The 55,648-nt window shown below is 71.9% G+C and carries 54 protein-coding genes and 1 pseudogene (2 of these 55 running past the window's edge); 13 read left to right on the forward strand and 42 right to left on the reverse strand.

Going from position 1 to position 55,648, the window contains the following annotated elements; genetic code table 11:
• The 6 genes in view from ACGFMK_RS14555 to ACGFMK_RS14580 are tightly spaced (at most 27 nt apart) and all read right to left on the reverse strand, a layout consistent with a single transcriptional unit that may run on beyond the window.
• On the reverse strand, positions 1 to 119 hold the 5' end (the start) of the coding sequence (locus tag ACGFMK_RS14555) for an ROK family protein (protein ID WP_323333092.1). Its footprint begins 820 nt before the window's first position; the window shows 119 of its 939 coding nt (coding positions 1-119); the start codon lies at positions 117 to 119; its stop codon lies off the left edge, out of view.
• Between the two features lie 15 nt (positions 120 to 134).
• Positions 135 to 551: a hypothetical protein gene (locus ACGFMK_RS14560; RefSeq protein WP_392762250.1), complete on the reverse strand. Its 417-nt coding sequence runs from the start codon at positions 549 to 551 to the stop codon at positions 135 to 137.
• Positions 548 to 1,675 (reverse strand): ArsA family ATPase, encoded by a 1,128-nt coding sequence (locus tag ACGFMK_RS14565; RefSeq protein ID WP_392762253.1) that lies wholly within the window; start codon positions 1,673 to 1,675, stop codon positions 548 to 550. The genes ACGFMK_RS14560 and ACGFMK_RS14565 overlap by 4 nt, the downstream gene beginning before the upstream one ends.
• A 4-nt stretch (positions 1,676 to 1,679) precedes the next feature.
• On the reverse strand, positions 1,680 to 2,114 hold the full coding sequence (locus ACGFMK_RS14570; protein WP_392762256.1) for an SRPBCC family protein: 435 nt from the start codon (positions 2,112 to 2,114) through the stop codon (positions 1,680 to 1,682).
• A gap of 27 nt (positions 2,115 to 2,141) precedes the next feature.
• Complete coding sequence (locus ACGFMK_RS14575) at positions 2,142 to 2,936, reverse strand: metallophosphoesterase (protein WP_392762257.1); 795 nt, start codon at positions 2,934 to 2,936, stop codon at positions 2,142 to 2,144.
• A gap of 11 nt (positions 2,937 to 2,947) precedes the next feature.
• On the reverse strand, positions 2,948 to 3,361 hold the full coding sequence (locus ACGFMK_RS14580; protein ID WP_392762260.1) for a polyketide cyclase / dehydrase and lipid transport: 414 nt from the start codon (positions 3,359 to 3,361) through the stop codon (positions 2,948 to 2,950).
• Positions 3,362 to 3,489: 128 nt separating this feature from the next.
• On the opposite strand from ACGFMK_RS14580, the gene ACGFMK_RS14585 reads away from it, so the two are divergent.
• Positions 3,490 to 5,286, forward strand: a complete 1,797-nt coding sequence (locus tag ACGFMK_RS14585; RefSeq protein ID WP_392762263.1) for an AMP-dependent synthetase/ligase — start codon at positions 3,490 to 3,492, stop codon at positions 5,284 to 5,286.
• A 7-nt stretch (positions 5,287 to 5,293) separates the two neighbouring features.
• Here ACGFMK_RS14585 and ACGFMK_RS14590 read toward each other — a convergent pair whose 3' ends face one another.
• The 4 genes from ACGFMK_RS14590 to ACGFMK_RS14605 are packed head-to-tail and all read right to left on the reverse strand — an operon-like array spanning position 5,294 to position 9,766.
• Positions 5,294 to 6,652 (reverse strand): GH1 family beta-glucosidase, encoded by a 1,359-nt coding sequence (locus ACGFMK_RS14590; RefSeq protein ID WP_392762265.1) that lies wholly within the window; start codon positions 6,650 to 6,652, stop codon positions 5,294 to 5,296.
• Positions 6,653 to 6,668: 16 nt separating this feature from the next.
• Entirely contained in the window at positions 6,669 to 7,553 is an 885-nt protein-coding gene (locus tag ACGFMK_RS14595) for a carbohydrate ABC transporter permease (protein WP_392762268.1), read from the reverse strand.
• Positions 7,554 to 7,562: 9 nt separating this feature from the next.
• Entirely contained in the window at positions 7,563 to 8,495 is a 933-nt protein-coding gene (locus tag ACGFMK_RS14600) for a carbohydrate ABC transporter permease (protein WP_392762271.1), read from the reverse strand.
• Complete coding sequence (locus tag ACGFMK_RS14605; RefSeq protein ID WP_392762273.1) at positions 8,495 to 9,766, reverse strand: extracellular solute-binding protein; 1,272 nt, start codon at positions 9,764 to 9,766, stop codon at positions 8,495 to 8,497. The genes ACGFMK_RS14600 and ACGFMK_RS14605 overlap by 1 nt, the downstream gene beginning before the upstream one ends.
• A 204-nt stretch (positions 9,767 to 9,970) precedes the next feature.
• On the opposite strand from ACGFMK_RS14605, the gene ACGFMK_RS14610 reads away from it, so the two are divergent.
• Positions 9,971 to 11,008, forward strand: coding sequence for a LacI family DNA-binding transcriptional regulator (locus ACGFMK_RS14610; RefSeq protein ID WP_392762275.1), 1,038 nt, complete (start codon positions 9,971 to 9,973; stop codon positions 11,006 to 11,008).
• On the opposite strand, the gene ACGFMK_RS14615 is transcribed toward ACGFMK_RS14610, so the two are convergent.
• The 4 genes from ACGFMK_RS14615 to ACGFMK_RS14630 all read right to left on the reverse strand — a co-directional run bounded on the left by ACGFMK_RS14615 (position 10,986) and on the right by ACGFMK_RS14630 (position 15,409).
• Entirely contained in the window at positions 10,986 to 11,903 is a 918-nt protein-coding gene (locus ACGFMK_RS14615) for an aminoglycoside phosphotransferase family protein (RefSeq protein ID WP_392762278.1), read from the reverse strand. The genes ACGFMK_RS14610 and ACGFMK_RS14615 overlap by 23 nt on opposite strands.
• A complete protein-coding gene (locus ACGFMK_RS14620) occupies positions 11,900 to 13,006 on the reverse strand; it encodes an FAD-dependent oxidoreductase (protein ID WP_392762281.1) in 1,107 nt (368 codons plus the stop codon). The genes ACGFMK_RS14615 and ACGFMK_RS14620 overlap by 4 nt, the downstream gene beginning before the upstream one ends.
• A 67-nt stretch (positions 13,007 to 13,073) precedes the next feature.
• A complete protein-coding gene (locus ACGFMK_RS14625; RefSeq protein ID WP_392762283.1) occupies positions 13,074 to 14,048 on the reverse strand; it encodes a ferritin-like domain-containing protein in 975 nt (324 codons plus the stop codon).
• 116 nt (positions 14,049 to 14,164) lie between these two features.
• On the reverse strand, positions 14,165 to 15,409 hold the full coding sequence (locus ACGFMK_RS14630; RefSeq protein WP_392762286.1) for an aminotransferase class I/II-fold pyridoxal phosphate-dependent enzyme: 1,245 nt from the start codon (positions 15,407 to 15,409) through the stop codon (positions 14,165 to 14,167).
• A gap of 228 nt (positions 15,410 to 15,637) precedes the next feature.
• Between ACGFMK_RS14630 and ACGFMK_RS14635 the strand changes: the two genes are divergently transcribed.
• The gene (locus ACGFMK_RS14635) at positions 15,638 to 15,949 is read left to right on the forward strand and encodes a hypothetical protein (protein ID WP_392762288.1); all 312 of its coding nucleotides are present in this window, start codon (positions 15,638 to 15,640) and stop codon (positions 15,947 to 15,949) included.
• A gap of 141 nt (positions 15,950 to 16,090) precedes the next feature.
• Here the strand turns inward: ACGFMK_RS14635 and ACGFMK_RS14640 are convergent.
• From ACGFMK_RS14640 to ACGFMK_RS14705, 14 genes and pseudogenes are all read right to left on the reverse strand, one after another.
• Positions 16,091 to 17,319 (reverse strand): annotated as a pseudogene (locus tag ACGFMK_RS14640) (DUF222 domain-containing protein).
• 167 nt (positions 17,320 to 17,486) lie between these two features.
• Positions 17,487 to 17,969 carry a hypothetical protein gene (locus tag ACGFMK_RS14645; protein WP_392762291.1) on the reverse strand — a complete coding sequence of 161 codons (483 nt, stop codon included), beginning with the start codon at positions 17,967 to 17,969 and terminating at the stop codon, positions 17,487 to 17,489.
• Complete coding sequence (locus ACGFMK_RS14650) at positions 17,966 to 18,439, reverse strand: hypothetical protein (protein WP_392762293.1); 474 nt, start codon at positions 18,437 to 18,439, stop codon at positions 17,966 to 17,968. Before ACGFMK_RS14650 ends, ACGFMK_RS14645 begins: the two co-directional genes overlap by 4 nt.
• Positions 18,436 to 19,668, reverse strand: a complete 1,233-nt coding sequence (locus ACGFMK_RS14655; RefSeq protein ID WP_392762296.1) for an MCE family protein — start codon at positions 19,666 to 19,668, stop codon at positions 18,436 to 18,438. The genes ACGFMK_RS14650 and ACGFMK_RS14655 overlap by 4 nt, the downstream gene beginning before the upstream one ends.
• Positions 19,665 to 20,819, reverse strand: coding sequence for an MCE family protein (locus ACGFMK_RS14660; protein ID WP_392762299.1), 1,155 nt, complete (start codon positions 20,817 to 20,819; stop codon positions 19,665 to 19,667). The genes ACGFMK_RS14655 and ACGFMK_RS14660 overlap by 4 nt, the downstream gene beginning before the upstream one ends.
• Positions 20,816 to 22,009 (reverse strand): MCE family protein, encoded by a 1,194-nt coding sequence (locus ACGFMK_RS14665; protein WP_392762302.1) that lies wholly within the window; start codon positions 22,007 to 22,009, stop codon positions 20,816 to 20,818. The genes ACGFMK_RS14660 and ACGFMK_RS14665 overlap by 4 nt, the downstream gene beginning before the upstream one ends.
• Positions 22,006 to 23,037, reverse strand: a complete 1,032-nt coding sequence (locus ACGFMK_RS14670; RefSeq protein WP_392762305.1) for an MlaD family protein — start codon at positions 23,035 to 23,037, stop codon at positions 22,006 to 22,008. Before ACGFMK_RS14670 ends, ACGFMK_RS14665 begins: the two co-directional genes overlap by 4 nt.
• Positions 23,034 to 24,071: an MCE family protein gene (locus tag ACGFMK_RS14675; RefSeq protein ID WP_392762308.1), complete on the reverse strand. Its 1,038-nt coding sequence runs from the start codon at positions 24,069 to 24,071 to the stop codon at positions 23,034 to 23,036. The genes ACGFMK_RS14670 and ACGFMK_RS14675 overlap by 4 nt, the downstream gene beginning before the upstream one ends.
• Positions 24,068 to 25,402 carry an MCE family protein gene (locus ACGFMK_RS14680; protein WP_392762310.1) on the reverse strand — a complete coding sequence of 445 codons (1,335 nt, stop codon included), beginning with the start codon at positions 25,400 to 25,402 and terminating at the stop codon, positions 24,068 to 24,070. The genes ACGFMK_RS14675 and ACGFMK_RS14680 overlap by 4 nt, the downstream gene beginning before the upstream one ends.
• Positions 25,399 to 26,247: an ABC transporter permease gene (locus ACGFMK_RS14685; RefSeq protein WP_392762312.1), complete on the reverse strand. Its 849-nt coding sequence runs from the start codon at positions 26,245 to 26,247 to the stop codon at positions 25,399 to 25,401. The genes ACGFMK_RS14680 and ACGFMK_RS14685 overlap by 4 nt, the downstream gene beginning before the upstream one ends.
• Positions 26,247 to 27,035, reverse strand: a complete 789-nt coding sequence (locus ACGFMK_RS14690; RefSeq protein ID WP_392762315.1) for an MlaE family ABC transporter permease — start codon at positions 27,033 to 27,035, stop codon at positions 26,247 to 26,249. The genes ACGFMK_RS14685 and ACGFMK_RS14690 overlap by 1 nt, the downstream gene beginning before the upstream one ends.
• 89 nt (positions 27,036 to 27,124) lie before the next feature.
• Positions 27,125 to 27,886: a glucose 1-dehydrogenase gene (locus tag ACGFMK_RS14695; protein ID WP_392762412.1), complete on the reverse strand. Its 762-nt coding sequence runs from the start codon at positions 27,884 to 27,886 to the stop codon at positions 27,125 to 27,127.
• Complete coding sequence (locus ACGFMK_RS14700) at positions 27,880 to 28,737, reverse strand: 3-oxoacyl-ACP reductase (RefSeq protein WP_392762318.1); 858 nt, start codon at positions 28,735 to 28,737, stop codon at positions 27,880 to 27,882. The genes ACGFMK_RS14695 and ACGFMK_RS14700 overlap by 7 nt, the downstream gene beginning before the upstream one ends.
• 83 nt (positions 28,738 to 28,820) lie before the next feature.
• Positions 28,821 to 29,012: a ferredoxin gene (locus tag ACGFMK_RS14705; protein ID WP_392762321.1), complete on the reverse strand. Its 192-nt coding sequence runs from the start codon at positions 29,010 to 29,012 to the stop codon at positions 28,821 to 28,823.
• A 70-nt stretch (positions 29,013 to 29,082) separates the two neighbouring features.
• On the opposite strand from ACGFMK_RS14705, the gene ACGFMK_RS14710 reads away from it, so the two are divergent.
• The gene (locus ACGFMK_RS14710; protein WP_392762323.1) at positions 29,083 to 30,246 is read left to right on the forward strand and encodes an acyl-CoA dehydrogenase family protein; all 1,164 of its coding nucleotides are present in this window, start codon (positions 29,083 to 29,085) and stop codon (positions 30,244 to 30,246) included.
• 22 nt (positions 30,247 to 30,268) lie between these two features.
• A complete protein-coding gene (locus ACGFMK_RS14715) occupies positions 30,269 to 31,279 on the forward strand; it encodes an acyl-CoA dehydrogenase family protein (RefSeq protein ID WP_392762326.1) in 1,011 nt (336 codons plus the stop codon).
• A gap of 1 nt (position 31,280) precedes the next feature.
• Here ACGFMK_RS14715 and ACGFMK_RS14720 read toward each other — a convergent pair whose 3' ends face one another.
• The 4 genes from ACGFMK_RS14720 to ACGFMK_RS14735 form a co-directional block, all read right to left on the reverse strand.
• Positions 31,281 to 32,414, reverse strand: coding sequence for a serine hydrolase domain-containing protein (locus ACGFMK_RS14720; protein WP_392762414.1), 1,134 nt, complete (start codon positions 32,412 to 32,414; stop codon positions 31,281 to 31,283).
• Positions 32,411 to 35,092, reverse strand: coding sequence for a GNAT family N-acetyltransferase (locus tag ACGFMK_RS14725; RefSeq protein ID WP_392762328.1), 2,682 nt, complete (start codon positions 35,090 to 35,092; stop codon positions 32,411 to 32,413). Before ACGFMK_RS14725 ends, ACGFMK_RS14720 begins: the two co-directional genes overlap by 4 nt.
• A gap of 6 nt (positions 35,093 to 35,098) precedes the next feature.
• The gene (locus ACGFMK_RS14730) at positions 35,099 to 36,268 is read right to left on the reverse strand and encodes an acetoin utilization protein AcuC (RefSeq protein WP_392762330.1); all 1,170 of its coding nucleotides are present in this window, start codon (positions 36,266 to 36,268) and stop codon (positions 35,099 to 35,101) included.
• A 569-nt stretch (positions 36,269 to 36,837) separates the two neighbouring features.
• On the reverse strand, positions 36,838 to 37,680 hold the full coding sequence (locus tag ACGFMK_RS14735; protein WP_392762332.1) for a sulfurtransferase: 843 nt from the start codon (positions 37,678 to 37,680) through the stop codon (positions 36,838 to 36,840).
• Positions 37,681 to 37,791: 111 nt separating this feature from the next.
• Here ACGFMK_RS14735 and ACGFMK_RS14740 point away from each other — a divergent pair, with 111 nt between their 5' ends.
• The 3 genes from ACGFMK_RS14740 to galE all read left to right on the forward strand — a co-directional run bounded on the left by ACGFMK_RS14740 (position 37,792) and on the right by galE (position 40,769).
• Entirely contained in the window at positions 37,792 to 38,508 is a 717-nt protein-coding gene (locus tag ACGFMK_RS14740) for a metal-dependent transcriptional regulator (protein WP_323332912.1), read from the forward strand.
• Positions 38,505 to 39,689, forward strand: a complete 1,185-nt coding sequence (gene galK / locus ACGFMK_RS14745; RefSeq protein WP_392762336.1) for a galactokinase — start codon at positions 38,505 to 38,507, stop codon at positions 39,687 to 39,689. The genes ACGFMK_RS14740 and galK overlap by 4 nt, the downstream gene beginning before the upstream one ends.
• Positions 39,690 to 39,779: 90 nt before the next feature.
• Entirely contained in the window at positions 39,780 to 40,769 is a 990-nt protein-coding gene (galE, locus tag ACGFMK_RS14750; RefSeq protein ID WP_392762339.1) for a UDP-glucose 4-epimerase GalE, read from the forward strand.
• Positions 40,770 to 40,995: 226 nt separating this feature from the next.
• Here the strand turns inward: galE and ACGFMK_RS14755 are convergent, their stop codons facing one another.
• Together ACGFMK_RS14755 and ACGFMK_RS14760 are read right to left on the reverse strand one after the other, a co-directional pair.
• Entirely contained in the window at positions 40,996 to 42,060 is a 1,065-nt protein-coding gene (locus tag ACGFMK_RS14755; RefSeq protein ID WP_392762341.1) for a DUF4192 domain-containing protein, read from the reverse strand.
• A 157-nt stretch (positions 42,061 to 42,217) separates the two neighbouring features.
• Positions 42,218 to 43,072 carry a M23 family metallopeptidase gene (locus ACGFMK_RS14760; protein WP_392762344.1) on the reverse strand — a complete coding sequence of 285 codons (855 nt, stop codon included), beginning with the start codon at positions 43,070 to 43,072 and terminating at the stop codon, positions 42,218 to 42,220.
• A gap of 95 nt (positions 43,073 to 43,167) precedes the next feature.
• Here ACGFMK_RS14760 and ACGFMK_RS14765 point away from each other — a divergent pair, with 95 nt between their 5' ends.
• Positions 43,168 to 44,289 (forward strand): sensor histidine kinase, encoded by a 1,122-nt coding sequence (locus ACGFMK_RS14765; protein ID WP_392762347.1) that lies wholly within the window; start codon positions 43,168 to 43,170, stop codon positions 44,287 to 44,289.
• Positions 44,286 to 44,927, forward strand: coding sequence for a response regulator (locus tag ACGFMK_RS14770; protein WP_392762350.1), 642 nt, complete (start codon positions 44,286 to 44,288; stop codon positions 44,925 to 44,927). Before ACGFMK_RS14765 ends, ACGFMK_RS14770 begins: the two co-directional genes overlap by 4 nt.
• Before the next feature lies 1 nt (position 44,928).
• Here the strand turns inward: ACGFMK_RS14770 and ACGFMK_RS14775 are convergent, their stop codons facing one another.
• Both ACGFMK_RS14775 and ACGFMK_RS14780 read right to left on the reverse strand, forming a co-directional pair.
• Positions 44,929 to 45,588: a response regulator gene (locus tag ACGFMK_RS14775; protein WP_392762353.1), complete on the reverse strand. Its 660-nt coding sequence runs from the start codon at positions 45,586 to 45,588 to the stop codon at positions 44,929 to 44,931.
• Positions 45,585 to 46,793: a sensor histidine kinase gene (locus ACGFMK_RS14780; RefSeq protein WP_392762355.1), complete on the reverse strand. Its 1,209-nt coding sequence runs from the start codon at positions 46,791 to 46,793 to the stop codon at positions 45,585 to 45,587. Before ACGFMK_RS14780 ends, ACGFMK_RS14775 begins: the two co-directional genes overlap by 4 nt.
• A 155-nt stretch (positions 46,794 to 46,948) precedes the next feature.
• On the opposite strand from ACGFMK_RS14780, the gene ACGFMK_RS14785 reads away from it, so the two are divergent.
• Complete coding sequence (locus ACGFMK_RS14785; protein ID WP_392762358.1) at positions 46,949 to 47,629, forward strand: ABC transporter ATP-binding protein; 681 nt, start codon at positions 46,949 to 46,951, stop codon at positions 47,627 to 47,629.
• Entirely contained in the window at positions 47,626 to 49,917 is a 2,292-nt protein-coding gene (locus tag ACGFMK_RS14790) for an FtsX-like permease family protein (protein ID WP_392762361.1), read from the forward strand. Before ACGFMK_RS14785 ends, ACGFMK_RS14790 begins: the two co-directional genes overlap by 4 nt.
• Positions 49,918 to 49,933: 16 nt before the next feature.
• Here the strand turns inward: ACGFMK_RS14790 and ACGFMK_RS14795 are convergent, their stop codons facing one another.
• Both ACGFMK_RS14795 and ACGFMK_RS14800 read right to left on the reverse strand, forming a co-directional pair.
• Entirely contained in the window at positions 49,934 to 50,581 is a 648-nt protein-coding gene (locus ACGFMK_RS14795; protein WP_392762364.1) for a YdcF family protein, read from the reverse strand.
• On the reverse strand, positions 50,581 to 52,380 hold the full coding sequence (locus tag ACGFMK_RS14800; RefSeq protein ID WP_392762366.1) for a Xaa-Pro dipeptidyl-peptidase: 1,800 nt from the start codon (positions 52,378 to 52,380) through the stop codon (positions 50,581 to 50,583). Before ACGFMK_RS14800 ends, ACGFMK_RS14795 begins: the two co-directional genes overlap by 1 nt.
• A gap of 84 nt (positions 52,381 to 52,464) precedes the next feature.
• Here ACGFMK_RS14800 and ACGFMK_RS14805 point away from each other — a divergent pair, with 84 nt between their 5' ends.
• Complete coding sequence (locus ACGFMK_RS14805; RefSeq protein WP_392762369.1) at positions 52,465 to 54,033, forward strand: DUF4139 domain-containing protein; 1,569 nt, start codon at positions 52,465 to 52,467, stop codon at positions 54,031 to 54,033.
• 4 nt (positions 54,034 to 54,037) lie between these two features.
• Here ACGFMK_RS14805 and ACGFMK_RS14810 read toward each other — a convergent pair whose 3' ends face one another.
• The 4 genes from ACGFMK_RS14810 to ACGFMK_RS14825 form a co-directional block, all read right to left on the reverse strand.
• Positions 54,038 to 54,454, reverse strand: a complete 417-nt coding sequence (locus ACGFMK_RS14810) for a hypothetical protein (RefSeq protein ID WP_392762371.1) — start codon at positions 54,452 to 54,454, stop codon at positions 54,038 to 54,040.
• Positions 54,455 to 54,496: 42 nt separating this feature from the next.
• Positions 54,497 to 54,928 carry a CBS domain-containing protein gene (locus ACGFMK_RS14815; protein ID WP_392762374.1) on the reverse strand — a complete coding sequence of 144 codons (432 nt, stop codon included), beginning with the start codon at positions 54,926 to 54,928 and terminating at the stop codon, positions 54,497 to 54,499.
• A gap of 102 nt (positions 54,929 to 55,030) precedes the next feature.
• Positions 55,031 to 55,477 (reverse strand): hypothetical protein, encoded by a 447-nt coding sequence (locus ACGFMK_RS14820; RefSeq protein WP_392762377.1) that lies wholly within the window; start codon positions 55,475 to 55,477, stop codon positions 55,031 to 55,033.
• On the reverse strand, positions 55,474 to 55,648 hold the end of the coding sequence (locus ACGFMK_RS14825; RefSeq protein ID WP_392762379.1) for a PLP-dependent aminotransferase family protein. It continues 1,238 nt past the right edge of the window; 175 of the gene's 1,413 nt are visible here — the last part of the coding sequence; its start codon lies beyond the right edge, outside the window; it ends in the stop codon at positions 55,474 to 55,476. Before ACGFMK_RS14825 ends, ACGFMK_RS14820 begins: the two co-directional genes overlap by 4 nt.

A 55,648-nucleotide genomic window follows, 5' to 3' on the forward strand; every position in this document is an offset into this window, starting at 1 on the left:
CCCGCGATGGCGTCCTCGAGGGCGCCTTCCTCCGTCGGCGTCGAGACCCGGGCCGTGTCGAGCAGCGAGCCACGCTCGTCCACCACACCGGCCCGGATGCTCGTCCCGCCGACGTCCACCCCTATCGTCCGCACTCAGCTCTCCCGATCCGGCCGCCACTCGTCCCGTCTGCGGACGGTGATGTGCTGCACCCGCGGCGACGCCACGTCGTCCGCCGCCGGCCGCGGCGCGGGCCGGAAGCCGGGCATGTGCACGCCCTCGTCCGGTTCCCAGCGGTCCGCGAGCACCGCTCGGAGCAACGCCACGAGCTGGGCCAGCTGTTCCAGCAGCCTCGCCGCGAATTCGGGACGCTCACCTCGCACCACGGCGACGATCGCACACAGCGGACACCACCCGCACGCCGAGCCCTCGGGTTTCGCCTGGTCAGGGTCACCGTGCCCGGCTGCGACCACACCTTCGAGCCACGGCGCGGCCTTCTCGACGACCATCTCGACCAGCAGCCGGAGCTCCTCGGCCAGGCGCAACCCGTCGGCGGCCTCTTCTTCGCTCACCGGCGTCCCCGGTTCCCGGCCAGGCTCACGAGCAGGCCGTCGGCGTCGGATTCCGCGCCGGTGATCCGGCACGGCCGCAGCGACTCCGGCAGGGCGATGAGCCTGCGGAAGCCGTCCACGGTGATCGCCAGGTCGTCGTCGACGCGGGCGAGATCGACCTCGGCGTCGCGCCCCAGCGGGATCGCGATGCGCAGCGTGTAGCCCTCCGGCGCCGGCCGGACCCGCAGCAGCGGGGTGACCGGGGTGCCGTTGCCGTCCAGCGGGTCGGCGTCGCGGTAGAGCTCGGCGGCGATCTCCAGCAGCGCGGGCAGCCCGACCGGCTCGACGGCGCGGTGCTCGACACGGGACACCGCCTCGAACCCGGCGGCGGAGAGTTCGGCCAGCACGGTGTCCTGCTGCGTGCGGCGTGTGCGCAGCCACGACGCGGCCCCGCCGCGCCAGAACCCGGGCGCGGGCATCAGCCGGTTGGCGACGAGGCCGTCGACGGCGATGCCGCGCAGGGCCAGGGAGCTGAGCGTGCGGCGCGCCTCGGCGACGACCACCCGCTCCGGGGTCAGGACGAGCCGGACCGTCGTCACCGACGGCTCGGTGAGCAGCGCGCGCAGGCCGTCCAGATGGGCGGCCAGCCGGCGCACGGACTCGGTGACACGGCGGTCGAACACCCGGGCCAGGTAGCCGGAGACGGCCTCGGGCAGGGCGAGCAGCCGCAGCGTCTCGGCCGTCGGGCCGCAGTCGACGACGATGGTCTCCCACGGGCCGTGCTCGGCCAGCCGCCGGACCTCGCTCAGCGCGAGCAGCTCGTCGACGCCCGGGAGCACGGTGAGCTCTTCGGCGTCGAGGGTGTCCAGGCCCGCGCCGGCCAGCGTCGTCTGCAGCTCGGCGCGCAGCTGGTGCCACGTGGTGTCGACGAGCGTCCGGGAGTCGATCTGGACGGCCGAAAGCAGAGCGTCCACTTCGGACGGTTCGGCGCCGAGCGGGTGGCCGAAGGCGTCGCCGAGCGAGTGCGCCGGGTCGGTGGAGACGACGAGGGTCTTCCTGCCGCGAGCGGCCAGGGCGGCGCCGGTCGCCGCGGCCAGCGTGGTCTTCCCGACACCCCCCTTGCCGGTGAACAGCAGGATCCGCACCCGGTTACCCCTCGGCCCGCTTCTTGAGCTCCTTGAGCGCGGTGTCCATGACCATCTTCTCGGCCTTGCGGCGGAGCAGGCCGATCATCGGCAGCGCCAGCTCGACCGACAGCGTGTACGTGACGCGGGTGCGGCCGCCGAGGTCCTCGAGCGCGTACCGGCCGTTCTGGGCCTTTTGCATCTGCCCCTTGACCAGGTGCCAGCTGACGCCGAGGGCGTCGGCGTCCCAGTCGTACTCAAGCGTGTAGACGTCCTTGATCGGGCCCGCGTCGAGGGTGAGCTTGACCTGCTTGGCGCGCCCCTCGGCGTCGGTGTCCAGGACCTCGGTCTCCCGGACGGCCTTCGCCCATTCCGGGTAGGCGGGGAAGTCGGCGATCACGGCCATCACCCGGCTGGGCTCGGCGTCGACCTCGATGGACTGTGTGGACTGCTCGGCCATGGGACGAAGCGTAGCCGCCGCGGTCGGTCACCAGCGCAGCACGTAGGGCTGCCCGGTCTCCTTGAAGTGACCCACGTTACGGCACTCGGTCAGGCCGACCCGGGCGCGCGCGGCCAGGGGCTGGTGCACGTGCCCGAACACCGACCAGCGCGGCCGCTGGGCCCGGATCAGCTCGAGCAGCGCGCTCGAGCCGAGCTCGCTGCGGCGCGCGACGACGTCGTAGGTCAGCTCGGGCAGCGCCGGCGGGGCGTGCGTGCAGAGCACGTCGACCTCGGTGAGGGCGGCGACGCTCGCGTCGTAGTCCGCGCGATCCCGCAGGTAGGGGCGCCAGGCGGCGCCCTTGCGGCGGCGCGGGACGACCCCGTCGGGCAGCAGCGCGCCGCCGACGAACCCGAACCGCAGGCCGCCGATCTCGGCGACCTCGCCGTCCAGGACCTGGATGCCCTCGCCGGCGAACTCGGGCCACAACGCGGGGGTGTCGACGTTGCCGGGGGTGGCGTACGTCGGCGCGGTCATCGCCGCGAACAGCGTCGCGTACTGCTCGCGGATCGCCTCGTCGACGGCCGCGGCCGGGTCGTCGAGGCTCGCCCAGAGCGTGCGCGAGTAGGCAACGGTTTCGTCACGGGTGCCCTCGCGGCGCAGCCGGGCGAACTCGCCGACCTTCTCGCCGCCGAAGAGCGCGCCCATGATGCCCTTGTCGTGCTCGCGGTAGTCGACGAAGTCGAGCAGGTCGCCGAGCACGACCAGGGCGTCGGCCCCGTCTCCGGCGCGCTTCAGCGCGTCCGCGTTGCCGTGCACGTCCGAGACGACGTGTACCCGCACCCCTGGTCCCCCTACTCGTCACCGCGCGGAGGAACGCCGGGCTCGCGCCCGTCCTCCAGGATCTCCTTGAGCCCGAGTGCGATCGCCTTCGCCGCGCGGGCCCGCCGGTCGAACTCCCGGCGCAGGTCGCGCGGCGCCAGCACGCGGGGCGTCCCGGCCGCGTCGGCGGGGGTCGCCCGCAGGAAGTAGTGCAGCAGGGTGCCGTCGAGCACCGGCTCGAGCCAGATCTCCATCGTACCGACGAGCGCGCCGCGCACGGTCCAGCGCAGGCCCTTTTCGCCCCGGTCGGTGTAGACCTCGAGGACGAGGTCCGGCCAGTAGCGGGTCCAGGACCTCGGATCGGCGAAGACCGCGGCCACGGTGGCGGGCGGGACGACGAGGAACGTCTCGTCGACGACGTCGAGAGCGGGTGGCGCCTGGTTCACGGAGCGAAGAATGTCACGCCCTCGCCGTGCGACGCCGGTCAGCATGGTCTTAAGGTGCTCCTCACGCTAAGTTGACTGGCGGGTAACAGCGGTGTCGCCTGCCGCACGCGTTGAACACGGAGGTCCACGTGCGCGAATACAGCGCTCCCGCCGGCAAGCCGGTGGCCGACGACGAAAACATGTCCGATGTCGTCTGGGCGAACGCGGAGCGGTTCTCCGACGTGGTCAGCTTCCGCCGTCAGGTCGACGGCAGCTGGCTGGACGTGACGGCCAAGGAGTTCGCCGGCGAGGTGCTCGCCGTCGCCAAGGGCATGGCCCAGGCCGGGATCGGCCGCGGCGACCGCGTCGCGATCATGTCGAAGACGCGGTACGAGTGGACGCTGATCGACTTCGCGATCTGGGCGGCCGGCGCGGTGACCGTCCCGATCTACGACACGTCGTCCCCGGAACAGGTGTTCTGGATCCTCTCGGACTCGGCCGCCAAGGGTGTGTTCGTCGAGACGAACGCGCACGCCGGCGCGGTCGACGAGATCCGCGATCGCCTGACGGTCCTGGACCACACCTGGCAGATCGAGGGCGACTCCCCCGCCGTCGAGGAGCTGTCCGCGCTCGGCGCGACGCTGTCCGACGACGAGCTGCACGAGCGCCGCCGCGAGGTCGTCGCCGACGAACTCGCCACGATCGTCTACACCTCGGGCACCACCGGCCGCCCCAAGGGCGTCGAGCTGACCCACCGGAACCTGCTCGCCGAGATCCGCGCCGACATCGAGGCGTTCCCGCAGCTGATGGAGCAGGGCAACTCGCTGCTGTGCTTCCTGCCGCTGGCGCACGTGCTGGCCCGCGCGATCGCCGTGACGGCGCTCACCGCCCGGGTCACCCTCGGGCACACCCCGGACGTCAAGAACCTGGTCCCCGACCTGGGCACCTTCCGGCCGACGTTCGTGGTCGCCGTGCCGCGGGTGTTCGAGAAGGTCTACAACTCGGCCAAGCAGAAGGCCCACGGCGACGGCAAGGGCAAGATCTTCGACGCCGCCGAAGCCGTCGCGGTCGCCTACAGCGAGGCCCAGGACAAGGGCGGCGCCGGGCTCGGCCTGAAGGCCAAGCACCTGGTGTTCGACAAGCTGGTCTACGGCAAGCTGCGCGCGGCCCTCGGCGGCCGCTGCGTGGCGGCGGTCTCGGGCGGCGCCCCGCTCGGCGCGCGGCTGGCGCACTTCTTCCGCGGCATCGGCGTCCCGGTGTTCGAGGGCTACGGCCTGACCGAGACGTCGGCGGCGGCGAACGTCAACACGCAGTCGGCGTTCCGCGTCGGCACGGTAGGCAAGCCGGTCAACGGCACGTCGGTCCGCATCGCCGACGACGGCGAAGTCCTGCTCAAGGGCGACGTCGTGTTCCGCGCGTACTACAACAACCCGCAGGCCACGGCGGAATCGCTCACCGACGGCTGGTTCCACACCGGCGACCTCGGCGAGCTGGACTCCGACGGCTTCCTCAAGATCACCGGCCGCAAGAAGGAGATCATCGTGACGGCGGGCGGCAAGAACGTCGCCCCGTCCGGCCTCGAGGACACCATCAAGGCGGCCCCGCTGGTCAGCCAGGCGATGGTGGTCGGCGACCAGCGCCCGTTCATCGCGGCGCTGGTGACCGTCGACGAGGAGTACTTCCCGTCCTGGAAGTCCCAGCACGGCAAGCCCGCCGGCGCTTCGGTCGCGGACCTGGCGACGGACGCCGACCTGCTGGCGGAGATCCAGGTGGCGGTCGACGAGGCCAACAAGACCGTCTCGAAGGCCGAGGCGATCAAGAAGTTCACCGTGCTGGCCAACGACTTCACCGAACAGGGCGGCGAGATCACGCCGAGCCTGAAGCTGAAGCGCAACGTGGTCTCGAAGAACTACGCCACCGACATCGAGGCCCTGTACAAGAAGTAGCCGCGGGTCACCGCTGGGCCGCGATGTGATCGCGGTACCAGCGGTAGCTCGCTCGTGGGGTTCGGCGCTGCGTCGCGTAGTCGACGTGCACCAGGCCGAACCGGTGCTTGTAGCCGTGCGCCCACTCGAAGTTGTCCAGCAGTGACCACGCGAAGTAGCCGCGCAGGTCGACACCCGCGTTGAGCGCGTCCCGGACCGCCGCGAGGTGGTCGCTCAGGAAGCTGATGCGCTCGTAGTCGGCGAAGTCGCTGCGGTCCGGGTAGACGCAGCCGTTCTCCGTGACGTACACCGGCGGCAGGTCCGGGTAGCCGTTGTGCAGCGCGACCAGGGCTTCCGTCAGGCCCTCCGGCTCGACCGGCCAGCCCATGCCGGTGCGGGGGACGTCCGGCAGGCGGGTCGTGTCCACCCCGATGTCGGCGGCCGTCCGCCGGGCCGGGTCCGGCTCGCGCGGCGGCGCGTCCGCGACGTGCAGCCGGTAGTAGTAGTTGACGCCCAGGTAGTCGAGCGGCACGCCGATCGTCTCCAGGTCGCCGTCGTGGCGGAACGAGAAGTCGGACGCGGCGCCGAACATCGCCGTGAGGCCCGGCGCGTAACGGCCGCCGAAGAGCGGGTCGGTGAACTGCCGCCGCAGCAACGTGTCCTGACGCGCGGCCGCCGCCTTGTCGGCCGCCGAATCGGTCACCGGCACCGTCGGGGACTGGTTGAGCACGACCCCGAACCGGTGGCCGGGCGCGGCTTGCCCGCGCATCGACTGGACCGCCAGGCCGTGGCCGAGCAGCAGGTGGTGAGCGGCGGCGAGCGCGCCGTGGCCCTCCTTCGCGCCGGGTGCGTGGCGGCCCTCGCCGTACCCCGCGACCGCGCACGGGTACGGCTCGTTGAGCGTCGTCCAGTGGTCGACGAGGTCACCCAGTTCCGCGTGGACCAGGGCGGCGTAGTCGGCGAACCGGTGGGCCGTGTCGCGCGAGCGCCAGCCGCCTTCGTCCTCCAGTGCCTGCGGGAGATCCCAGTGGTAGAGCGTCAGGAACGGCTCGATCCCCTTCTCCCGCAAGCCTTCCACGAGCCGCCGGTAGAAGTCGAGGCCCCGCCGTTCGACGCGGCCGCGGCCCGCGGGCTGCACCCGCGGCCACGACACCGAGAACCGGTAGGCGTCCACGCCGAGCCCGGTGAGCAGCGCGAGGTCCTGCGGCCAGCGGTGGTAGTGCTCGGCCGCGGGCTCGCCGGTGTCACCGCCGGCGACGGTGCCCGGCACCGCGGCGAAGGTGTCCCAAATGGACGGTCCACGGCCGTCCTCGGTGGTGGCGCCCTCGATCTGGAACGCCGAAGTGGCCACACCCCAGCGGAAACCGGGCGGGAAGCTGGTCGTCACGTTCACTCCGGGAGAGTCAGCCCTTGAGCGCGCCCTGCATGATGCCGCCGACGATCTGGCGGCCGAACAGCAGGAACACGACGAGGACGGGGATGGTGCCGAGGGTGGCGGCGGTGAGCACGAGCGTGTAGTCGGTGGTGTAGCCACTGGCCAGTGTGGACAGTGCGGTCTGGACGGTCGGGTTCTCCGGCACCAGCACCACCAGCGGCCAGAAGAAGTCGTTCCACGCCTGCATGAACGTGAACAGCCCGAGCACCGCCGCGGCCGGGCGCGCCGCGGGCAGCGCGACGTGCCAGAACAGCCGCAGCGAGCCGCAGCCGTCCATCCGCCCGGCCTCCAGCAGCTCCAGCGGCAGCGCCCGCTCGAAGTACTGCCGCATGAAGAACACGCCGAACGCGGTGACCAGGCCGGGCACGATGACCGCCTGCAGCTGCCCGGCCCAGCCGAAGTCGGCCATCATGATGTAGAGCGGCACGACGCCCAGCTCGGTCGGGATCGCCTGGGTGGCGACCACGACCAGCAGCAGCACGGTGCGGCCGCGGAAGCGCATCTTGGCGAAGGCGAACCCGGCGAGCGTCGAGAACAGCACCACCGAGAGCGTGATGGTGCCCGAGACGATCAGCGAGTTCGCCAGCGCCAGCCCGAAGTTCGTCTCGTCGAAGACCCGGGCGATGTTCTCGAACAGGTGCCCGCCCGGCACCAGCACCGGCGGCACGCTGCCCACCGCGTCCGGCGTCTGCGACGAGACGACGAACGACCAGTAGACCGGGAACGCCGAGCCGGCCAGGATCGCGATCAGCGCGGCGTAGGTCCACGGGCTGGTCACCCGCTGGGTGAACCGCCGCGTCCGGCCGGGCGGCCGGGCCGCGACGGGGGGTGCCGAGGTCAGCACGGTGGACATGTCCGCTCCTCAGTCGGTCTGGATGCGCCGGGTCACCAGGTACGCCACGCCCGCCACCAGCATCGTGGCGATCGCCAGCAGCAGCGCCACCGCGGAGCTGTAGCCGAAGTCGTACTTGGTGAAACCCTGTTCGTAGAGGTAGAGCGCGGCGGTCTGGAACTGCCGGTCGGACCCGCCGGTCGCGGCCGCGGTGCCCGGGTTGAACAGCAGCGGTTCGGCGAGCAGCCGCATGTTCCCGGTCGTCGCGATCACCGTGGAGAAGATGATCTGCGGCCGCAGCAGCGGCACGGTGATCCGCCAGAACTGCTGGTGCCCCTTCGCGCCGTCGAGCGTCGCGGCTTCGTACAGGCTCGACGGGATCGCCTGCATCGACGCCAGGAAGATCAGCGCGTGGTAGCCGGTCCAGCGCCAGATCACCATCGACGCGATCGCGGCGTGCGAGCTGGCCGTGCCCGCGTGCCAGTCGACGTGCCCGGCGCCGAACCAGCTCAGCACCCAGTTCACCAGGCCGAAGTCCCGGCCGAACAGCTGCGCGAAGATGATCGTGACCGCCGCCACCGAGGTGATGTTCGGCAGGATCATGCCGGTCCGGAACAGCGTCCGGCCGCGCAGCCTGCGGTTGAGCAGGTGCGCGATGCCGAGCGCGAACAGGATCTGCGGGATCGTGGTCAGCAGCCACAGGCTGACCGTGTTCCCCATCGCGTTCCAGAAGTACGGGTCGTGGAACAGCAGCTGCTCGTAGTTGCCGAACCCGATGAACTTCGCGCCCTCGGCGTCGAGCAGGTTGCGCTTCTGCAGTGACACGAACGCCGTGTAGAGCAGCGGGAACAACCCGAAGACACCGAAGATCAGGAAGTACGGGCTGATGAAGCCGAACGGCGAGAGCTTGACGTCCCAGTTCGCCCGCCGGTCGGCGAAGCTCAGTGTCCTTGCCGAAGCCATCAGCTCTGGAGCTTCGAGACGTCACCGACCAGCTGCTGCCAGGCCGCCGCACCGTCCTGCTTGCCCTGCTCGACGCGCTGCATCGCGTTGCCGAACTCGGTCTGCACGTCGCCGGCCTTCGGGCCCTGGTACTGCGGGTTCAGCTTCTTCGCCGCGTCGGTGAAGAGCTTGCCGACGGGCGCGTTGTTGAAGAACGGGTTGGTGTAGCCGGTGATCTTCGGGTCGGTGTAGAGCGACGGCGTCGAGGGCAGCAGGCCCTGGCTGGTGAACACCTTCGCCTGCTGCTCGGGCGCGGTCAGCCAGGCGGCGAGATCGGCGGCCTCGGCGGTGTGCTTGCCCTGCTTGGGCACGGTCAGGTACGAGCCGCCCCAGTTCCCGCCGCCGCCCGGCACGCTCGCGACGTCCCACTTGCCGGCGGTGTCCGGCGCCTGGTCCTTGATCTTGGTCATCATCCAGGCCGGGCAGGTCACGGTGGCGAACTGGCCCTTGGTGAAGCCGGTGTTCCAGGTCGGCGTGCTGTAGAGCAGGCCGGCGCTCAGGTTCGCCTTGACGGCGTCGACGACCTGGTCCCAGCCGGTGCGCAGCGCGGGGTTGCTGTCGACGACGAGCTTGTCGCTCGTGTCGTAGTAGCCGGTCGAAGCCTGGCCGAAGATCGCGTTGAGCACGGTCGGGCCGCCGTCCATCCACTTGACACCGTTGGGTGCCTTGGCCTGGAACCGCTTGCCCGCGTCGAAGAACGCCTGCCAGGTCGGCCAGAGCGCCGAGACGGCGTCGCGGTCGGCGGGCAGGCCGGCGGCCTGGAGCAGGTCACGGCGGTAGCAGATGGCCAGGCCGCCGACGTCGGTGCCGTAGCCGATCTGCTGCCCGCCCTTGGCCAGGGAGGCGTTCCACTTCCAGCCGAGCCAGCGGTCCTTGAGCTTGTCGCCGCCCACGGTGTTGAGGTCGACGAACTTGTCCGGCGTCGCCTTGAACTGGGCGACGTACCCGGTGTCGATGGCCTCGATGTCCGCGGCGCCACCCCCGGTGGCCAGGTGCGCGGCCAGGTTCTTGTGGTGGTCGGAGTAGGCGGCGGTGCGCTCGGTGATCTCGATGTTCGGGTGCGCGGCCTGGTACTCCTTGATCAGGTCGGTGTACCCGAAGTTGCCGAACAGCCCCAGGCTGAGCTTGATCTTGCCGCCGCTCCCGCCGTCGCCGCCGCTGCAGGCGCTCAGGGCGGTGACGGCGGCCAGGACGGCCGCCAGGACCATGCTGGTTCTCGTGTTCGGGCGCATGAGATCTCCGTTGTTCTGCTGAAGCGCGCGGAAACACCGCGGCCGCCGGGAGCGTGTCGCCGGGAGCCGGGCGAGAATGTGGCCTCTATGAGAGCGCTCCCAGTACGCCGCCGTCAAGTAACGAAAAGATAACGCGGCCTCGAACTTTTCGATGTAGCGGCCGATGTGCTACTCATGTAACCGGTTACAGCCGAAGGAGCCAGCATGGTCACCGCCCGCGAAATCGCCCAGCTCTGCGGCGTCTCCGTCGCCACCGTTTCCCGGGTCTTCAACCAGCCGGCGTCGGTCAGCGGGCCGACCCGTGAGCGCGTCGAGCGGGTCGCCCGCGAGCTGGACTTCTCCCCCAACGAATCGGCACGCGCGTTGTCGCGCAAGCAGTCGGCGATGATCGGGCTGGTCTGGGACACCGACCACCGGCGGCCGGGCTGGCGCCACCCGTTCCTGCAGGACCTGTTGCTGGGCTTGAAATCCGCGCTCAGCTCGCACGGTTACCACCTGCTGCTGCTCGCCACGAGCGACGACGCGCGCAGCCGCACCCCGGGCGTCTCCCTGGCCGATCCGGTCGGCTACGTCAGCATGACGCGCCGGCACCACCTCGCCGGGCTGGTCCTGATCGACAGCGGTTCGGACGCGGAGGCGTTCACCGCGTTCGCCCGGTCCGGCCTGCCGTGCGTGGCGCTGGACGTCGCGATCTCCGGTCCCAAAGCGACCTACGTGACCTCGGACAACGTCCGCGGCGCCGCGGCCGCCGTCGCGCATCTGGCCGGCCTCGGGCACCGCCGGATCGCGACGCTGACCGGGCCGCGCGACAACACCCCGGCAGCCGAACGCACCCGCGGCTACCGCGACGGCCTGGCCGCGGCCGGGCTGGAGGCCCGCGACGACTACGTGGTGTCCGGCGACTTCTACCGCGAAAGCGGCTTTGTCGGCATGCGCCGGCTGCTGGCCCGGAAGGTTCCCCCGACGGCGGTCTTCGCGGCGAGCGACGAGATGGCGGTGGGCGCCCTGCTCGCCGCCCGCGCAACCGGCCTGCGCGTGCCGGACGACCTGGCGGTGGTGGGCTTCGACGACATCGAGGTGGCGTCCCTTGTGGACCCCGCGCTGACGACGATCGCCCAGGACAAACCGGGTTTCGGCACGGCGGCGGCGGAAGCGCTGCTGAAGATGATCGAGACGGACGCGGCCCCGGAGCCGGTGCTGCTCCCGACCCGGTTGGTGGTCAGGGACTCCTGCGGTGCTTGAAGCCGTATTCGGTGAAGATCTCGCCGAGGGCACGCCATGCGTCTACGGATTCCGAGTTGGCCTGAGCGCAGGTGACCAGGGTTTTCCACAGGGCCCAGCCGCGTCCGCGCGCCCAGGTCGCGTCGTCAAGGGACAACCGCTCGCGGAACACCTGCCGTCCTTCGGCGGTCAGCAGCGTCCACGCGATGGCCACGTCGCAGGCCGGATCACCGGCGCCGCAGGTCCCGAAGTCGATGACCGCGGCCAGTTCCCCGTCGTCGAGCAGGAGGTTCCCCGCGGCGACGTCCCCGTGGAACCAGCGCTCCACCCCGTCCCAGCGCGCGTCCAGCGCGGTTTCCCAGATCTCGTGGGCCAGAACGGTGTCGACCCGGCCGTCCAGCTTCGCGAGCGCGCGCCGGGCGGCTTCGTCGTAGGTGCGCAAGGTGCCACCGCGGAACCAGTTGTGCTTGCCCGGCCGGGGAGCGCCCTCGGTGTCGACGTTCTGCAGCGCCGCCAGGAACCCGGCCAGGTCGGCGGCGAACCGGACGGGGTCGGCGATCCGGTCCGGGCTCGCGGGCTCGCCGTCGAGCCAGGGGTGGACCGACCACGGAAACGGATAGTCCGCGCCAGGCCGCCCTTCCGCGAGCGGAACGGGGATGGGCAGCGGCAGCTCGGGCCCGAGCACCGGAAGCCAGCGCTGTTCCTTGCCGACCGCCAGGGCGTACTCGGCCGCGCTCGGCAGCCGCGCCGACATCCGGTCGCCGAGGTGGAAGGTCCGGTTGTCCCAGCCACCGTGGGACACGGGCCGGACCGGCAGGCTCGCCCACTGCGGGAACTGATCGGCGACGAGCCGGCGTACCTGGTCCACGTCGACGGTCACGCGCTGCGGCGCGGGACCGAGGCTGGGCGTGGTCATCCGCCGATCTTCGTGTCCCAGGCGATGTGGTGCGAATACAGCCAATCGCGTTCCTCGCCCACGTCCTGGCCCGCGCTCGCCGCGACCAGCTTCTCCACGCGCTCGCGGCGGAGGCTCTCGTACGCGGTGAACGCCGACACCGGGTCCGGCAGATCCCGCAGGCACTTGGCCAGGACCACGCTGTCCTCCAAGGCCATCGAAGCGCCCTGACCCGCGGCCGGGGAAGCCGCGTGGGCCGCGTCTCCCACCAGCACCATCTCCGGCGTCGACCACAAGCGCGTCTCGGGGACGTCGTAGGAGTGGCCGCCGAAGACCTCGTCGCCCGTGGCCGCGATGATGTCCGCGCAGGGCAACGGTTCTCCGGCGAACGCCGCGTGCGCGAACTCGCGCCAGCCGGCCGGGGTGACCGCCGCGATCTCGGCGCGGGGCCGCTCCTCGTCCGGGATGCGGGCGAACCAGAACGTCGCGCCCTCCGGGTCCGTCGTGAAGCCGAAGGCCGCCTTGCTGCCGCGGACCATCCGGTAGATCCCCGGCGCCGACGGCAGCCCGGGCGCGCGCGTGTAGCCGTAGACGACGGTCAGCCCGGTGTAGCGCGGCTCGTCGGCGGCCGGGTCGATCAGGCGCCGCACCACCGAGTGCAGGCCGTCCGCGCCGATGAGGACGTCACCCGCTTCGGTGGTGCCGTCGGCGAACTCCGCCGTGACGCCGCCGGGTCCGGTCCTGGCGCCGGTCAGCCGGCGCCCGCGGTCGAGGGTGACACCCCGGCGCGCGGCTTCGTCCTGCAGGACGCGGTAGAGCGTCGCGCGGGTCAGCGTGCGCGGGCCGTCCAACCCCTCGGTGTCGAACTCCCGCCGTCCCGCGGTTTCCCCGGTCGGGAGGACGAGTTCGACGCCGTACGCCGCGAACGACGCGTCGATCACCGGGCCGTCGGCGCCGATCGCGCGCAGGGCGTCCATGCCGTTGTGCATGATCGTGAGGAACGCGCCGATGTCTTCCCCGCCCGAAGCGTAGGCCTCGAACACGACCGGGTCGTGCCCCGCCAGCTTCAGCGCCATCGCCGTGACCGTGCCGGAGATCCCGCCACCCGCGACCAGTACCCGCACCCGCTGCCCCCTCGTGAACTCCGCATGCCGCCGTGCACGACGTTACCGTGACGGCGGCACGCGGCGCTCACTCCTTGGCACCGCTGGTGGCGATGTCGCCGTTGAGGCCGCGGGGGTAGAAGCCGCCGGAGGACACCTTGTCCGGGTTCAGGTAGGCGATGTTGAGCACGCGGTCGGCGGAGCGGCCGAACGCGATGCCGTTGGCGTCCGCCGGGACGAGGTTGGCCATGCCGTCCTTGAGCACGCCTTCGTCGTCGTCGGCCTTGCCGTCGAGGCTGTCGCGGGCGTCGGAGATCTTGTTGGTGACGTCACCGAGGCCGCGTTCGAACAGCTGCCCGCGCACGATCCCGGCGTGGTAGGCCTCGACCGCGAGAATGCCGGCCGCCGCGTCGAGGAACGTCTTGTTGTTCACCAGCGGGGCCGCTCCCTTGTACGCCGAGACGCCGACGTCCTCGAAGAGGAAGGCGGCGAGCAGGAAGTTGTTCTCGCTCGCGAACGGGTCGAACGTCTGCTGCATGTTGATGACCCCGGCCGCCTGCATGGCGGCGGTGAAGCTGTTCTGGAAGTCGATCTCGGGCTGCGCGACGGCGGCCTTGTCCAGCGCCTTGCGCAGGAAGGTGACGTGGGCGACCTCGTCACCCGCGATCTCCTGCACGATCTGCTTGGTGTGCTCGCTCTTGAACTTCACCGCGTGCCCGCCGGAGACCTTGCCGAGGTTGCCGATGCCGTTGACGTACTTGTCGTTCAGCCCGTAACCGTTGACGGCGAACAGGTAGAGATTCGCCTCCAGGTACTCCAGGTTGAGCGCGAAGTTCAGCACCGCGGCGTCGCTGGCCGCCTCCTTGGCGGCGTCGCCGCCCTGCTCCGGGTACTGCGAAGTCGCACCGGCCGAGCCGAGGCCCAAGGACAGTGCGGTACCGAGCGCGCCGGCGCCCGCGACGCCGAGCCCCGCCGCTCCCGCAGCCTTGAGGAAGCGGCGGCGGTCGGTCGCGTTCTCCGCGCTGCGCTCGATCAGCTGCTGTGTGTAGCGTTTTCCGAACACCGGGGGACGTCCTCTCGTGACGAGTTCGTCCACCTCACCCACCGGTCATACGTACCCGGACGGCCCCCGGCTCGGTCAAACCGGGAAAAAGTTCTTCCCGGTTTTGTTTGCGCAGGTCAGGCGCTCTGCTGCGCGGCGGCGAGCCGGACGCAGACGGCCAGGGCGCGGACGGCCTCTTCGACGTCGGCGAGCTCCGGGAAGGTCGGCGCGATGCGGATGACGGCGTCGGCCGGGTCGTCACCGTGCGGGTGGGTGGCCCCGGCGGGGGTCAGCGCGACCCCGGCCTCCTTGGCCAGCCGCACGACCTCCTTCGCGGTGCCCTCGGGCACGGTCAGCGACACGAAGTAGCCACCGGTCGGCTTGGTCCAGGACGCGAGGTCGGACAGCTCCTCGGTGAGGATGCGGTCGACGGCCGCGAACTTCGGGCCGATGATCTCGGCGTGCTTGCGCATGTGCGCGCGGACGCCGTCCTCGTCCTTGAGGAACAGGGCGTGGCGCAGCTGGTTGACCTTGTCGGAGCCGATGGTGCGCTTGCCGATCAGGCCGGTCCACCAGGCGATGTTGGCCTCGGACGCGCCGAAGAAGCCGACGCCGCCACCGGCGTAGGTGATCTTCGAGGTGGAGCCGAAGACGAACGGGCGGTCGGCGTGGCCGGCCTCGGCGCTCAGCGCGAGGATGTCGGCCAGCGCCGGCTCGTCGTCGGTCAGGTGGTGCACGGCGTAGGCGTTGTCCCAGAAGATCCGGAAGTCCGGCGCCGCGGTGGTCATGGAGGCGAGCCGCCTGACCACGTCGTCACTGAACGTGACGCCGGTCGGGTTGCTGTACTTCGGCACGCACCAGATGCCCTTGACCGAGGCGTCCTCGGCGACCAGGCGCTCGACGACGTCCATGTCGGGGCCCTCGTCGGTCATCGGGACCGGGATCAGCTCGATGCCGAAGCGCTCGGTGAGCGCGAAGTGGCGGTCGTACCCCGGGACCGGCGCGAGGAAGGCGACACGCGGCTCGTCGGCCCAGCGGCGCTCGGCGCCGGGGACCTTGCTGAGCAGGGCGTGGACGACGGCGTCGTGCATCAGCTCGAGGCTGGAGTTGCCCGCGGCGAGCAGCTTCTCGGCCGGCACCTGCAGCGCGCCGGCGAAGATGCGCCGGAGCTCCGGCAGGCCCTTGAGGCCGCCGTAGTTGCGGACGTCGGTGCCGTCCTCGGCCTTGAAGGTGCCGTCACCGGGGAGGGCGAGCAGCGCGTTCGCGAGGTCGAGCTGCTTGGGGGACGGCTTGCCGCGGGTGATGTCGAGGGAGAGGCCGCGGTCGACGAGGGCCGCGTAGTCGGCGCGGGCCGTGTCGACGTCGACGGAAGCAGTGGTCATGGGGTCAACGCTAAACCCGGCGTCGATACCATTTCGGGGCGGGTCCTGGCTAGGGTGGTTGGTGTGCATCTCGTCGTCCACGCCGACCAGCGCCAGTTCTCGGTCCGTGATTCCCGTACACGCTTGGACGGAAGCGGCTGGACGGCCTTGGCGGTCGATCGCCGAATCGGCGCGGAGCCCGGTGGTTTCGCGATCGCGACGGCCCGTTCGGACCTGGTGGAGTCGTCGGTGACGCTGCTCCCTTCTCCCCCGCCCCTGATTCCGGAAGCCGAGCACGTGGTGGAAGCGGATCTTCCGGTTCCGAGCGGGAAAATCGTCATTTCCGGGCCTGCGGACTATCCCACGCAGGAAAAGTTCTTCTCGGTGCTGCCCGGGCTGTACCGAGCGCGGGTGTCGTACGTCCCGGCCGGCCCGCCGGAGACGGAGTGGAACGAGCACGAGTTCGGCGAGCACTTCAAGTATCTGGTGGAGCTGTGGCCGGCGTCATCGGAGTCCGCAGTGGAGGTCCTCCGCCAGGGCGCGGCCGTCTGGGACGGTTAGGCGCGCGCAGTTCGGGCCTGGTGAGGAGTTTGTGGATCTCGCGCGATGTGCCGTTTGAGGCAGCGGATGGTGCGGACCGAACCCCGGGCATGGGTAGTGGCCCGGGGCCGATGGCCGCGGGCTCTTTCCCTAGTCGGTTGGTCAGGCCGCGAACGGCAACGGTTGGTGGAGGTTGTTGCGCCTGGGTTTCGCTGTTTGTCCAGGAACACCGGTGGCCGGAACTCCGGTAGGCCGTCGGCGGCGATGTGGACTTCCCAGCCCGACCGGTGCAGCAGCCGGTGGTGATGGGCGCACAACAGGACCAGGTTGCCCAGGTCCGTGGAACCGCCCTCGGCCCAGTGGCGGATGTGGTGGCCCTGGCAGTGCCGCGGCGGGCGATGGCAGCCCGGGACCGCACAGCCACGGTCACGCAGGAACAACGCACGGCGCAGCCCCGCGGAGATCAGGCGGCGTAGGCGGCCTAGGTTCAGGGGTTCGCTCTTTTCGCCTAGGACTGCTGGGATGAGCATGCTGTCGCAGGCGTGGACTCGGGCTTCGGCTGCGGTCATGGTGCCCGTGTCGCCGAGGGTGGCTTGGCCGACTCCGGACTTCAGGTCCGTAAGGGAGACCGCGACCATTACGTGGGCGCGTTCACCGGCCTGCATTGGCAGGTCTGGGGAGTTCAACGCGAGGTCGACGGCGTCGGAAAAGGCGTCGCCGTAGCGTTCCTGCGGAGACCGGAAGTCCGCGCCCTCGTCACTGCTGCGACGCTCCGCCAGCGAGTCGAGCAAGGCACTGGCACGGGTGCCCGTCTCCTCGTCGAAACGACCGTTCAGCTCCCAGACGCCGGTTCTCTTGCGGCGCAACGAAAGCTCCCGGGCGGGAGCGGACTGTTCGGCGGAGTCGGGTTCGGCGCCGTCGGGATCGAGGTGGGCCACGATCCGCGCACCCAACGCCGCAACCTGCTTGTGCCCGGCCGAGGAGGCGAAGGACAGCAAGCTCCCCTCGGCGTCATCACGGTGCTCGGGCGCGAGCTGTGCCAGCACCTCGACAACGGTGTCGATCATCGGCGTGCTCAGCCGCCCGTCCAAGGCGGCAGCACCGGCGGCCGGAGCAACAGCGGGCACCGGGCTGCCGTCAAGAGCACGCCCGCCGTTAAGAGCCCGCGCTCGTTTCACCACACGTTCGGCAGCCGACTTGGGAACATCAGCCAGGTGCTCGAACAATCGCGCGACAGAACGATAACCATAAAGATCCATCACACCACGAGACTCGATCTCCACCAGCAGAGAACCAATCTCGGCCTCAGCAGACCGCACAACCCCCAGCAGCGAGCTGACGCGATCGGCCAGAGCCGCCGCGTCCGCTTGCCACACCGCTTCGCCATCCACACAACAAAATTACCGTCAAACGAACACACGTTCATCACACGAACGGATGATCCCGGCAGGGATACCGCTGCGTGGGGAATCGGCGCTGCCGACCACACCGAAAAGCGCCCACAAGGAGCGCCGATTTCCCGCGCCTCGGCGAAGCCGCATCTTGAAAGACGAGCACCCTAAAGAGCAGTAAGACCAGAAACCTTCCAACGACCATCAACCCGCTGAGCAGTAACCGAAAGTTGAGCGACCGAGGAAGAAGGCGCTCCCCCACCAGCCGTAACTGTCTGCTGGTCCAGAAAAAGCAGAACCGAAGCCGAATCCCCCACCAACGACCGAACCCCGACAGCCCGAACCGTAGTCGTACGAACCAGCTTCCCCGCCGTAGCCCGAGTACGCGCCGAAGCGAACTGAGCCTGGTACTGACGAACCGCATCCCCGATCAGGTACGACGACGCGGCTCGCTCCGTACGGGCCAGGTTCGTGTAGTCGTAAGAGAAAACGGCCTTCACAGCCTCGCTCACATCAGCGGAAACCGAAGCGGTCGCCGCCGTGTCGACCAAGGCCGCGTTGTCGGAAGACGACAGCGAAGCCGTCTCGATGCCGAACCACACCGCGCACCCCAGGGCCACGACGACAACCACAGCCAGGATCCGGTTCATGAGCCCGCCGCCTGGACGCCCGCGACCTTCCACCCGGAGTCCGATCGCAGAACGTCCACCGTCAGGCGGCTCATGCGCGGCGTGACAGCACCGCCGCCCGTCGAGACCCGGACGTCCAGCACCGCCAAGAGACGAGCCGTGCCCCCGGAAGCGTCGATCTCGGTCACCGCCGCCTCCACCAGGGACGCGGTCGAAACGGTGCGAGCGGTCGTCGCCCGCTCGATCTGCAGCTGACGGTCGCCGGTCAGGTCCTTGCCGTACTGGCCCGTCGTCGCCGAGATCCAGCGGTCGACGTCGGCGCCCGCGTTGCGGTAGTCGATCGTGTTCAGCGTGACCAGCTCCGGCCCGGCCGCGGCGATCACCGCGTCACGCGCGCGACCACGCGCCAGCGCATCGTCGGACGCCGCGTGCCACCAGGACCACCCGGCGAACGCGGCCACGAGCACGGCAACGACGGCGAGGATTTTCACGAAACGCCCAGCAGCTTCCCCAGCCCGCCCGACGGCCCGGTCAGCAGGCTCAGCATCCCTGGCAGCTGCGCCTGCGAAGGAGCCGACACCTGCTGCTGCGGCGCGGCCGGGATCGCGGGCGGCTTCCCGGCGTACGGTGCGTTCTGCGACCCGCGCACCCCGGTCGGGCTGCCCGGCGGCTCCGCGCAGTAGGCGTTCATGTTCACCGGCGCCTCGGACGTGTCGTTCGCCGGACGCTCCTTGGTGCCTTCGTAGCCCTTCGTGCACGACGCCGGGTCGAAGAAGTTGAACACCACACCGAGGTGACCCGTGCCGTCCGGGGACGTCGACGGCGAGAACGCCGAGATGATCGGGTACGCGACCAGCAGCTCCTCGATCGCGTCCTTGCGCGACGACGTGATCTGCGCGGTCGTCAGCAGGTTGGCGAACAGCACGCCGAGGTCGGGGCCGGAGGCCGCGAGCACGTCGCTGATCTGCCGGCTCAGCTGCGGCGCCTGTGCGATCACCCGCCGCAGGTCCGGATCCGACGTCTTGAGCTGCCCCGCGATCGTCTTCAACCCGGAAGCGAAGTCGGTGATGTTCGCGGCCTGCCGCTCTTGGGTGTCCAGCACGATCCGCGAGTTGGCCAGCAGCCCCTGCGTCTGCGGGACGTACTGCGCGGCCACGGCGGTCAGTGAACCGGTGCTGTCCAGCAGCTGCTGCAGTTCGGGCCCGGCGCCGGCGAACGCGTTGTACGTCTCGTCGACGACCGTGCGCAGCGAGTCCGGGTGGACGCTCGCGACCAGGTCGTCGAGGTGGGTCAGGACGGTGTCCGGCGACGGCGGCAACGACGTCTTGTCCGGCGTGATCACCGAACCGTCCTTCAGGTACGGGCCGCCGTCGTGCTGCGGGAGCAGGTCGACGAACTGCTCCCCCACCGCCGACCGGTTCGCCACCTGGGCGTGCGCGTCGGCCGGGATGTCCGGGCCGCCGGAGTCGATGTCGAGGGCGACGTCGACGCCGTGGTCGGTGAGCGTCATCGACGTCACGCGCCCGACCGTGACCCCGCGGTAGGCGACCTCGGAGTTGACGAAGATGCCGCCGGAGTCGGTCAGCTGCGCGGTGACGACGTACCCGCGGCTGCCGAAGAGCCGGTCGAGCCCGGCGTACTTGCCGCCCGCGTAGACGACCGAAACCACCGCGATGACGACGAAGACGACCAGCTGGACCCGGGTCTTGCGGGAGTTCACTTGCCACCCCCGATCAGGCCCAGCAGGCCGCCCAGCAGCCCGGTGCCGCCGACCTGACCGGTCGACTGCCCGAGGTCCGGCAGCGGCAACGGCGGTGCGGCCGGAGGCACCCCGCCGATCGTGGTGGGCAGGGCGATCGGCGGCTGCGACGAGTTCGTGAAGTTCCGGATCAGCGTGTCCAGGTCGAGGTTCACGTTCGCGTCGACGTTCGCGTAGTCCCCCTTGATGACGTTGCCGGCGTAGTCGGGGAACGGGTAGGTGAGCAGGATCTGCAGCGCGTTCGGCAGGTCCTGGCCGGCTTCGCCGAGCTTGGTCAACGTCGGCTGCAGCGCCTTGAGGTTCGCGACCAGCTGGTCGCGGCTCTTGTTCACGGTGTCCGTGGCGACGCCCGAGAGCGAGTTCAGCGCGTTCAACATGCCGACGAGCTGGTCGCGCTGGTCGGTGACGATCTTCAGGCCCGGCGCGAGGTTGTCGAGCGCGTTCGACAGGTTCTGCGTCTGCCCGGCCAGCGTCGCCGACAGCTTGCCGAGGCCGTCGATCGCGCGCAGGATCTCGGTCTTGTGCCCGTCGAGCTGCGTCGCCAGTTCGTCCACATGGGACAGCAGCGCGCGGATCTCCGGCTCGTTGCCCGACAGCGCGTCGTTCAGCTCGTGGCTGATCTTCTGGACCTGCTCGACGCCGCCGCCGTTGAGCAGCAGCGAGAGCGCGCCGAGCACCTCCTCGACCTCGGGGTTGCGATTGGTGCGCCCGAGCGGGATCTGCGCGCCGTCGGCCAGCTTGCCGCTCGCCGGCTCCGCGGTGGGCACGCTCAGCTCGACGAACTTCTCTCCCAGAAGGGAAGACTGCTTCAGCTCGGCGTGGGAGTTCGCGGGCAGCGCGATGTCGCCGTTGACGGTCATCGCGACGAGCGCGGACCGCGTGTCCGGCGTCAGGGTGATCTTGTCGACCCGCCCGACCGCGACGTCGTTGACCTTGACGCTCGACTGCGGCACCAGGTCCAGGACGTCGGTGAAGAGCGCGGTGACGTGGTACGGGTGGTCGCCGACGTCGGCGCCGCCCGGCAGCGGCGTGCCGTAGAGGCCGTTGAACCCGCCGTCGCTGCAGGCCGCCAGCACGAGCACCCCGGCGAGCACGCCCGCGAGCCGCTTCACTTGGCACCGCCGGAAAGCTGTTCCATCACGTCGACCAGCGGGAGCGGCAGCGGCGGCAGTTCGCCGTTCTGCAACGAGTTCAGCACCTGCGGGATCGTCGGGAGCTTCAGGGCACCGTCGAGGATCGGTGCGAGCTGCTTGCAGATGCTGCCCAGGGTGTCCGGGATCGGCTTCGGCGTGCCCGCGCTGATCAGCCGGCAGACGGTGAGGATCGGCGGGTTGGTGAGTTCGTTCAGGTTGTCGCGCACGGCGATGGTGCCCGACGCCGCGTCGTAGGAGTTGATGAAGTTGGTGGCGCCGGTCGGCGCGATGTCGAGCACCTCGGCCAGCGACGCCCGCTGGTCGACGAGCACCTTCGACAGCGACGCCAGCTTGTCCACATTGGACTCCAGCGCCGTCTTGTTGTCGTTGACGAACTGCTGGACGTCGCCGAGCGCGCCCCCGAGCGACTGCAAGGCCGCGCCGACGTCCGAGGAGTCCTCGGCGAGGAACCGGCTGACGTCGGCGACCCGGCCGTAGAACTCGTTGAGCTGCTGGTCGCTCTGGGCCAGCGCGCCGGTGAAGGAATTCAGGTTCTGCACGGTCGAGAACAGGTCGTCCTTCGAGCCGTCGAGGGTCTTGGCGAGGCCGGCGAGCTGCCCGACCGTCGAGTTCAGCGAAGCACCGTTGCCCTGCAACGCCTTCGCCGCCGTGTCCAGGACGCCGGACAGCGCGCCGTCCTGGTTCGCGCCGTTCGGGCCGAGCGCCGTGGACAGCTTGTCCAGGCTCGAGTACAGGTCGTCCAGCTCGACCGGGGTCGCCGTGCGGTCGCGCGGCAGCACCGTGCCGGTGGCCAGGACCGGGCCGCTGTCGTAGGCCGGGGTCAGCTGGACGTAGCGGTCGCTGACCAGGCTCGGCGCGACGACGACCGCGCCGACGTCGGCGGGCAGCTGCACCGCGTCGACCTGCATGTCGACGCGCACCGCGTCGCCCTGCGGCGTGACGTCGGTGACCTGCCCGACCGGCACGCCGAGCACCCGCACCGACGAACCCGCGTAGAGCCCGACGGTCTTGCCGAAGTAGGCCGACAGCTTCGTGCCGGTGGATTCGCGGAACACCAGCCACAGCCCGGCGGTGAGGATCAGCGCGACCACGCAGGCGAAGGCGAGCCACGTCGCCAGGCTGCGGCCGCGGTACGTCCGGATCGTCATCGGCGGCCCACCCCCTGGTTCGGCGCCGCGATCGGCGGGGTGCAACCCTCGGGGTTGATGGACAGGCCGCCCGCGGTGATCGTCGGCGGCAGCAGCCCGCACAGGTAGCCCTCGAACCAGCGGCCGTTGCCGGTCGCGTTCGCGCCGACGCGGGCGAACGGCGCCATCAGCTGCAGGCTCTTGTCGAGGTTGCCCTGGTTGCGCTGCAGGATGTCGGTCACCTTCCCGAGCTTGTCCAGCGTCGGCTTCAGCTGCGCGCGGTTGTCCGCGACGAGCCCGCTCAGCTGCTGCGAGAGCTGCTGGGTGCCGGTGAGCAGGGCGTGGATCGCGGTCTTGCGGTTCTGCAGCTCGGTCAGCAGCAGGTTGCCGTCGCTGATCACCCGTTGCAGCTGGGCATTGCGGTCCGACAGCGTCTTCGAGACCTGGCTGGTGTTGGCCAACAGGGTGTGGAGGTCGGCGTCGCGGGACGACACGGTCTTGGCCAGCGACGACAGGCCGTTCAGCGTGTCCTTCAGGTACTGGGGGCTGTCCTTGAGGCTGTCGGACAACGCGTTGAAGCTGTCGGCCAGCTGTTTCGTGTCGATGTCGCCGACCGTGGTGGACAGCTGGTCGAACGCGTCCTGCAGCTGGAACGGCGTGCGCGTGCGAGCCTGCGGGATGGTGGTGTTCGGTTCCTGGGCGCCGTCACCCTGGGTGTCGAGGGCCAGGTACTTCTCCCCCAGGAGCGTCTTGATCTCGATCGACGCCGTCGTCTTGTCGCCGACGCGGACGTCCTTCACGCGGAACTTCACCAGCACCTGCTTGCCGGCCAGCGCGACCGACGACACGGTGCCGACCTTGACGCCGGCGACCTCGACCTCGTTGTCCGGGGCCAGCCCCGCGGATTCACCGAAGTACGCCGAGTACGTCGTGCCGTTGCCGAAGAACGGGAGCTGGTCGGAGAAGTACGTCGTGGCGGTGACGAGCACGATCAGCACGAGGGTCACCGCGCCGACCGCGGCCTGGTTGCGATCCTTCAGCCGTTTCACGGACCACACCTCTCCGCGCGTTGCGTGCCCGGGATCGGGATGATCGGCAGGGAGATGTCGAGCGAGGAAATGCCGATGGTGCCGCTGATCCCGCACAGGTAGTAGTTGAACCAGCTGCCGTAACTCAGGGTCCGGGTGAACTTCTGCAGGTTGCCCGGCAACACCTCGAGCAGGTGGTTGACCAGCTCACCGGAGTCGCCGAGGTTCTGCGACAGCGTGCCGAGCTTCGCGACGTCGTCCTTCAGCGCCGGGCGCGCGTCGGCGAGCAGCCCGGTGGTCGAGACGGCGAGGTCGCCGAGGGCGCTCACCGCGTCGCCGATCGGCTTGCGCTGCTCGGCCAGGCCGCTGACCAGCTTCTGCGTCTGCTCGATGAGGTCGCCGAGCTGCGTGCCGTGGGAGTTGACCGTGCCGAGCACGGTGTTGAGGTTGGTGATCACCTGGCCGATCACCTGGTCCTTGCTCGCGATCGTGGTGGTGAGCGACGCGGTGTGCTGCAGGAGGCTGGTGATCGTGCCGCCCTCGCCCTGGAAGACGCTGATGATCTCGGCCGAGAGCTGGTTGACGTCCTTCGGGCTCAGCGCCTTGAACAGCGGCTTGAACCCGTTGAACAGCACGGTCAGGTTCAAGGCGGGTTTGGTGCGCTCGGGCGGGATCGTGCCGCCGTCCGGCAGGGTCTTGTCGCCCGGGACGTCGGTGCCGAGCGCGAGGTAGCGCTGGCCGACGAGGTTCCGGTACTTGATCGTCGCGGTGACCGACTCCGGCAGCCGGTAGGTGTGCTCGACGTCGAACCGGATCTCGGCGAGGTTCTGCTCACCCTCGGCGACGTCGATCGCGTCGACCTGGCCGACCTTGACCCCGGCGATGCGGACGTCGTCACCCTCCTTGAGCCCGGACGCGTCGGTGAACTTCGCCAGGTATCCCGACGTCACGCCGAAGTTGGTGTTCGCGATGGTGGCCGCGAGGACACCGGTGAACAGCACCGTGACGACGGCGAACACCAGCAGCTTCACCAGCGACGGGACGAAACTCCTCACTTGAGCTCCACCTCCGCTCCGCGGTAGAGCGGCCCGACGAGCAGGCCCGCCCAGCCGGGCACCTGGTCGGGCAGCGTGCCCAGGGCCGGGGACGCGAGCAGGCTGATCAGGTCCGTCTCGTCCGGCGACCCGACGATGCCGCCGGTCCCGCCGACCGCGCCGCCGCCCGCCGTGATCGGGCCGGGCAGGCTGCCGCCCGGCGACTTCGGCGGCGCGGGCTTGCTGGAGCCGTCCTTGATCGCGCCGTCCGGCGGGTACTGCGGCCAGACGCCCGGCTTCGGCACCTGCGGGTAACAGCGGGGGCCGCGCTTGTCGTCGTACTTCGGCTCGTCGACGCCGGGCAGGTACTTGCCGCGGCTGGCGCTGAACTCGATGGTCACGCGGCTGACCTCGGGGTGCGCGGTGCCCTTGCCGAACGCCAGCTCGGCCGGGGCGACCTCGCCGGCGAGCTGGTTGAACAGGCACGGGTACTCCGGCGCGTACTTCGCCAGCACGTCCAGCGTCGGCTGGACGGCCGTGGTGAGCCGGATCAGGTTGTCCTTGTTGACCAGCAGGAAGTTCGTGAGGTCCACGGACGCCGCGGTGACGGTGGCGTAAAGGTCGCTCAGCTGGGTGCGCTGGTCGACGATCGTGCGGCTCGTGGTCGTCAGGTCGGACAGGGCCTGCAGCAGGTCCGGCGCGGCCTTGTCGTACGTGTCGGAGACGTTCGCGATCCCGGTGATGTCGGCCTTGATGTCCGGCAGCGACGGGTTGAGCTTGCCGAGGTAGTCCGAGAGCTGCGAGAGGGTCTGGCCGAGCTGCTTGCCGCGGCCGTCGAGCGCGGTCGACACGGCGGTGAGCGTGCTCGCCAGCTTCTCCGGCTGGACGGCCTGCAGCAGCGGCATCACGTCGTCGAGGACCTTCTGCAGTTCGATCGCGCTGCTGCTGCGGTCCTGCGGGATGACGTCGCCGGCCTTGATCGCGGACTCGGGCTTTTCCGGCAGCTGCAGCGAGACGTACCGCTCGCCGAACAGCGTCTTCGGCAGCAGCCGCGCGGAGACGTTCTTGGGGATCACGGACGTCTTGTCCGGGTCCAGGGCCAGCTCCAGCTCGGCGTGGTCCCCCTTCGCCAGCACCGAGCGGACTTCGCCGACGACCATGCCGCGGACCTTGACGTCGCCGCCCGTCCGCAGCTGGCTGCCGACGTGGTCGGTCTCGAGCTTCACGAGCGTCACGGCCGTGAACGCCTTGTTGTAGACGGCGAGCGTGAACGCGATGAACAAGGCGGCCACGAGCAGGAAGGCGAGCCCCAGCACCTGGTACCGGAGCCGCTGCCGGAGTGCCTTCCTCATCCGGAGATCCTCACCGTGGTGTTGGCGCCCCAGATCGCCAGGGACAGGAAGAAGTCCAGGACCGAGATCAGCACGATCGACGTCCGCACCGCGCGGCCCACCGCCACGCCGACGCCGGCCGGGCCGCCGCTGGCGGTGTAGCCGTAGTAGCAGTGGGACAGGATCACGAGCACGCTGAACACGATCACCTTGCCGAACGACCAGAGCACGTCACCCGGCGGCAAGAAGAGCGTGAAGTAGTGGTCGTAGGTGCCCGCGGACTGGCCGTAGAGCCAGATGGTGATCTGCCGGGACGCGAGGTAGCTCGACAGCAAGCCGACCGCGTACAGCGGGATGACCGCGGCGACGCCGGCGAGCACGCGGGTCGTCACCAGGTAGGGCATGCTCGGCACGGCCATGACTTCCAGCGCGTCGATCTCCTCGGAGATCCGCATCGCGCCGAGCTGGGCGGTGAAGCCGCAGCCGACGGTCGCGCTCAGGGCGAGCCCGGCCGAGAGCGGCGCGACCTCGCGGGTGTTGAAGTAGGCGGAGATGAACCCGGTGAGCGCGGCCGTGCCGAGCTGGTTGAGCGCGGAGTACCCCTGGAGGCCGACGATCAGGCCGGTGAACAACGTCATCCCGATCATCACGCCGAGGGTGCCGCCGATGACCGCCAGGCCGCCGGTGCCGAAGCAGACTTCGGTGAGCAGCCGCAGTGTTTCCCGGCTGTAGCGGCGGATCGTGCGCGGCGACCAGGCGAGCGCCTGCGCGGCGAACGCGAGCAGCTTGCCCAGGCCTTCGAGGCTCTGGCCGGGGCGCGCGAGGTATTCGAGCGTCCGGTCGCGATCGATGGGTTCCGCCGTCATCACATGGCCTTCGGCGGGACGATCCGCAGGTAGATCGCGGTGAGCACGACGTTGATGAGGAACAGCAGCAGGAACGTGATGACGACGGCCTGGTTGACGGCGTCGCCGACCCCCTTCGGCCCGGGCGGCGGGTTCAGGCCGCGGAACGCCGCGACGACACCGGCGACGAACCCGTACAGCAGGGCCTTGATCTCGCTGATCCAGAGGTCCGGGACCTGGGCGAGCGCGTTGAAGCTGGCCAGGTAGGCGCCGGGCGTGCCGCCCTGCAGGACGACGTTGAAGAAGTAGCCGCCGAGCACGCCGACGACGCTGACCAAGCCGTTCAGCAGCACGGAAACCACCATGGCGGCCAGTACACGCGGCACGATCAGGCGCTGGATCGGGTTGACGCCGAGTACTTCCATGGCGTCGATCTCTTCACGGATCTTGCGCGCCCCGATGTCCGCGCAGACGGCGCTGCCGCCGGCGCCGGCGACGAGCAGGGCGGTGATCAGCGGGCTGGCCTGCTGCACGATGGCCAGCGCGCTGGCCGCGCCGGTGAAGGACTGGGCGCCGATCTGCGCGGTCAGCGAGCCGAGCTGCAGCGCGATCACCGCGCCGAACGGGATGGCCACCAGCGCGGTCGGGAGGATCGTGACGCTGGCGAAGAACCAGCACTGCTGGATCCACTCACGGGTCTGGAAGGGGCGCTTGAAGATCGCGCGCAGGACTTCCCAGGAGAGCGTCGAGAGGCGGCCGACCTGCGTCAACGCCGCCGTTCCCGGGAGCGTGCCCGTGCTGTCGCTCACCAAACCTCCCAGTAGAAGTCGCTCACCCCCGAGTGTTCTCCATACCCGGTGTCCGCTTTTCGTTAGCGGTGTTAACTAACGTCGTCCCTTCAGAAGTTGAGGGCGTGCGTGGCCGTCGCCCCGCCGTCCGCGATGAATTCCGCACCCGTGCAGTACGAGCTTTCGTCACTGGCCAGGAACAGCACCAGCTTCGCGATGTCCTCGGGCTGCCCGACCCGGCCGAGGGCGACCTTCTTGCCCACCCACGACATGTCGACCTTCTGCCCGCCGGCCGCGGTCGCGACCATCTGCGTGTCGATCGCGCCGGGGTGCACCGAGTTGACCCGGATGTGCTTCTTGCCGAGTTCCATCGCCGCGACCTTGGTCATCCCGCGGATCGCGAACTTGCTCGCGGTGTAGGCGACGAGGTACGGCATCCCGGCCAGACCCTCCACAGAGGACACGTTGACGATGGAGCCACCGCCGGCGGCGGTCATCGGTTCAACGACCGAGCGCATCCCGAGAAACGCCCCTATTTGGTTCACCCGGATGACGCGCTCGTAATCGGCCAGCGTCGTCTTGCCCAGTTCCGAGAAATGGAGGATGCCCGCGTTGTTGACCAGCACGTTCAGCGCGCCGAACTCCGTGGTCGCCCGCTCGATCGCCGCTGCCCAGTCGTCTTCGCTGCCGACGTCGAGGTGCTGGTAGACGGCGGCGTCGCCGAGGTCGGCGGCGAGCTGCTTGCCCTCGTCGTCCAGGATATCGGCGATCACCACCTTCGCGCCTTCGGCCGCGAACGCGCGTGCGGCCGCCTCCCCCTGCCCGCGCGCGGCACCGGTGATGAGGGCGATCTTCCCGTCGAGCCTCACGATTCCTCCAGGATTTCGGTGGCGGCGAACATCCGGCCGGGGTCACGGCCGGCGAAGTAGTCGCTGACGGTCGTCTCCAGCTCGTCGAGGGACCACCGCTGCTCGATCCGCGGCGCTTCGACCAGCGCGACCGAGCCGCCGTGCACGACGAAGACCTGGCCGTTGACGTGCTCGGCGGCGGGCGAGGCGAGGTAGGCGACGAAGGGGGCGACGTGCTCGACCGAGAGCGGATCGGCACCGTCTGCAGGAGCGGCACCGAACACGCCCTCGGTCATCGCCGTCCGGGCCCGCGGGCAGATCGCGTTGGCGCGGACGCCGTACTTGGCCAGGCCGCGGGCGGCCGACATGGTGAGCGCGGTGATGCCGGCCTTGGCCGCGGCGTAGTTGGGCTGGCCGGGTGAACCGATCAGGAACGCCTCGGAGGCGGTGTTCACCAGCCGCCCGTACACCGGCCGACCGTCCGCTTTGGACTTGTCGCGCCAGTGCTTCGCGGCGTTGCGGGACAACAGGAAGTGCCCGCGCAGATGCACGCGGAGCACGGTGTCCCACTCGTCGTCGGACATCGAGAAGAGCATCTTGTCGCGCAGCACGCCCGCGTTGTTCACGACGACGTCGAGCCCGCCGAGGTCGAGCGCGGCGGCCACGAGCGCGTCGGCCGTGGCGCGTTCCCCGACGTCCCCGGCGACCGCGACCGCCCGGCCACCGGCGCCTTCGATCTCTTCGACGACGTCCTTCGGCTCGCTGACGTCGTTGACGACGACGGTGGCGCCCCGCGCGGCCAGGGCGAGCGCTTCGGCCCGTCCCAGCCCGGCGGCGGCACCGGTGACGATCGCTGTCCTGCCGCTCAGGCTCACGCGAGGCCTCCTCATCGAGTCCTGGTTGACGGGCCTACACTAGAATCTGTTCTCGTTCAGGGCAAGCTTTTGAGTAAACACCGCTAACTGGCGATGAACAGGGCGTTCTTCGGGCAGCCCCGCACCGCGTCGGAAACACGTTCCACCTGGTCGGCGGGCACCGGGCCCGGCTGGATGACCAGTTCTTCGTCGTCGTCGAGGTCGAAGACGTCCGGCGCGAACCCCAGGCACACCGCGTTCGCCTCGCAGAGCGAACGATCGACGCCGATCTCCATGCTTCCTCCGCCGCGTGAGTGCTGGTACAACTAGAACAGGTTCTACTATAACGCCGGATCGAGGTGACGGGTGCGGATCGACTACACGCCGGAGCAGCGCGCACTGGCCGCGGAACTGCGGGAGTACTTCGCCGAGCTGATGACGCCGGAACGCCGTGACGGCCTCCGCTCGGGCAACGGCGAGTACGGCGACGGCCTGGCCTACAAGGAGATCGTCCGGCAGCTGGGCAAGGACGGCTGGCTGGCGCTCGGCTGGCCGCCGGAGTACGGCGGGCAGGGCCGGCCGATGCTCGACCAGCTCATCTTCACCGACGAGGCGGCGGTCGCCGGGGTGCCGGTCCCGTTCCTGACGGTGAACACCGTCGGGCCGACCATCATGCGCTACGGCACCGACGAGCAGAAGGCGTTCTACCTGCCGAAGATCGCCGCCGGCGAGCTGCACTTCTCGATCGGCTACTCCGAGCCGGAGGCCGGCACCGACCTCGCGTCGCTGCGGACGCGCGCGGTGCGCGACGGCGACGAGTACGTCGTCACCGGGCAGAAGATGTGGACCAGCCTGATCGAGCACGCCGACTACGTCTGGCTCGCCGTCCGGACCGATCCCGAGGCGAAGAAGCACCGCGGCCTGTCGATCCTGATCGTGCCGACGTCGGCGCCCGGGTTCTCCTGGACCAAGGTGCACACGGTGGCGGGCGCGGGCACCAGCGCGACGTACTACGACGACGTGCGCGTGCCGGTGTCGGCGCGGGTCGCCGAGGAGAACGCGGGCTGGCCGCTGATCACCAACCAGCTCAACCACGAACGGGTCGCCCTGACCTCGTCGGCGCCGGTGCGCAAGGCCCTGGCCGACGTGCTGGCCTGGGCGAAGGAGACCGGCGCCATCGACCAGGAATGGGTGCGGCTGCACCTCGCGCGGGTGCACGCCGGCGCGGAGTACCTGAAGCTGCGGAACTGGCGGATCGCCTGGGCGGCCGCGGCGAGCGAGCTGGGCCCGGCCGACGCGTCGGCCACGAAGGTGTACGGCACCGAGTTCGCGATCGAGGCCTACCGGCTGCTGATGGAGGTGCTCGGCGCCGCGGCCGTCGTCCGCGACGGCTCGCCCGGCGCGCTGCTGGCCGGGCGGATCGAACGGCACCACCGCTCGGCGCTGATCCTCACCTTCGGCGGCGGCACCAACGAGATCCAGCGGGACATGATCGCCGCGACCGCCCTCGGCCTGCCCGTCACGCGCTAGGAGCGTCTCAGTTAGGAGCTGTATGGACTTCACCCCTTCCGAGGCGTCGGCCGACCTCGCCGCGCTGACCCGGCGGATCCTGGCCGACAAGCTCACCCACGACCCGCACGGGACCGGCGGCTTCGACGCTCCACTGTGGACGGCGCTGGGCCAGGCGGGCGTGCTCGACGCGGCGCTGCCGTCGTCACTCGGCGGCGGCGGGTTCGGCCTGCTGGAGCAAAGCGCGGTGCTGACCGAGATCGGCCGCGCGGTGGCCGCGGTCCCCTACCTGACGTCGATCACGATGGCGGCGTCGGCGCTGGCGGAGTTCGGCACGCCGGAGCTGGTGGACCGCTGGGTGCTGCCGGTGCTGCGCGGCGAACGCGTGCTCACGGTGGCGCTGTCCGGCTTCACCGCGTCGGACGGGCGCCTGTCCGGCGCCGGATCCGCGGTGCCGTTCGGCGCGTTCGCCCACGGCTTCCTGGTCGCGGTGCCCGACGAGGTGTTCCTGGTCGACGCGGCGGCCCCGGGGGTCACCGTGCAACCGCAGCAGACGGTCGACCACGCCGACGCCGCGCTGCTGGAACTGTCCGACGTGGCCGGGGTTTCCCTGGGCTCGATCGGCGAGTGGCTGCGCCTGCGCGGCACGGCCGGGGCCTGCGCGCAGCAGCTCGGCGTCGTCGAGCGCGCGCTGGAGCTGACGGCGGCGTACGCGGCCGAGCGCAAGCAGTTCGACCACGTGATCGGCGGTTTCCAGGCGGTCCGCCAGCGCCTCGCGGACGCCTACGTGGACGTCGAGGCGGTGCGGCTGACGTCCCAGCAGGCGGCGTGGCGGCTGGCGTCGGACCTGCCGGCCGCGGAAGCGGTGGCGACGGCCAAGTTCTGGGCCGCGGAGGCCGGCCACCGGGTGGCCCACACGACGGTCCACGTCCACGGCGGCGTCGGCATCGACGTCGACCACGTGGTGCACCGGTACTTCGTGGCCGCGAAACGCCTGGAGTTCCTGTTCGGGCCGGCGACATCCCAGCTGCTGGCCCTGGGCGAGCTGCTGTGACCTACCGCGCGGCGTAGTCCCAGAACGCCCGCATCAGCGGCGTGGGTTCCGGGCCGGTCATCTCGACCTGGGTGAGCAGCACCGTGACCGTGCCCGTCGCCGGGACCACGTGCCAGGCCGTGCCGGCACCGCCGATCCAGCCGTAGCGGCCGGGGACGTGCCACGGGTCCGTCGCCTCGACGTCCACCGAGCCGCCGAAGCCCCAGCCCTGGCCGTCCAGGAACATCCGGGCGGCCGCGCGCTGGGCCGGGGTCAGGTGGTCGGTGGTCATCCGGCGCACCGACTCCGGCGTCAGCAGCCGGTGGTCGCCGGCCCGGCCCTCGGCCAGCAGGAAGCGGCCGAAGGCGAGCAGGTCGCCGGCCGTCGAAACCAGGCCCGCCGCGCCGGACGGGAACGCCGGCGCGGTGCTCCACCGGCCCTCCGGCGAGTCGATCAGCCGCAGCCCCGCGTCGCCGGGCCGGTACGCGCTGGTGAGCCGGCCCAGCGCCTCGGTCGGCACGAAGAACCCGGTGTCGGCCATGCCCAGCGGCTCGAACAGCCGCTCCGCCAGGAACTCCGGCAGCGACCGGCCCGACACCCGCGCGATCAGCACCCCCTGGATGTTCGAACCGGTGCCGTAGAGCCACCCCGCCCCCGGCTGGTGCAGCAGCGGGACCTGCGCCAGCGCGGCCGTCCACGCGTCCGGCGCCAGGGCCCGCGGTGGCGCCGCCGGGTGGCCCAGCACCTGCAGCAGCAGGTCGGCGGCGGGCAGCGTCGGGTCCGCCGCAAAGCCGTACCCGCAGCGGAAGGTGAGCAGGTCGGCCACCGTGATCGGGCGGACGGCGGGCACGACGTCGTCGACCGGGCCGGCCGGCGTCCGCACGACCACCGGTGACGCCAGCTCCGGCAGCCACCGCGCGATCGGGTCGTCCAGCGCGAGCTCGCCGTCGTCGACGAGCAGCATGACCGCCGCGGCGACGATCGGCTTGGTCAGCGACGCGATGCGGAACAGCGCGTCCCGCGCCATCGGCACGGTGCCTTCGGCGTCGGCCGAGCCCACCGCCGCCGCCTCGACCCGGTCGCCGCGCGCGACGAGGGCGACCGCGCCGGGCAGGTTCGCGGCGTGCCGGGTCAGCACTTCGGTGAGCATGCTCAGTCCTGGGGGTTGATGGCGCGCAGGCGCCGCGGGCCGGTGTCCGGCCGGGACGGCGGCGGCCCCAGCACCAGCCGGGCGTTGGCGACGAACGCGCCGTCGGGCGAGGCCAGGATCGGGTCCAGCGTCAGCGACCGCACCTCGGGGTTGTCCTCGGCGAGGGCGGCCACGCGCAGCACCATGTCCTGCAGCGCGGCGAGGTCGGCGGGCTCGTCGCCGCGGTAACCGGTGAGCAGCGGCGCCGTCCGGGGTTCGCGCAGCAGCGTCGCCGCGTCGACGTCGGTGACCGGCACCGCCCGGTAGGCGCGGTCCCCCAGCAGCGTGCTGACCAGCCCGGACAGCCCGAACGACACGAGCGAGCCGAACGACGGGTCGTCCTGCAGCCCGATCACGCACGACAGGCCCTTCGGCGCCATCCGCTGCACGTACACGTCGTCCTCGCCGGAGATCTCGCGCAACGTCGCGTAGGCCGTGCGCACGGAATCCTCCGACGCCAGGTCGAGCCGCACGCCGGCCAGGTCGGGCCGGCCGCGCAGCCGCTCGTCGACCGCCTTGAGCGTCACGGGATACCCGAGCTCGGCCGCCGCCGCGACCGCGTCGTCCACTGTGGACACCACGCGGAACGGGACCACGTCGATGCCGTAACACCCCAGCAGGCGCACGACGTCGGAGTCCGGCAGCACCGTCGTCTTGCCGTCCTCGGCAGCCAGCAGCTCGCGCACGATCACCTGCGCCTGCTCGGTGTGGATGCGCGAGGGCCGCACCAGCGTGCCCTGCGGCCGCTGCCGCCAGGCGGCGTACCGGACGACCTTCGCCAGCGCGTTCACCGCGCGTTCCGGGCTCGGGTACGACGGGATCGAGCCGCGGCTGGCCACACCGTCCTCCGAGAGCACGGCCAGCTCGTCCGGGACGCCCTCGGCCGCGAGGAACGTCGAGACGATCGGCTTGCGCTGCCCCAGCTCGACGACCGTCTCCCGCAGGGCACGCGCGTACGCGGTACCGGGGATCGCCACCGGCGGCGCGAACACGACGACCAGCGCGTCGGTGTCCGGCGAGGTCAGCGCCTCCCCCACCGCCTTGGCGAAGTCCTCCGGCCCGGCCTGCGGGCCGACGTCCACCGGATCGGACGCGAGCCGCAGCCCCTGCGCGCGGGCGGTGTCGGCGGCCAGCAGCCCGATCGCGCTGGAGTTGCCGACGATGGCGACCCGCGGCCCGGCCGGCAGCGGCTGGTGCGCGAAGACGAGCGCGGTGTCGAACAGCTGCGCCAGCGACTCGACCCGTACGACCCCGGCCTGCTCGAACAGGGCCTGGACACTGATCTCGTCGATCTCGGTGGACGTCGCCGCCAGCTGCGAGCGGACCGCGTGACGCCCCGACTTCACCGCGACGATCGGCTTCGTCCGGGCCAGCCGCCGCGCCAGCCGGGCGAACTTGCGCGGGTTGCCGAAGGACTCCAGGTACAGCAGCACGAGGTCGGTGTCCGGGTCGGTTTCCCAGTACTGCAACAGGTCGTTGCCGGAGACGTCGGCGCGGTTGCCGGCCGAGACGAACGTCGACAGGCCGAGCCCGCGCGCCTCGGCGTCGGCGAGGATCGCCGTGCCCAGCGCGCCGGACTGGCAGAAGAACCCGGTGCGCCCGCGGCCCGGCAGCCGCGGCGCGAGGGTGGCGTTGAGCCGGACGCCGGGCGCGGTGTTCAGCACGCCGAGCGCGTTCGGTCCGACCACGCGCATGCCGTGCGCCCGGGCCTCGCCGACCAGCCGCAGCTCGGCGTGCAGGCCGTGCGGGCCGGCCTCGCCGAAGCCGCCGGAGACGATCAGCAGGGTCTTCACGCCCTTGGCCAGGCAAGCGTCCAAAACGGACTCGACGGCCTCGGCGGGCACCGCGACCAGCGCCAGGTCGACCGAGTCCGGGATGTCCAGCACCGACGGGTAGGCGCGCACACCGCGGATCGAGCGGTGCTCCGGGTTGACCGGGTAGACGGTGCCGGTGAACGCGGCGGCCAGCAGGTTCACGAAGGCGACGTGGCCGACCTTGCCCGGCTCGGCGGAGGCGCCGATCACCGCGACGGACTTCGGGTGCAGCAGGTTGTGCACGCTGCGCGCCTCGGCGGCCTGCTCCCGGGACCGGGCGACGGCCAGCGACTCCTCCGTCGGGTCGATGTCGAACTCGAGGTGCAGCACGCCTTCTTCGATCTCGCGGCTGACCTGGTAACCGGCGTCGCGGAAGACGCGGACCATCGCGGCGTTCTCGGCGAGCACCTCGGCGACGAACCGGCGCAGCCCGCACTCCGACGCGGCCGCGGCCAGGTGCTCCAGCAGGATCGAGCCGAGGCCCCGGCCCTGGTGCGCGTCGTCGACCACGAAGGCCACCTCGGCCGACGGCCCGCCGTCCAGCCGCTCGTACCGGCCGACCGCGATGATGTCGTCGCCGAGGAACGCGGCGAACGCGACCCGGTCGTGGTGGTCGACGGTGGAGAACCGCTTCAGGTCCTTCTCCGGGATCCGCGGGTAGGCGCCGAAGTAACGGAAGTAGCGGGTGCGCTCGGAGAGCTTCCCGTGGAAGGAGACGAGCCCGTCGGCGTCGGTCGGGATGACCGGGCGCAGGTGGACGGTGCCGCCGTCGGACAGCACGACGTCGGCCTCCCAGTCGCGGGGGTAGTCGAAGGGGTCCCGTCCGGCCATGGTGAGTCAGTCCCTGGGATCGTCGGGATCCAGGCCGTGCAAAGGAAAAACGGCCCGGCGCGTGTCCCGGACGGCGATGTCGACCGGGTCGTCCTCGCCGTCGCCCCACGGCTTGAACTCCGTGTCGCGATCGTCGGTCATCGCCTGCGGCAGCTCGGCGTTCGGCGCGGCCTTGCCGACGGTGGAGAGCCAGCCGGGCGGCAGCGGCGTCGCCGGGTCGACGTCCCGGTCGAGCACCGTGGCGATCAGGTGCGTCCACGACCGCGGGACCACCCGGATCAGCTGGTACCCGCCCCCGCCGACGGCGATCCACTTGCCGCCCGCGTACGTCTCGGCGAGGTCGCGCAAGGTGGCGTAGATCGTGCGGTGGCCGTCGACGGACAGCGAGAGGTCGGCCAGCGGGTCTTCCTCGTGCGAGTCGACACCACACTGCGTGAACAGCAGCTGCGGCTCGAAGTCGGCCAGCAGCGAGGGAACGACGGCGTTGAACGCCCGCAGCCACCCGGGATCCCGGGTCCGCGGCGGCAGCGGCACGTTGACCGCGGTGCCGTCGGCCTTGCCGCGGCCGGTCTCGGCCGAGTAGCCGGTGCCCGGCCAGAGCGTGAACGGGTGCTGGTGCATCGAGATGGTCAGCACGCGGGGGTCGTCGTAGAAGGCCGCCTGGACGCCGTCGCCGTGGTGGACGTCGGTGTCGATGTAGGCGATCCGCTCGAAGCCGTGGTCGAGCAGCCACGAGATCGCGACGGCGCAGTCGTTGTAGACGCAGAACCCGGCCGCCTGGTCCCGCATCGCGTGGTGCAGCCCGCCGGCGATGTTGACCGCCCGGGTGGCCTCGCCCTCGGCGATCTTGCGCGCGGCCAGCAGCGTCGACCCGACGACCAGCGCCGACGCGTCGTGCATGTCGCTGAACACGGGGTTGTCGGAGGTCCCGAGCCCGTGCCCGACGTCCCACCCGACGAGCGGCGCCTCACGCACGGCGGCCAGGTACTCGGGCGCGTGGATCCGCAGGAGTTCTTCGTCCCCGGCGGCGCTCGGGACGAGCAGCTCGACGCCCTCGAGCACCCCGAGCTCGGTGGCCAGCCGGACGGTCAGCTCCAGCCGGACGGGGTTGAACGGGTGATCCCCGCCCAGGTCGTAACCCAGCAGGGCGGAGTCCCACACGACAGCCGGCGCCATACGCCCGACTGTAGTGCCCGTCGCGGCGGTTCGCGGCCCCGAAGAGCGGTGCTGGTTTTCTGCCCTGCTGGTTCCGGCGTCGCGGAAACCCGGTCGAGCGCCGGGTCGGCCGGGTAGGTCACCGGTGACCGCGGCCCCGCGGCCCCGGAAGGGTCGGCCGGGGAGGTCGCCGATGGCCCCGGCCCCGCGGCCCCGCGGACCCGGAAGGGCCGGCCGGGAAGGTCGCCGATGGCCCCGGCCCCGCGGCCCCGGAAGGGTCGGCCGGGAAGGTCGCCGATGGCCCCGGCCCCGCGGCCCCGGAAGGGTCGGCCGGGAAGGTCGCCGGTGGCCCCGGCCCGCGCGGACCCGGAAGGGCCGGCCTGCTGCCCGATGGCCGGCGCGCCGACCGAGCCGGTGAAGGACTGGGCGCCGATCTGCGCGGTCAGCGAGCCGTCGAGCGGCCGCCGCAGGTCGCCGCCGCACGGGAGAGTCCGTCTCGCCGACGTGTGCCGTGAAGGCCTCCTTCACCGCTCTTATGGCCGGTAAGGAGGCCTTCACGGCTTGTGCCGGGGTAGGTGCGGGCGCCGGGGTCAGCCGGGGAGGTCGCCGGTGGCCGCGGGGCGGTCCGGGTCGCGGGACCAGTGGGACCACGAGCCCGCGTACAGGCCGGCGCCCGGGTGGCCGGCGAGCTCCAGGGCCAGCACCACCGAACTCGCCGTGACGCCCGAGCCGCAGTACGCGCCCACCGGCTCGCCGGGGCGCAGGCCGAGGCCGGCGAAGCGGTCGGCCAGCTCCTGCGGGGTGCGCCAGCGGCCGTCGGCCGTGTGGCCGGCGAACGGGGCGTTCACCGCGCCCGGGATGTGGCCCGCGCGCGGGTCGACCGGCTCGGTCTCACCGCTGTAGCGCGCCGCGGCGCGGGCGTCGAGCAGCAGGCCGTCGCGGGCCAGCGCGGCCGCCTCGTCGGCGTCCAGGACCGGCATGCCGCCCGGCCGGACCTCGACGTCGCCCGGCTCCGGGTTCGGCACCTCGGTGTCGACGGGGTGGCCGTCAGCGGTCCACGCCGCGTAACCGCCGTCGAGCACCGCGACCTCGTCGTGCCCCGCCCAGCGCAGCAGCCACCAGGCCCGCGCCGCCACCGAACCGTCGGCGTCGTCGTAGACCACCACGGGCCCGCCGGCGCGCACTCCGGCCGCGCGGAGGTCGCGCTGCAGGTCGGCGGGATCGGGCAGCGGGTGCCGGCCGCCCTCGCCCGGCTCGCCCGCGAGCACACGGTCGAGGTCGGTGAAGACCGCACCGGGGACGTGACCGTCCCGGTAGGACTCCGCACCCGGCGGGCCGGCAAGCCGCCAGCGGACGTCGAGGACGACGGGCCGGTCGCCGGCCGGGCCGGCCAGCGCGGCGGCGAGGTCGGTGGTGCTGATCAGCGGACGCATACCTCCCATCTTGCAGCGACCCGGATCACCTTCCCGGCCGGGTCGGACATTTCCACCCCTGGTGAGTTGTTACGCCGAGGGCCGCCGCCGCTGTCGGGGTCAACGACTACGATGAGCAACGCGGACGAAGGGGACAGCGTGAACGATCTCATCGACACCACCGAGATGTACTTGCGTACGATCTACGAGCTCGAAGAAGAGGGTGTCGTCCCGCTGCGCGCCCGGATCGCCGAGCGACTGCAGCAAAGCGGCCCGACCGTGAGCCAGACCGTCGCCCGCATGGAGCGCGACGGGCTGGTCGTGGTCGCGGACGACCGGCACCTCCAGCTCACCGACCACGGCCGGGAGCTGGCCATCGCCGTCATGCGCAAGCACCGCCTGGCCGAACGCCTCCTCGTCGACGTCATCGGGCTCGAGTGGGAGCACGTCCACAACGAGGCCTGCCGCTGGGAACACGTGATGAGCGAGGCCGTCGAGCGCAAGCTCGTCAAGCTGCTCGACCACCCGACCACCTCCCCCTACGGCAACCCGATCCCCGGTCTGGACAAGCTGGGCGACGGCGACCCCGCCCCGCCCGCCGAGGCCGACCTCGTCCGGCTCGACGAGTTCGCCCGCACCGGCGGCGGCCGCGTCGAGATCCGGCGCATCGCCGAGCACGTCCAGCTGGACGAGTCGCTGATGACCGAGCTCAAGTCGGTCGGGATCGTGCCGGGCGGCACGGTCGTCATCGGCAAGGCCAACGGCACCACCATCGAGGTCACCGGCGGCGACAACACCGCCCAGGTCTCCACGTCCGCGCTGCACGCCGTCCTGGCGCAGGCCAGGTGAGCCCGGCCTCGGAGGCCGCGGCGGCGTTCCACACGGTGCACGGCGCCACGCCGGCCGGCGTGTGGTCCGCGCCCGGCCGGGTGAACCTGATCGGCGAGCACACCGACTACAACGACGGCTTCGTCCTGCCCTTCGCCCTCCCGCACCGCCTGGCCGCGGCCGCGTCACCCCGCGAGGACGGCATCCTTTCCGTGGCCACTCTCGGTGACGACGGGCAACTCCAGCGTTCCGGCGACCTCAAGATCGCCGACCTGGCACCCGGCACGGTCGACGGGTGGGCCGCGTACCCGGCGGGGGTCGCCTGGGTGCTGCGCGACCAGGGCTTCACCGCCGGCGCCGACCTGGTCGTCGCCGGGGACGTGCCCTCGGGGGCCGGGCTCTCCTCCTCCCACGCGCTCGAGTGCGCGGTGTCGCTGGCGCTGCTGGGCCTGGCCGGCCTGGAGCTCGACGGCCCCGGCGAGCGCGTCCCGGCCCGCCCCGAGGTGGCCCGGTGGGTGCAGCGCTCGGAAAACGACTTCGTCGGCGCGCCGACCGGCCTGCTCGACCAGACGGCGTCGCTGTGCTGCACCGAGTCGCACGTGCTGTTCCTCGACGTCCGGTCGGGCGAGCAGGAGCAGGTGCCGTTCGGGCTGGCCGAGGCCGGGCTGCAGGTGCTGATCATGGACACCCGCACCAAGCACTCGCACGCCGAGGGCGGGTACGGCGAACGGCGGCGGGGTACCGAACGAGCGGCCGAGCTGCTCGGGGTGAAGGCCCTGCGCGACGTCACCGCCGAAGGCCTCGCCGACGCGCTCGACCGGCTCCCGGAGGACCTGGCGCCGCTGGTGCGGCACGTGGTCACCGAGAACCAGCGGGTGCTCGACGTCGTCGCCCTGCTGCGCGAGGGCAAGATCGCCGAGATCGGCCCGTACCTGGACGCCTCGCACGTCAGCATGCGCGACGACTACCGGATCTCCACGGCCGAGCTGGACCTCGCGGTCGACGCGGCACGCGAGGCCGGCGCGCTCGGTTCGCGGATGACCGGCGGCGGCTTCGGCGGCTCGGCGATCGCGCTGGTCCGCGACGCCGACCTGGCCGGGGTCAAGGCGGGCGTGGACGCGGCGTTCGAGAAGGCCGGTCACCGGCGACCGCGGATGTTCACCGCGGTGCCGTCCCGCGGCGCCGGGCGCGACGAGGTCTGAGCCCGGGCGGGGACAACCCCCGCCCGGTCCCCTTCGTCTCCATGGGGGAAGACTGTGGCGCACAGTCACCCTCGACAGGAAGGCCTGGACGTGTCGGAGCAGAGCAACGCCCTGAAACTGGTCGTGACGGGCGGAGCGGGGTACGTCGGCAGTGTCTGCGCGGCCCGGCTCGTCGAGGCCGGGCACGACGTCACGGTCGTCGACGACCTGTCCACCGGGCACGCCGACGCCGTCCACCCGGACGCCCGGTTCGTCGAGGGCGACGCCGCCGAGGTGGCGGGCAGCCTGCTTCGCGAGGGCTTCGACGGCGTGCTGCACTTCGCGGCCAAGTCGCTGGTCGGCGAGTCGATGACCGATCCGGCGAAGTACTGGGAAGGCAACGTCGTCACGTCGCTGCGGCTGCTCGAGGCCATGCACGAGCACGGCACGCCGCGCCTGGTGTTCTCCTCGACCGCGGCGACCTACGGCGAGCCGGAGTCGTCGCCGATCGCGGAGTCCGCGCCGACCCGCCCGACCAACACCTACGGCGCCACGAAGCTGGCCATCGACCACGCGATCACCAGTTTCGCCACCGCGCACGGCCTGGCCGCGGTGAGCCTGCGGTACTTCAACGTCGCGGGCGCGTATGGCGCCTTCGGCGAGCGCCACGCCACGGAAACCCATCTCATCCCTCTCGTTCTCCAGGTCGCCACGGGCGACCGTGAGCGCATCCAGATCTTCGGCGACGACTACCCGACGCCGGACCACACCGCCGTCCGCGACTACATCCACGTCGCGGACCTCGCGGACGCCCACCTGCTGGCGCTGAAGCACGCGACGGCGGGTGAGCACCGCATCTACAACCTGGGCAACGGCACCGGTTTCTCCGTTCTCGAGGTGATCGAGGCCTGCCGCGAGGTCACCGGCCACGCGGTGCCGGCCGCGGTGGCGCCACGCCGCGCGGGCGACCCGTCGGTGCTCGTCGCGGCCAGCGACCGCGCCCGCGAGGAGCTCGGCTGGAAGCCGGAGCGCACCGACCTGGCCGGCATCGTCCGCGATGCCTGGACGTTCACCCAGTCACGGCGCGCGGCCCAGGCCTGACGGCGGGGTGGCGCTCGGCGGTGAGCCGGGCGCCACGATCACGGCCCGGATTCGGCGTGGCACAAGGCAACCCGCCCTGGACCGGCGATTGCTCCACGGGCTCCACGCCGAGCCGCGGCCGGCGACCGCGCCCGCGAAAAGCTCGGCTGGACGTGCACCGCCTCGCGGGCACCCGTCCGCGAGGCCGATCACGGCCGGGATTCGTGGTGCCACAACGCAATCCGCCTCAGAACGGCGGCTGTTCCGCGGGTTCCAGGCCGAAGCCCGGGACGCCCTCGGTGTCCGCGGCCAGCGCCAGGCCCAGCAGCTGCTCCGGGGGCATTCCGTGGTCCAGGACCGTGGTCAGCAGCCGGGCCATCAGGTGGTCCGGCGCGGCCTCCAGGGCGTTCTCCAGGGCCATGCCCGCGAAGGTGCCTTCGCCGCGCATGAAAGCCGTGTAGCCCAGCAACGTCGCCGCCTCGGCTCGTTCGGGGCCGGGGATCTCCTGGACGAGCGTCAGCCAGAGGCGCTCGGCCTCGCGCGCCTCCAGGGTGCCGGGTGGGACCGCCATGGTCAGGCACACGTCGCGGATCTCGGAGAGGGTCAGGGCGCACGCCAGGCGGACGGCCTCGGCGTCCGTGGGCGGGCCTTCACCACGGCGTTGGCGGTCGAACGCCGCGCGGATCTCCGCCGCCGCGTCGTCGACGCGCGTCGCTTCCGGCCACGGCGGCTCGGCGAGCCGGGACAGCTCGTCGGCTCGGCGGGCCACGGCTTCCGGTGACCGCGGGGCGAGCAGCGCCGCCAGCTCCTCGCGGCTGTCGAACACCACCGTGCCGCTCTCGGTGGCGGCGGCCGCGGCCACCGTCGAGGCGGGGTCCGGCAGCTCGCCGCCGCAGTCCTCGTCGACGTAACACGCCCAGCGGACGCCCTCCGCGATGTCGGCGGCCCACACCGCGTGCAGCACCGGGAGGCCGAACTCGGCGAGGGCCTCCGCCAGCTCGTCGACGAAGCCCGCGTGCGGCGGTGGGCCGCCGGATCTTCGCCGGCCGCCGATGATCGCCACGGTCACGCCGGTGTGCGGGGCGGCGGCGAACCGCGGCGCGAGCGCCCGGGCCTGGTGGGCCCGGTCCTCGCGGCGCGGCAGGTCGGCGCGCATCACCAGGCCGAGGCGGTTGCCGACGGGGGCCCGGTGGCCGAGCAGGACGACGGAGGCGCCCAGCCGGAAGCCGAGCAGGTACGGGAGCGCGGCCAGCAGCTGCGCGGGATCTCTGAGGTTGACCGGCGGGCGGCCGGTCGGGGTGGCGGTGGTCATGCCTCCACCGTGGGGCAGGACGGGGCCGGATGGGGCGGTGGCGGCGAATCTGTGGATGGGCGGGGCCGATGTGGACGGATGGGCCCCGGAGCCGGGCCGGGCGGCGTTTCTGTCGGTGGGGCGGGCTAGAGTGCCCGGCCCCACCGACCGGGTTCGCTCAGCCGCAGTGCTCGAACGGGCTCTCGTAGGTGTTGCTGCCCACCGAACCGCCCCACTTCACGCAGGTGGCCGCGGCGGTCTTCTTCACGGGACCGGCGTAGTAGGTGAAGCTGCCGGAATCCGTGGTACGCGCCGCTCCCTGAACCTCCAGGAACGCCGAGACCGGGCTGGCCGTGCCGAGCGACGTCGCCTTGAGCGTCGTCACGCAGTTGGCCTTGGTCGAGGAGTTGTACAGCAGGTACGTCGTGCCGGACGAGCCGGCGAGGGCCTGCTGGTCGACGACGGAGAAGCCGGAACCGCAGACCTCTTCGGCGGAGTACGGGTTGCCACCGCAGCTGTTCTTGCTGGTGAAGTCGGTGTGCCCGTAGTACGGCACCGCGACGCCGTTCAGCTTGGCCTTCTGCACGACGCTGTCGAGCCGCTCTTCGAAGTGCAGGTGCGGCCCGGTGACCCCGCCGGTGGCGCCCGCCTTGCCGATCTCCCTGCCGAGGGCGACCGACTGCCCGACCGAGACCTCCTGGGCCGACAGGTGCGCGTAGCGCGTCCGCCAGCCGCCGCCGTGGTCGAGCTCGATCCACTTGCCGTAGCTGGTGCTGCCCTCGTCCGCCACCCGGGTCACGGTGCCCGACGCGGCCGCCAGCACCGGCATCCCGGTGATGCCCGACTTCTGGAAGTCGACCGAGTACTCCGGGCTGTGCCCGCTGAACGTCGCCGCGGTCACCGTGGTGCCGCACTTGAACGGCACCTGGAAGTTGGGCGCGGCCGACGCGGTCGCCTGCCCGGCGAGGGTGAGGCCGAGCGCGGGCAGCACCGCGGCGGCGGCGAACACGGCGAGCCGTCGCAACCTGGACATGGGTGAACCTCCTGACGCGGGGAAGCTTGACACCGCACAGCGAAGCCCGCGTCGGTACATTTTCCGTACAACCACCTAGCGGAGGACCGACGGCGATGACCACCCGATGGGCCCGGTTCCACCGGATCCCGCAGACCCAGGACTGGCTGCGGTGGGGGTTCATCGTGGTGCCGATGTTCGCCACGATGCCGCGGGCGGACCCGCTCTCGTGGATCCTCATCGGGATCACCCTGGCGCTGTCGATCCCCCTGCTCTGGCTCTACGCCGACGGCCGCCCCACCCTGCCCGCGGCCCTGATGGTCAGCGTGGTCGCGGCGTCCGGCGCGCTGTGGGCGACCATGCCGAACAGCTTCGCCTCGGTCACGATGTTCAGCACCACGTTCTTCATCGTGCTCCGGCAGCCGGTCGTCCCCATCGTGGTGGCCATCCTGCTCGACCTCGGCGCGATCACGGTCTGGGCCGCGGTGCGCGACGCCTGGCGCGGCGCCCTGCCCACCTACACGATCGTGGCCGTGATCATCCTGCTCGGGCTGAACCGGCGGACCCGGCTCGCCAAGATGGAGCAGACCGAGCTGGCGCTGGCCCGCGCGCAGACAGCGACCGAGGAGCACGCGCGCGCCGCCGCGCTCGCCGAACGCGCCCGCATCGCCCGCGAGCTGCACGACGTCCTCGCGCACTCGCTGGCCGGGCTCTCGCTGAACCTGCAGGGCGCGCGGCTGATGCTGGTGCGCGACGGGGCGAGCCCGGACGCCGTCGCGCAGATCGAACGCGCCCAGAAACTGGCGTCCGAAGGCCTCGCCGAGGCCCGGAAGGCGGTCGCCGCGCTGCGCGAGGACGCCGTTCCGGTGGAGCGGACGATCGCGGACCTGCTCACCGCGTACCGGCTCGACAGCGGGGCCCGCGCGGACCTGCGTATCGACGGTGAACCGCGCGACCTGGACCCGGCGGTCGGCACCGCGCTCGTCCGCGCGGTGCAGGAGGCGCTGGCCAACACACGCAAGCACGCGGCGAAGGCGGACGTCGACGTGCGCCTGGACTACACCGGCGACGAGGTGGCGCTGACCGTGGCCGACCGGCAGGGCAGGCGGCCGCCGGACGCCCCGGCGGCAGGTTACGGTTTGCGCGGGATGAGTGAACGGGTCGCGCTGCTCGACGGGCGGTTCGAGAGCGGGCCGGGGGAGGACGGATGGCGGATTCACCTGACGGTGCCGGCGTGAGCTTGCGCGTGGTGCTCGCCGACGACCAGGCGGTGGTGCGGGAAGGCCTGGTGACGCTGCTCGGGCTGCTGCCGGGCGTCGAGGTGGTCGGCGCGGCCGCCGCCGGGCGGGCCGCGCTCGACCTGGTCGCCCGGCACGAACCGGACGTGCTGCTGGTGGATCTGCGGATGCCGCGCTGCGACGGCGTCGAGACCACCGAACGGGTCCGGGCCGAGCACCCGGGCACCGAGGTCGTCGTGCTCACCACCTACGCCGACGACGAGTCGCTGCTGGCCGCGTTGCGCGCCGGGGCCCGCGGTTTCCTCACCAAGGACGCCGACGCCGAGGCGATCGCCCGCGCCCTGCGCTCGGCCGCCGACGGACAGTCCACAGTGGACGGCGAGCTGCAGCGCCGGCTGGTCGAAGCGGCCACGCGCAGCACGCCCGCGCGGGTGAAGGAGATCGAAGGCCTGACCGCCCGCGAGATCGAGGTGCTGCGGCTGATCGCGGCGGGCCTGTCGAACACCGAGATCGCCCGGAAGCTCGTGGTGAGCGAGGCGACGGTGAAGACCCACGTGAACCACCTGTTCACGAAGGCCGGGCTGCGGGACCGCGCCCAGGCCGTCGCGTTCGCCTACCGCGCGGGCATCGCGGACTGAGCTAGTTCGCCCCCGGCTTCACGAGGCCAGTTTCGTAGGCCAGCACCACCGCCTGCACGCGGTCGCGCAGGTCGAGCTTCGCGAGGATGCGTGCGACGTGGGTCTTCACCGTCGCCTCCGCGAGGTGGAGGCGCGCCGCCCGCTCCGCGTTGCTCAGGCCCGCCGCGAGCAGGCGCAGCACCTCCAGCTCGCGCGGGGTCAGCGCGGACAGGTCCCGGTGCAGGCGTTCGGCGCCGGGGTCGCGCAGCGCGTACCGCTCGACCAGGCGGCGGGTGATCACCGGCGCCAGCAGGGCGTCCCCGGCGCGGACCGTGCGGACCGCCGCGACCAGGTGTTCCGGGGTGACGTCCTTGAGCAGGAACCCGCTGGCCCCGGCGGCCAGGGCCGCGTAGACGTACCGGTCGAGGTCGAACGTCGTCAGGATGAGGACGCGCGGCTCGCCGGGGGCGCCGGTGAGGATGCGGCGGGTCGCGGCCAGGCCGTCCATCTCCGGCATCCGGATGTCCATCAGGACGACGTCGGGGCGGGTGCGGCGGACCTCGGCGACGGCTTCGGCGCCGTTGGTCGCCTCGCCGACGACGGTGATGCCGTCGGCCGCGAGGATCATCCGGAACCCGGTGCGGACCAGGGCCTGGTCGTCGGCGACGAGTACCCGGGTCACCCGGCCTCCCAGGGGATCAGGGCCTCGACGCGGAAGCCGCCGGTCGGGCGCCGGCCCGTCCGCAGCGTGCCGCCGTAGAGCGCGAGGCGCTCGCGCAGGCCCGGTAGCCCGCGGCCGTGGCCGGTCGCGGCGGCGGGAGCGGCCGCTCCCCCGGTGTCGGTGACCTCGACGCGGAGCCGGTCGGGGCCGTATTCGACGACGACGCGCGCGGCCGCGCCCGCCGCGTGCTTCACGGCGTTGGTGAGGCCTTCCTGGACGACGCGGTAGGCGGCGAGCCCGATCCCCGACGGCACCGGCCGCTCCGGCCCGGTCACCGTCAGCTCGACGTCGGCACCCGCGGCCCGCACCCGGCCGACCAGCGCCGGGAGGCCGTCCAGGCCCGGCTGCGGGGTCAGATCCGGCCCGTCGGCGTCCGTCGTCAGCAGGCCCATCGCCTGCCGCAGCTCGGTCATCGCCAGCCGGCCGCTGTCCTCGACCGCGAGCAGCGCCTCCCGCGCCTGGTCCGGGTCGAGGTCCATGATCTTCCGCGCCGCCCCGGCCTGGATGACCATGACGCTCACGTTGTGCGTCACGACGTCGTGCAGCTCGCGCGCGATGCGGGCGCGTTCGTCTTCGACGGCGCCGCGCAGCCGGTCGGCCTGCCGCCGCTCCACTTCGGCCACCCGCTCGCGCTCGGCGTCGGCCCGGACGCGCCACGCGCGCAGCCCGAGGGTGGCGACGAGCATCGGGACGACGATGAGCAGGGTGACGTAGTGGGACGGCACGATCGGCCAGACGTCGTAGCGCAGCTCCCCGGTCTCGAACACGCCCAGCACCAGGCTGACCAGCGTCGGGGCCCGGTACGGGCTGAACGCCGCCGCGCTGTAGGCGGCGATCACGAACGGGTAGAACGTCAGCCGTGAGGCCAGGTCGGGCGTCAGCACGAGCGCCGCGAGCGCGACCCAGAAGGCGGCCAGCGGGTACCGGCGGCGGAAGACCAGCGCCCCGCCCGACACGAGCGACAGCGCGACCAGGCCGAGCATCCGCGCCGGGTGCTCGTCGAGCGGGATCCGGTTGTCGAGCGCGCCGAGGTAGTTCAGCCCGATCGTGGTCATAAGGAACGCCAGCGCGATGTCGAACGCCCACCCGGGCCGGGACGGGCTCGGCAGCGGGCCGCTCGGCCGGGCGAGCGGCCCGGCCCACGCGAACAGGCGGTCGGCGGTCACCGGTCCATTCTCACCGAACCGGGCCACCACCGCGTCAGCCTCGCGACTACATCGGAAGGATGACGCCCGCGGGGAATGCGCCCGCGGACCGACGCGCCCGGGCCCGCCGCGCTCCTAGCTTTCCCCTCGTCCGGTCCGCTGAACGAGGAGAACCCATGACGACGCCGCTGATCGAGGTGGCCGCGGCGAGCCGCCGGTACGACGACGGCCCGCCGGCACTGGACGACGCGACGCTGACCGTGTGGCGCGGTGAAGCGGTGGCGATCGTCGGCCCGTCCGGCAGCGGGAAGTCGACGCTGCTCAACCTGATCGCCGGGCTGGACCGGCCGGACGCGGGCACCGTCACGGTCGACGGCGTGCGCGTCGACCGGCTCGGCGAAGCGGCTTCCGCACGCTACCGGCGGGCGAAGATCGGGATGGTGTTCCAGTTCTTCAACCTGCTGGACGACCTGAGTGTCGCCGACAACGTCGTGCTGCCCGCGCAGCTGGCCGGGATGGCCCGCCCGGCGGCCCGCGCCCGGGCCGCGGAGCTGCTCGACGTCCTCGGCATCGCCCGCCACGCCCGCACCTACCCCGGGCGGCTGTCCGGCGGCGAACGCCAGCGCGTCGCCGTGGCCCGGGCCCTGGTGAACCGGCCGGCGCTGCTGCTGGCCGACGAGCCGACCGGCGCGCTGGACACCGCGTCCGGCGAGGACGTCGCCGGGCTGCTGCGCGAGCTCAACGCCGACGGCCAGACGATCGTGGTGGTGACCCACGACCTGGCGCTGGCCCGCTCCGGCACGAACCGCACGGTCAGCCTGGTCGACGGCCGGGTCACCGCGGACGCCGTCCGATGAGTGCACTGGGCCGCGTCGTGCGCTCGGGGGCCGGGCGCCGCCGGGTGCAGTCCGCAGCGATCGGGCTGGCCACGGCGATGGCGGTGACCTCGGCCGTGCTCGGCGGGGCGCTGCTGGTCGCGTCGCAGGCGCCCTTCGACGACGCGTTCACCGCGCAGCGCGGCGCGCACCTGACCGTCCAGTTCGACGGGACGCGGGACGCGGCCGCCCGGACCGCGACGGCGCCCGGCGTCACCGCGGCGGCCGGTCCCTTCCCCACCGCGTCGCTCACCCCGGAGTTCGACGGCCGGTCCTTGGCGCCGATGACCGTCGCCGGACGGAGCGAGCCCGGCGGCGCGGTCGACGACGTCACGCTCACCCAGGGCCGCTGGACGACCGGGCGCGGCGAGATCGTGTTGTCGGCCGACGGCGAGATCGCGGTGCCGCCGGGCAACTCGGTGCGGTTCCCGGAGCTGCCGGGCGCGCCGACGCTGACCGTGGTCGGGCTGGCCCGGTCGATCAGCCGCACCGCCGACGCCTGGGTGTCGCCGGATCTGCTGCCGGCCGCGCCCTTCCAGATGCTGTACCGGTTTTCCGCCGCGGCGACGGCCGGGCAGGTCGACGCGGACCGCGCGGCCGTGGCGGCGACGGCGCCCCCGGGCGCGGTGCGCGGGGCGCAGTCGTGGCTCACGGTCCGGCAGGTGGCCGTGCGCGCCACGGCGCTGTTCGTGCCGTTCCTGACCGCCTTCGGCGTACTCGGCCTGGTCATGTCGGTGCTGGTGGTCGGCAACGTCGTGGCCGGCGCGGTCGGGGCGGGCACCCGCCGGATCGGCGTGCTCAAGGCGCTCGGGTTCACCCCGGGTCAGGTCGTGCGGGCCTACCTCAGCCAGGCGCTGATCCCGGCGGGCGTGGGCATCGCGGCGGGGGTGGCCGCGGGCAACGCGCTGGCCGTCCCGGTGCTGCACGAAACGCAGGAGGCCTACGAAGTGGCCGGCCTGGCCGTGCCGCTGTGGGTCGACGCCGTGGTCGTCGCGGGGGCGTTCACCGTGGTCGCGCTGACGGCGTGGGCGAGCGCGGGGCGCGCGGGCCGGCTGCGGACCGTCGACGCGCTCGCCGCCGGGCACGCCCCGCCGGCCGGGCGGGGCCGGTGGGCGGCGCGGCTGACCTCGCGCTCGGCGCTGCCGCGGCCGGTCGGCCTGGGTCTCGCGCGGCCGTTCTCCCGGCCGGCCCGCGCGCTGGCGATGTTCGCGGCGATCGGCTTCGGCGCCACCGCCGTCACGTTCGCCATCGGCCTGTCGTCGTCGCTGCTGGCCGTCCAGACCGCGCGCGACCACGACATCACCGACGTGAGTGTCGGCGCGCCGCTCCCTGGGCCGGAGGCGGGGCCACCGGAAGGCCAGCCCATCACGGACCCGGCGGCGGTGGCCGCGGCGATCGCCGCCCAGCCCGGCACCCGCGCGTCCTACGGCGTCGCCCACTCGGTGGCGACCGTCGCCGGGGTGACCGGCTCCGCGCCGGTCACGTCGTTCACCGGCGACGCGTCGTGGGGCGGTTACGAGCTGACCGCGGGACGCTGGCTTTCCGCGCCCGGTGAGGCCGTGGTGCCGACCGCGTTCCTCACCGCGACCGGCACGCACATCGGCGACGCGGTCACGCTGTACGTCGAGGGTGAAGCGGTCACGGTCCGGCTCGTCGGCGAGGTCTTCGACACCCGGCACGACGGCATGACCGTCTACACGGCGCTGCCGAAGCTGCGGCCGGACACCTTCTACGTCTCGTTGCGGCCCGGCACGGACCTGGCCGCCTACGTCGCCGCGGTGAACCCGGCGTTGCGCGGGCTGGGGGTCACCGCGGCGGCCGCGCCGCCCGCCGGGGGCGGTGGCCAGATCACCGTGCTGAGCGCGCTGACCGCGTTGCTCTCGCTGCTGCTGGTCGCCGTCGCGGGCCTGGGCGTGCTCAACGGCGTGGTGCTCGACACCCGCGAACGCGTCCGCGACCTCGGCATCTTCAAGGCGCTCGGGATGACGCCCCGGCAGACGCTGACCATGGTGCTGGCGTCGGTCGGGGTGGCCGGGCTCGCGGGCGGCATCGCCGGGGTGCCGGCGGGCACGGCCCTGCACACGGCGATCCTGCCCGCGATGGGCCGGGCCGCCGGGGTGACGCTGCCGCCGTCGGCGTTCACCGTGTACGGGCCGGGCGAGCTGGTCCTGCTCGCGCTGGGCGGGCTGGTGATCGCGGTTCTCGGCGCGTTGCTGCCCGCGGGCTGGGCGGCCCGCACCCGGACGGCGACGGCTCTGCGAACGGAATGACTGCGAACTGGATGATTCAGAGCAGCCGGTCGGTGAACCCGGCGTCGGCGAGCCGGCCGAACGCGCGCTCGACGCCGGCCGGAACCCGTTGCGGGATCGCGAAACCCCGCTCGGCGTACGTCGTGATCCGCTGAGTTTCGCCGACCAGCATGCCGACCACGCGGGCGAGGTCACCGGCCAGGTGCTCCTCGAGCGACGCCGGCCGCGACGCGCACACGACGTCGACGCCGGGCCAGCGCCGCTTCGCCGTCGCGTAGGCCCGGCGTTGCTGATAGGGCCGCGAAACCAGCGTCACCGACCGGACCGCGAGGCCGCGCTCGCCGAGCAGCCGCCGGGTGAACTCGATGTTGTCGCCGGTGTTGCGGGCTTCGGGTTCAACGAGGATCACGTCGTCGGGCACGCCGAGCCCGAGCGCGATTTCGCGGTAGTGGACCGCTTCGCCGCGCGGGAAGCGGTCCACGGTGGTCGGCGCGTTGGCGCCGGTGAAGACGATCCGCGGGACCAGCCCGGCGTGGAACAGCTCGGCGGTGTGCACCGCGACGCCGGGATCGCGGCTGCCCAGCCCGATCCCGACGTCCGAACGCCGCGGCGGGTGCCGCAGGTCGTGGTACTCCCAGAGCGTCCGGACGTCGGCGCGCAGCTGCTCCGGCAGGGGTTCGCGCATCAGCCGAACGCGGCTCGCAGCGCCGGCTTGCCGCCCGTCACCGCCAGCGTCACCGTCGTCTTCGTCAGGTCAAGCGCCAGGCCCGCGCCCGGCCTGGGCCGCAGCGTGTAGTCGTGGTCGCTGGAGGCCAGCAGGAACTCGAGCCGGTGGCCGGTGGCCAGGATGTAGTCCTTCGGCATCAGCTCGACGCCGATCCGGTAGCCCTGCCCCGGCGTGATCGGCTCGGTGACGGCCGGGTCGGTGCGGTTCTGCGGGTCGGTCCAGCCGCGGCTGATCACGTGGGACGTGCCGTCGGGAGCGCGGTCGAGCAGGATCGCCGAGACGTTCGCCGCGGGCCGGTCGAACGCCAGCGCGAGGTCGGCCCGCGCCGTCCCGGAGAGGCGCACCGGCTGCTTCGCCGCGGAAGTCGCGTACAGCAGCCGGTTTCCGGACGAAGGGGCGGCCGCGAGCTGCTCGATCGTCTTGGTCGCGTCGTCGGCGAGGGTCTCGACGGTCGCCTTGCCCGGCACCGGGGTGCGCGTGTCGATCGTGCCCGTGGACCGGCCGCCGGGCCACGGGTAGACACGCACGTCGGACGTGCCGGGCGCGGGCCAGTCCGCTTCGTCGGCCCACGACAGGTCTTCACGCTGGATGGTCGCCTTCGGCTCGTTCTGGATGCCGTTGTCGACGCCGTAGAGGTAGTGCGACAGCCACTTGTTGAGGGTCGCGAGCCAGACGTCGCGCCGCAGCGAGTACGGGTCGGCGTGGCCGGACTGGTGCAGCCAGATCTTGTGCTCGACGCCGTGCGCCTTCAGCGCTTCGTACCACTCAGCGACCTGGTCGGTCTTGACGTTCCAGTCGTTGAGGCCGTGCACCGCGAGGACGGACGCGTGCACCTTCGCGACGTCGTTGCGGTAGTTGCGGACGTCCCAGAACGGCGTGTAGTCGCCGGTCACCCGGTCCTGGTCGCGGGTCAGCCCGTCGATGACCGGCCGGCAGATCTGCCGGTCCTCGCGGGTGTAGACGTACTCGGCGAGCACGTCGGCGTCCTCGCCCTGGTAACCGCCGGCGGCCACGACCGCGCCGTCGTTGCGGTAGTACTGGTACCAGCTGGAGATCGCGGCGATCGGCACGATCGTCTCGAGGCCTTCGACGCCCGTGCTCGCGACGGCGTTGGGGAGCGTCCCGTTGTAGGACACGCCCATCATGCCGGTCTTGCCGGTGCTCCAGTCGGCCTTCGCCGCGGCGCCGGCGGCGTCCTTCGCGGACGTGCGGCCGTTGAGCCAGTCGACGACCGAGCGGGCGCCGATGGTCTCGTTGACGTCACCGGTGGTCGGGCAGCCGGTCGAAAGGCCGCTGCCGAGCGATTCGCCGTACACCACGGCGAACCCGCGCGCGGTGAAGTAGTCCTGGTAGCGCCAGGTGATCGGGGCGGCCGGGCCGACGCCGTGTGCGGCGACGCGCGGGCCCTCGGCTTCACGGGCGTACCCGGGCGCGGACAGCTCGACGTCGACGTCGTGGTTCGCGACGTCGTTACCGCCCGCGTAGTACGGGCTGGCCTGGTACACGACCGGCACCTTCAGGCCCTGCAGCGTCGCGCGCGGGCGCACGACCTGGGCGTGCACGAGGTCGTCGGCGCCGTCGTGGTCGCTGTCGACCGGCGCGGTGACCCAGACGTCCTCGCGGAGCACGTCGGCCGGGTCGAACACCGGCTGCGCCTGACCGCCGGTGAACACCGGGGCGGGCGGTGCGGCGGCCTCCGCGGCGACCGCCGTCAACGGCAGCGCGAGCACGGCGGCAAGCAGGACTGCGACCTTCACGGGACCCCCAAGCCGGGCGAAAACGGACGGGTCACCACACTTCCGTCCGGCCCGATCCGGCGTCAAGAGACTAACGTCGGAGGCATGCCGACCGTCGAAGCACCGATCGCCGCCGTGACCGTCTACCCGCAGCAGGCCCGGATCACCCGCCGGGGCAAGGCACCGCTGGACGGCGGCTCGCGCCTGACCTTCGCCGGGCTCCCGCTGTCGCTCGACCCGGGCTCGGTCCGCGTCACCGGGACCGGGCCGGCGCTGATCACCGGCGTCGACGTCCGCACCGAGCGGCACGCTTCGCCGGCCGACGCCGCGCTGCGGGCCCTCGTCGAGCAACGGCGCGCGGACCAGGCCGCGCTCGACGGCGTCGTCGACGACGAAGCAGCCGAAGCGATGAAGGTGGATCTGCTGACGTCGCTCGCGAAGCGCAGTGGCGGCAGCTTCGCGAAGGCGCTGGCCGCGGGGACCGCCGAGCCGTCGCGCGTCACGGAGGTGACGGACGCGCTGAGTTCGCGGCTGGCCGAGGCCCTGAAGTCCCGGCGGGCCCTCGCCGAACGGATCAGCCGGTTGCGCGAGGACCTCGACGCGCTCGACCGGCGGATCGCGGAGCACAGCGCACAGTCCGAACAGGACAGTACGTCGGTGGTCGTGGAGCTGGAGATCTCGGACACGGCGGGATCCGCGGACCTCGAACTGTCCTATGTGGTCCCCGGCGCGAGCTGGGAACCGGGTTACGACATCCGCGTCCGCGGCGCCGACGTCACCGTGACGTCGTACGGTTTGGTCAGCCAGTACACGGGTGAGGACTGGCCGGAGTGCGAGCTGGCGCTGTCGACCGCGCGGCCGGCGGTCTCGGTGGTCGTCCCGGAGCTGCAGCCGTGGTACCTCGACCGCCGCGTCCCGCCGCCCCCGGCCCCCGCGGCGGCGTACGGCGGCTCGGGCGGCGGCATCCCGGAGGGCGCGCGGATGCGGGGCTTCGCCGCGGCATCCGTGTCCGCGGCGCCGGCGATGGCCCCGAAGTTCGCGCAGGTGGAGCAGGGCACAACGGCGGTCACCTACCGGCCGACCCGCCCGGTCGAGGTGCCGTCGGGCGCGCAGGGCCACCGCACGACGCTGGCGCAGCTGGATCTCACGGCTTCGCTGGGTTATGTGACGGCGCCGGTGCTGGCGGAGGAGGCGTACCTGCGCGCGGTCGTCGTCAACACGTCGGACCACGCGCTGCGGCCGGGCCGCGCCTCGGTCTTCCACGACACGGAGTTCGTCGGCACGACCCAGCTGGAACCCTGGGCGCCGGGCGAAGAGCTGGAACTGGCCCTGGGCGTGGACGACCGGATTCGGGTGGAGCGCGAGCTGACCCGCCGCACGGCATCGAAGGCGACGCTGTCGGGCCAGAAGCGGCGCGAGGCGGAGTACCGCATTTCGGTGGCCAACCACGGCCCGCGTCCGGCGGAGGTGACGGTGCTGGACCAGGCACCGGTGTCCCGCGACGACACGATCACGGTGCGGGACATCAAGACGTCGCCGGAACCGGTGGAGACGTCGGCGCTGGGCGAGTTCACGTGGAAGCTGACGGTGGGCGCGGGCGAGACGCAGGTGGTGACGCTGTCGTACCGGGTGGACGTGGCGAAGGGCGTGGAACTCGCCGGCTGGCGGGAGTGAAGCCCTACAAGGAGATCCAGCAGTACAGGTGGTGGCTCGCCTCGCGGCGGGCCAGTTCCGCAAGGCTCTTGAAGAAGGAGACGACGTCCTCGGCGGACGGGCCGGCGATCGCCGCCGCGGCGACACGCAGATCGGCGTCGGACGCCCCGGACAAGGCCTCCTTGAACACGTCCGACAGGGCGAGGACGGCCAGTTCGCCGTCGTGGATCTCCCCGAGGAACTTGCCGCGCCGCGGGTCGGCCTCGAGTTCGGCCTCGGTCCGGCCGGTCAGGCTCATCTCCGCGGGGAGCAGATCCTCGAGCGGGTCGGCGTGCTTGACCACCAGCTCGAAGTGACCCGTTCCCTCGGCCTGCTCGTCGAAGCGGTCGAGGATGCGGACGACTTCGGCATCGTCCGCGGCGGCGAAGTACCCGTATTGCATGGGCGAAGCCTAGCGATCGGATACTTCGCGACGCCGCGGGTGTCAGCCCTGGGAGATGTAGGCCTCCAGCTGTTCCTGGCTCTTCTCCAGCTCCTCCATCCGGTTCTTCACCACGTCGCCGATGGAGATGATTCCCGCCAGGCGGCCGTCTTCCAGGACCGGGACGTGGCGGATGCGCCGCTCGGTCATCAGGACCGACAGCTGGTCCACCGAGTCCTCCGGGCCGCAGCTGGCCACCAGGGTCGTCATGATCTCCGAGACCGGGCCGTCCAGCAGTGCCGGGCCGTGGTCGTTCAGCCTCCGGACCACGTCGCGTTCGGAGACGATGCCGGCGATCGAACCGTCCGGGGCGATGACGACCATCGCGCCGACGTTCTTCTCTGCCAGTCCGGCCAGCAGCGTGGACACCGTGGTTTCCGGGGTGACCGTGGCCACGGCCGTCCCCTTCTTGCGCAGCAGATCGGCAATCCGCATGGCGATCCTTCCCGTCGGTGAACTGGGTCACAACAGGTTAGGGCCCGGCAGCACCGCGCGAAAGTCCGGCAAACGGGGCGTGTTCGTGGTATTCGAACCGATTCAGCCGAGGCGTTCGGCCAAGCCGTCCAACGCGACCCGGATGCCGGCCGCGTAGTCGTCGTCGCAGAGCGCGTCCAATCGGGATCGGGCCAGGTCCAGCTGCTCGCGCGCCGCCGCCAGGTCACCCAGCTTGCGGTAGTCCTCACCCAGGTTGAGGTGCAGTGACGGGTAGAACCCGCGCACGGCCAGCGACGAGTGGTACTCCTGCGCCCGGTCGTCGGTCAGCGAGTCCGCCGCCGCCAGCGCCCGCAGGTCCCACTCGAGCTCCTCGGCCGGGTCGTCGCAGACGTCGGCCATGTGGTGGGCGAGCGCGACGCGGTGCAGCGGGTCGCCGTCCGGTCCGACCGACGCCCACAGCTGCGTGAAGGTCGCGTACGCCCCGGCGCGGTCCCCGCCGATGTGCTGCCGCAGACCGGCGTCGATCGCCACCATGACGTCGTCGGTCATCCCGCTCCTTCGTCCACGAGCGCGCGCAGCCGGGCCAGTCCCGGCTCGATCCGCTCGGCCGCGACCGCACCGTAACCGAACACGAGCCCGTGCCGCCGCTCGGCCGCACCGAAGTCGCCCAGCGAATACAGCCGGACGCCGTGGTGCCGCGCGCGCCGGACCCACGCCCCC

Source organism: Amycolatopsis sp. NPDC049252, from assembly GCF_043197175.1.
Lineage (GTDB): Bacteria > Actinomycetota > Actinomycetes > Mycobacteriales > Pseudonocardiaceae > Amycolatopsis.

What these genes read in the sequence shown, in the direction of transcription:
- ACGFMK_RS14570 (WP_392762256.1), bottom strand. Translation starts at nt 2,114, where the DNA reads ATGGCCGAGCAGTCCACACAGTCCATCGAGGTCGACGCCGAGCCCAGC.
- ACGFMK_RS14595 (WP_392762268.1), bottom strand. Translation starts at nt 7,553, where the DNA reads ATGTCCACCGTGCTGACCTCGGCACCCCCCGTCGCGGCCCGGCCGCCC.
- ACGFMK_RS14600 (WP_392762271.1), bottom strand. Translation starts at nt 8,495, where the DNA reads ATGGCTTCGGCAAGGACACTGAGCTTCGCCGACCGGCGGGCGAACTGG.
- ACGFMK_RS14605 (WP_392762273.1), bottom strand. Translation starts at nt 9,766, where the DNA reads ATGCGCCCGAACACGAGAACCAGCATGGTCCTGGCGGCCGTCCTGGCC.
- ACGFMK_RS14610 (WP_392762275.1), top strand. Translation starts at nt 9,971, where the DNA reads ATGGTCACCGCCCGCGAAATCGCCCAGCTCTGCGGCGTCTCCGTCGCC.
- ACGFMK_RS14615 (WP_392762278.1), bottom strand. Translation starts at nt 11,903, where the DNA reads ATGACCACGCCCAGCCTCGGTCCCGCGCCGCAGCGCGTGACCGTCGAC.
- ACGFMK_RS14630 (WP_392762286.1), bottom strand. Translation starts at nt 15,409, where the DNA reads ATGACCACTGCTTCCGTCGACGTCGACACGGCCCGCGCCGACTACGCG.
- ACGFMK_RS14645 (WP_392762291.1), bottom strand. Translation starts at nt 17,969, where the DNA reads ATGAACCGGATCCTGGCTGTGGTTGTCGTCGTGGCCCTGGGGTGCGCG.
- ACGFMK_RS14665 (WP_392762302.1), bottom strand. Translation starts at nt 22,009, where the DNA reads ATGACGATCCGGACGTACCGCGGCCGCAGCCTGGCGACGTGGCTCGCC.
- ACGFMK_RS14680 (WP_392762310.1), bottom strand. Translation starts at nt 25,402, where the DNA reads ATGAGGAAGGCACTCCGGCAGCGGCTCCGGTACCAGGTGCTGGGGCTC.
- ACGFMK_RS14685 (WP_392762312.1), bottom strand. Translation starts at nt 26,247, where the DNA reads ATGACGGCGGAACCCATCGATCGCGACCGGACGCTCGAATACCTCGCG.
- ACGFMK_RS14705 (WP_392762321.1), bottom strand. Translation starts at nt 29,012, where the DNA reads ATGGAGATCGGCGTCGATCGTTCGCTCTGCGAGGCGAACGCGGTGTGC.
- ACGFMK_RS14715 (WP_392762326.1), top strand. Translation starts at nt 30,269, where the DNA reads ATGGACTTCACCCCTTCCGAGGCGTCGGCCGACCTCGCCGCGCTGACC.
- ACGFMK_RS14725 (WP_392762328.1), bottom strand. Translation starts at nt 35,092, where the DNA reads ATGGCCGGACGGGACCCCTTCGACTACCCCCGCGACTGGGAGGCCGAC.
- ACGFMK_RS14730 (WP_392762330.1), bottom strand. Translation starts at nt 36,268, where the DNA reads ATGGCGCCGGCTGTCGTGTGGGACTCCGCCCTGCTGGGTTACGACCTG.
- ACGFMK_RS14735 (WP_392762332.1), bottom strand. Translation starts at nt 37,680, where the DNA reads ATGCGTCCGCTGATCAGCACCACCGACCTCGCCGCCGCGCTGGCCGGC.
- ACGFMK_RS14740 (WP_323332912.1), top strand. Translation starts at nt 37,792, where the DNA reads ATGAGCAACGCGGACGAAGGGGACAGCGTGAACGATCTCATCGACACC.
- ACGFMK_RS14755 (WP_392762341.1), bottom strand. Translation starts at nt 42,060, where the DNA reads ATGACCACCGCCACCCCGACCGGCCGCCCGCCGGTCAACCTCAGAGAT.
- ACGFMK_RS14760 (WP_392762344.1), bottom strand. Translation starts at nt 43,072, where the DNA reads ATGTCCAGGTTGCGACGGCTCGCCGTGTTCGCCGCCGCCGCGGTGCTG.
- ACGFMK_RS14765 (WP_392762347.1), top strand. Translation starts at nt 43,168, where the DNA reads ATGACCACCCGATGGGCCCGGTTCCACCGGATCCCGCAGACCCAGGAC.
- ACGFMK_RS14785 (WP_392762358.1), top strand. Translation starts at nt 46,949, where the DNA reads ATGACGACGCCGCTGATCGAGGTGGCCGCGGCGAGCCGCCGGTACGAC.
- ACGFMK_RS14790 (WP_392762361.1), top strand. Translation starts at nt 47,626, where the DNA reads ATGAGTGCACTGGGCCGCGTCGTGCGCTCGGGGGCCGGGCGCCGCCGG.
- ACGFMK_RS14795 (WP_392762364.1), bottom strand. Translation starts at nt 50,581, where the DNA reads ATGCGCGAACCCCTGCCGGAGCAGCTGCGCGCCGACGTCCGGACGCTC.
- ACGFMK_RS14805 (WP_392762369.1), top strand. Translation starts at nt 52,465, where the DNA reads ATGCCGACCGTCGAAGCACCGATCGCCGCCGTGACCGTCTACCCGCAG.
- ACGFMK_RS14810 (WP_392762371.1), bottom strand. Translation starts at nt 54,454, where the DNA reads ATGCAATACGGGTACTTCGCCGCCGCGGACGATGCCGAAGTCGTCCGC.
- ACGFMK_RS14815 (WP_392762374.1), bottom strand. Translation starts at nt 54,928, where the DNA reads ATGCGGATTGCCGATCTGCTGCGCAAGAAGGGGACGGCCGTGGCCACG.
- ACGFMK_RS14820 (WP_392762377.1), bottom strand. Translation starts at nt 55,477, where the DNA reads ATGACCGACGACGTCATGGTGGCGATCGACGCCGGTCTGCGGCAGCAC.